Source organism: Stappia sp. P2PMeth1, assembly GCF_900185735.1.
Taxonomy (GTDB): domain Bacteria; phylum Pseudomonadota; class Alphaproteobacteria; order Rhizobiales; family Stappiaceae; genus Stappia.
The window spans coordinates 114,341-171,321 of sequence record NZ_FYAW01000017.1; the positions used below are offsets into that span (position 1 = coordinate 114,341).

The 56,981-nt window shown below is 67.9% G+C and carries 48 protein-coding genes, 1 tRNA gene and 1 riboswitch (2 of these 50 running past the window's edge); of the genes, 27 read left to right on the plus strand and 22 right to left on the minus strand.

The features are described from left to right. The 6 genes from P2PM1_RS09500 to gph all read left to right on the plus strand — a co-directional run. On the plus strand, positions 1–640 hold the 3' portion of the coding sequence (locus tag P2PM1_RS09500; protein WP_186398886.1) for a carbohydrate ABC transporter permease. The gene continues 233 nt to the left of window position 1, outside the view; only the last 640 of its 873 coding nucleotides appear in the window; the start codon falls outside the window, past its left edge; it ends in the stop codon at positions 638–640. Between the two features lie 2 nt (positions 641–642). Beyond that, the gene (locus tag P2PM1_RS09505) at positions 643–1,473 is read left to right on the plus strand and encodes a carbohydrate ABC transporter permease (RefSeq protein ID WP_186398887.1); all 831 of its coding nucleotides are present in this window, start codon (positions 643–645) and stop codon (positions 1,471–1,473) included. A gap of 11 nt (positions 1,474–1,484) precedes the next feature. Further along, positions 1,485–2,486, plus strand: a complete 1,002-nt coding sequence (locus P2PM1_RS09510; RefSeq protein ID WP_186398888.1) for an ABC transporter ATP-binding protein — start codon at positions 1,485–1,487, stop codon at positions 2,484–2,486. Further along, entirely contained in the window at positions 2,483–3,256 is a 774-nt protein-coding gene (locus P2PM1_RS09515) for an L-iditol 2-dehydrogenase (RefSeq protein ID WP_186398889.1), read from the plus strand. The genes P2PM1_RS09510 and P2PM1_RS09515 overlap by 4 nt, the downstream gene beginning before the upstream one ends. Positions 3,257–3,349: 93 nt before the next feature. Further along, positions 3,350–4,840 (plus strand): mannitol dehydrogenase family protein, encoded by a 1,491-nt coding sequence (locus P2PM1_RS09520; RefSeq protein ID WP_244301455.1) that lies wholly within the window; start codon positions 3,350–3,352, stop codon positions 4,838–4,840. A gap of 200 nt (positions 4,841–5,040) precedes the next feature. After that, complete coding sequence (gene gph / locus P2PM1_RS09525) at positions 5,041–5,745, plus strand: phosphoglycolate phosphatase (RefSeq protein WP_186398891.1); 705 nt, start codon at positions 5,041–5,043, stop codon at positions 5,743–5,745. Positions 5,746–5,807: 62 nt separating this feature from the next. Here gph and P2PM1_RS09530 read toward each other — a convergent pair whose 3' ends face one another. Then, positions 5,808–7,139, minus strand: a complete 1,332-nt coding sequence (locus tag P2PM1_RS09530) for an SH3 domain-containing protein (protein ID WP_186398892.1) — start codon at positions 7,137–7,139, stop codon at positions 5,808–5,810. Positions 7,140–7,320: 181 nt separating this feature from the next. Here P2PM1_RS09530 and P2PM1_RS09535 point away from each other — a divergent pair, with 181 nt between their 5' ends. The 5 genes from P2PM1_RS09535 (at position 7,321) to P2PM1_RS09555 (ending at position 14,974) form a co-directional block, all read left to right on the plus strand. After that, positions 7,321–8,640 carry a ferric reductase-like transmembrane domain-containing protein gene (locus P2PM1_RS09535; RefSeq protein ID WP_186398893.1) on the plus strand — a complete coding sequence of 440 codons (1,320 nt, stop codon included), beginning with the start codon at positions 7,321–7,323 and terminating at the stop codon, positions 8,638–8,640. Positions 8,641–9,751: 1,111 nt separating this feature from the next. After that, positions 9,752–10,495 carry an ectoine synthase gene (locus P2PM1_RS09540; protein WP_186398894.1) on the plus strand — a complete coding sequence of 248 codons (744 nt, stop codon included), beginning with the start codon at positions 9,752–9,754 and terminating at the stop codon, positions 10,493–10,495. Between the two features lie 274 nt (positions 10,496–10,769). Further along, positions 10,770–12,131: a lysine N(6)-hydroxylase/L-ornithine N(5)-oxygenase family protein gene (locus P2PM1_RS09545; RefSeq protein WP_186398895.1), complete on the plus strand. Its 1,362-nt coding sequence runs from the start codon at positions 10,770–10,772 to the stop codon at positions 12,129–12,131. Between the two features lie 12 nt (positions 12,132–12,143). Next, positions 12,144–14,045 carry an IucA/IucC family siderophore biosynthesis protein gene (locus tag P2PM1_RS09550; protein WP_186398896.1) on the plus strand — a complete coding sequence of 634 codons (1,902 nt, stop codon included), beginning with the start codon at positions 12,144–12,146 and terminating at the stop codon, positions 14,043–14,045. Positions 14,046–14,200: 155 nt separating this feature from the next. Next, positions 14,201–14,974 carry a 2OG-Fe(II) oxygenase gene (locus tag P2PM1_RS09555; protein ID WP_186398897.1) on the plus strand — a complete coding sequence of 258 codons (774 nt, stop codon included), beginning with the start codon at positions 14,201–14,203 and terminating at the stop codon, positions 14,972–14,974. A 155-nt stretch (positions 14,975–15,129) separates the two neighbouring features. Here P2PM1_RS09555 and P2PM1_RS09560 read toward each other — a convergent pair whose 3' ends face one another. The 7 genes from P2PM1_RS09560 to P2PM1_RS09590 all read right to left on the minus strand — a co-directional run bounded on the left by P2PM1_RS09560 (position 15,130) and on the right by P2PM1_RS09590 (position 23,740). Continuing rightward, positions 15,130–16,704, minus strand: a complete 1,575-nt coding sequence (locus tag P2PM1_RS09560; protein WP_186398898.1) for an MFS transporter — start codon at positions 16,702–16,704, stop codon at positions 15,130–15,132. 253 nt (positions 16,705–16,957) lie between these two features. Next, the gene (locus P2PM1_RS09565; protein ID WP_186398899.1) at positions 16,958–18,034 is read right to left on the minus strand and encodes an enoyl-CoA hydratase/isomerase family protein; all 1,077 of its coding nucleotides are present in this window, start codon (positions 18,032–18,034) and stop codon (positions 16,958–16,960) included. Beyond that, positions 18,031–19,041, minus strand: a complete 1,011-nt coding sequence (locus tag P2PM1_RS09570) for a 3-oxoacyl-ACP synthase III family protein (RefSeq protein WP_186398900.1) — start codon at positions 19,039–19,041, stop codon at positions 18,031–18,033. The genes P2PM1_RS09565 and P2PM1_RS09570 overlap by 4 nt, the downstream gene beginning before the upstream one ends. A 13-nt stretch (positions 19,042–19,054) precedes the next feature. Next, positions 19,055–20,095, minus strand: a complete 1,041-nt coding sequence (locus P2PM1_RS09575; RefSeq protein ID WP_186398901.1) for a hypothetical protein — start codon at positions 20,093–20,095, stop codon at positions 19,055–19,057. A gap of 148 nt (positions 20,096–20,243) precedes the next feature. Next, complete coding sequence (locus tag P2PM1_RS09580) at positions 20,244–21,965, minus strand: B12-binding domain-containing radical SAM protein (protein ID WP_186398902.1); 1,722 nt, start codon at positions 21,963–21,965, stop codon at positions 20,244–20,246. A 43-nt stretch (positions 21,966–22,008) separates the two neighbouring features. Continuing rightward, positions 22,009–22,281 carry an acyl carrier protein gene (locus tag P2PM1_RS09585; RefSeq protein ID WP_186389692.1) on the minus strand — a complete coding sequence of 91 codons (273 nt, stop codon included), beginning with the start codon at positions 22,279–22,281 and terminating at the stop codon, positions 22,009–22,011. A 310-nt stretch (positions 22,282–22,591) separates the two neighbouring features. Further along, positions 22,592–23,740, minus strand: coding sequence for an acyl-CoA dehydrogenase family protein (locus P2PM1_RS09590; protein WP_186398903.1), 1,149 nt, complete (start codon positions 23,738–23,740; stop codon positions 22,592–22,594). Positions 23,741–24,284: 544 nt separating this feature from the next. On the opposite strand from P2PM1_RS09590, the gene P2PM1_RS09595 reads away from it, so the two are divergent. From P2PM1_RS09595 to P2PM1_RS09630, 8 genes are all read left to right on the plus strand, one after another. Beyond that, complete coding sequence (locus P2PM1_RS09595) at positions 24,285–25,325, plus strand: LysR family transcriptional regulator (protein WP_186389690.1); 1,041 nt, start codon at positions 24,285–24,287, stop codon at positions 25,323–25,325. A 363-nt stretch (positions 25,326–25,688) separates the two neighbouring features. Further along, a complete protein-coding gene (gene ilvD / locus P2PM1_RS09600; RefSeq protein ID WP_186398904.1) occupies positions 25,689–27,362 on the plus strand; it encodes a dihydroxy-acid dehydratase in 1,674 nt (557 codons plus the stop codon). Positions 27,363–27,791: 429 nt separating this feature from the next. Further along, entirely contained in the window at positions 27,792–28,964 is a 1,173-nt protein-coding gene (gene dctP, locus P2PM1_RS09605; protein WP_186398905.1) for a TRAP transporter substrate-binding protein DctP, read from the plus strand. Between the two features lie 104 nt (positions 28,965–29,068). Further along, entirely contained in the window at positions 29,069–29,785 is a 717-nt protein-coding gene (locus P2PM1_RS09610; protein ID WP_186398906.1) for a TRAP transporter small permease, read from the plus strand. Next, positions 29,782–31,065, plus strand: coding sequence for a TRAP transporter large permease (locus P2PM1_RS09615; RefSeq protein ID WP_186398907.1), 1,284 nt, complete (start codon positions 29,782–29,784; stop codon positions 31,063–31,065). Before P2PM1_RS09610 ends, P2PM1_RS09615 begins: the two co-directional genes overlap by 4 nt. Positions 31,066–31,103: 38 nt before the next feature. Continuing rightward, entirely contained in the window at positions 31,104–31,781 is a 678-nt protein-coding gene (locus P2PM1_RS09620; protein WP_186398908.1) for a YggS family pyridoxal phosphate-dependent enzyme, read from the plus strand. A gap of 48 nt (positions 31,782–31,829) precedes the next feature. Further along, positions 31,830–33,182 carry an SET domain-containing protein gene (locus P2PM1_RS09625; RefSeq protein ID WP_186398909.1) on the plus strand — a complete coding sequence of 451 codons (1,353 nt, stop codon included), beginning with the start codon at positions 31,830–31,832 and terminating at the stop codon, positions 33,180–33,182. A 75-nt stretch (positions 33,183–33,257) separates the two neighbouring features. Further along, positions 33,258–34,889 carry an amino acid adenylation domain-containing protein gene (locus P2PM1_RS09630; protein ID WP_186398910.1) on the plus strand — a complete coding sequence of 544 codons (1,632 nt, stop codon included), beginning with the start codon at positions 33,258–33,260 and terminating at the stop codon, positions 34,887–34,889. Positions 34,890–34,957: 68 nt separating this feature from the next. Here the strand turns inward: P2PM1_RS09630 and P2PM1_RS09635 are convergent. Both P2PM1_RS09635 and P2PM1_RS09640 read right to left on the minus strand, forming a co-directional pair. Continuing rightward, positions 34,958–35,031: transfer RNA gene (locus P2PM1_RS09635), tRNA-Cys, on the minus strand. Positions 35,032–35,177: 146 nt separating this feature from the next. Then, the gene (locus P2PM1_RS09640) at positions 35,178–35,639 is read right to left on the minus strand and encodes an Lrp/AsnC family transcriptional regulator (RefSeq protein WP_186389682.1); all 462 of its coding nucleotides are present in this window, start codon (positions 35,637–35,639) and stop codon (positions 35,178–35,180) included. A 135-nt stretch (positions 35,640–35,774) separates the two neighbouring features. Here P2PM1_RS09640 and P2PM1_RS09645 point away from each other — a divergent pair, with 135 nt between their 5' ends. From P2PM1_RS09645 to P2PM1_RS09665, 5 genes are read left to right on the plus strand one after another with little or no spacing between them, the layout of a single operon-like run. Further along, positions 35,775–36,944 (plus strand): acetyl-CoA acetyltransferase, encoded by a 1,170-nt coding sequence (locus P2PM1_RS09645; RefSeq protein WP_186389681.1) that lies wholly within the window; start codon positions 35,775–35,777, stop codon positions 36,942–36,944. After that, positions 36,941–38,551 carry an acyl-CoA synthetase gene (locus P2PM1_RS09650; protein WP_186398911.1) on the plus strand — a complete coding sequence of 537 codons (1,611 nt, stop codon included), beginning with the start codon at positions 36,941–36,943 and terminating at the stop codon, positions 38,549–38,551. Before P2PM1_RS09645 ends, P2PM1_RS09650 begins: the two co-directional genes overlap by 4 nt. Then, complete coding sequence (locus tag P2PM1_RS09655) at positions 38,548–39,144, plus strand: DUF296 domain-containing protein (RefSeq protein WP_186398912.1); 597 nt, start codon at positions 38,548–38,550, stop codon at positions 39,142–39,144. Before P2PM1_RS09650 ends, P2PM1_RS09655 begins: the two co-directional genes overlap by 4 nt. Continuing rightward, positions 39,141–39,668: a PPC domain-containing DNA-binding protein gene (locus P2PM1_RS09660; protein WP_186398913.1), complete on the plus strand. Its 528-nt coding sequence runs from the start codon at positions 39,141–39,143 to the stop codon at positions 39,666–39,668. Before P2PM1_RS09655 ends, P2PM1_RS09660 begins: the two co-directional genes overlap by 4 nt. A 4-nt stretch (positions 39,669–39,672) precedes the next feature. After that, a complete protein-coding gene (locus tag P2PM1_RS09665) occupies positions 39,673–40,452 on the plus strand; it encodes an SDR family NAD(P)-dependent oxidoreductase (protein WP_186398914.1) in 780 nt (259 codons plus the stop codon). A 218-nt stretch (positions 40,453–40,670) separates the two neighbouring features. Here the strand turns inward: P2PM1_RS09665 and lpdA are convergent, their stop codons facing one another. From lpdA to P2PM1_RS09690, 5 genes are all read right to left on the minus strand, one after another. Then, entirely contained in the window at positions 40,671–42,059 is a 1,389-nt protein-coding gene (lpdA, locus tag P2PM1_RS09670; protein ID WP_186398915.1) for a dihydrolipoyl dehydrogenase, read from the minus strand. A gap of 4 nt (positions 42,060–42,063) precedes the next feature. Next, the gene (locus P2PM1_RS09675; RefSeq protein ID WP_186398916.1) at positions 42,064–43,362 is read right to left on the minus strand and encodes a dihydrolipoamide acetyltransferase family protein; all 1,299 of its coding nucleotides are present in this window, start codon (positions 43,360–43,362) and stop codon (positions 42,064–42,066) included. A gap of 4 nt (positions 43,363–43,366) precedes the next feature. Continuing rightward, the gene (locus P2PM1_RS09680; protein ID WP_186389674.1) at positions 43,367–44,380 is read right to left on the minus strand and encodes an alpha-ketoacid dehydrogenase subunit beta; all 1,014 of its coding nucleotides are present in this window, start codon (positions 44,378–44,380) and stop codon (positions 43,367–43,369) included. A gap of 1 nt (position 44,381) precedes the next feature. Beyond that, the gene (locus P2PM1_RS09685; RefSeq protein ID WP_186389673.1) at positions 44,382–45,614 is read right to left on the minus strand and encodes a 3-methyl-2-oxobutanoate dehydrogenase (2-methylpropanoyl-transferring) subunit alpha; all 1,233 of its coding nucleotides are present in this window, start codon (positions 45,612–45,614) and stop codon (positions 44,382–44,384) included. Positions 45,615–45,675: 61 nt separating this feature from the next. Beyond that, complete coding sequence (locus tag P2PM1_RS09690; RefSeq protein WP_186398917.1) at positions 45,676–46,827, minus strand: acyl-CoA dehydrogenase family protein; 1,152 nt, start codon at positions 46,825–46,827, stop codon at positions 45,676–45,678. Between the two features lie 167 nt (positions 46,828–46,994). Between P2PM1_RS09690 and P2PM1_RS09695 the strand changes: the two genes are divergently transcribed. Continuing rightward, positions 46,995–47,480 carry an Lrp/AsnC family transcriptional regulator gene (locus P2PM1_RS09695; protein ID WP_186389671.1) on the plus strand — a complete coding sequence of 162 codons (486 nt, stop codon included), beginning with the start codon at positions 46,995–46,997 and terminating at the stop codon, positions 47,478–47,480. 9 nt (positions 47,481–47,489) lie between these two features. Here the strand turns inward: P2PM1_RS09695 and P2PM1_RS09700 are convergent, their stop codons facing one another. The 7 genes from P2PM1_RS09700 to P2PM1_RS09730 all read right to left on the minus strand — a co-directional run bounded on the left by P2PM1_RS09700 (position 47,490) and on the right by P2PM1_RS09730 (position 55,397). Further along, the gene (locus P2PM1_RS09700; protein WP_186398918.1) at positions 47,490–48,467 is read right to left on the minus strand and encodes an iron ABC transporter permease; all 978 of its coding nucleotides are present in this window, start codon (positions 48,465–48,467) and stop codon (positions 47,490–47,492) included. A gap of 3 nt (positions 48,468–48,470) precedes the next feature. After that, the gene (locus P2PM1_RS09705) at positions 48,471–49,433 is read right to left on the minus strand and encodes an ABC transporter substrate-binding protein (protein WP_186398919.1); all 963 of its coding nucleotides are present in this window, start codon (positions 49,431–49,433) and stop codon (positions 48,471–48,473) included. 64 nt (positions 49,434–49,497) lie between these two features. Beyond that, on the minus strand, positions 49,498–50,379 hold the full coding sequence (locus tag P2PM1_RS09710; protein ID WP_186398920.1) for an ABC transporter ATP-binding protein: 882 nt from the start codon (positions 50,377–50,379) through the stop codon (positions 49,498–49,500). Further along, entirely contained in the window at positions 50,376–50,825 is a 450-nt protein-coding gene (locus P2PM1_RS09715; RefSeq protein ID WP_186398921.1) for a DUF1636 domain-containing protein, read from the minus strand. Before P2PM1_RS09715 ends, P2PM1_RS09710 begins: the two co-directional genes overlap by 4 nt. Before the next feature lie 27 nt (positions 50,826–50,852). After that, positions 50,853–51,104: riboswitch (cobalamin riboswitch) on the minus strand. A 69-nt stretch (positions 51,105–51,173) separates the two neighbouring features. Continuing rightward, positions 51,174–52,379, minus strand: coding sequence for a GTP-binding protein (locus tag P2PM1_RS09720; RefSeq protein ID WP_186398922.1), 1,206 nt, complete (start codon positions 52,377–52,379; stop codon positions 51,174–51,176). A gap of 74 nt (positions 52,380–52,453) precedes the next feature. Then, on the minus strand, positions 52,454–53,179 hold the full coding sequence (locus P2PM1_RS09725; RefSeq protein ID WP_186398923.1) for a DUF4198 domain-containing protein: 726 nt from the start codon (positions 53,177–53,179) through the stop codon (positions 52,454–52,456). 1,087 nt (positions 53,180–54,266) lie between these two features. Beyond that, a complete protein-coding gene (locus P2PM1_RS09730) occupies positions 54,267–55,397 on the minus strand; it encodes a zinc ABC transporter substrate-binding protein (RefSeq protein ID WP_186398924.1) in 1,131 nt (376 codons plus the stop codon). Between the two features lie 182 nt (positions 55,398–55,579). On the opposite strand from P2PM1_RS09730, the gene P2PM1_RS09735 reads away from it, so the two are divergent. Both P2PM1_RS09735 and P2PM1_RS09740 read left to right on the plus strand, forming a co-directional pair. Beyond that, positions 55,580–56,497: an ATP-binding cassette domain-containing protein gene (locus P2PM1_RS09735; protein ID WP_371636629.1), complete on the plus strand. Its 918-nt coding sequence runs from the start codon at positions 55,580–55,582 to the stop codon at positions 56,495–56,497. Continuing rightward, positions 56,490–56,981, plus strand: partial view of a metal ABC transporter permease gene (locus P2PM1_RS09740; protein ID WP_186398926.1) — the 5' portion only. Its footprint extends 354 nt past the window's final position; 492 of the gene's 846 nt are visible here — the first part of the coding sequence; it begins with the start codon at positions 56,490–56,492; its stop codon lies beyond the right edge, outside the window. The genes P2PM1_RS09735 and P2PM1_RS09740 overlap by 8 nt, the downstream gene beginning before the upstream one ends.

Genomic DNA, 56,981 nt, shown 5'->3' on the forward strand with positions numbered 1-56,981 from the left:
GGTGCTGGTCATCACCATCGGCGGCGGCGTCGGCCTTGCCCTTTTGCTCGACCAGCCGATGTGGGGGCAGGGGATCGTCCGGGTGCTGGTGATCGCGCCGTTCTTCGTCATGCCGACCGTCTCGGCGCTGGTGTGGAAGAACATGTTCATGAACCCGGTCAACGGGCTCTTCGCGCACCTGGCCAAGGCGCTGGGGCTGCCGCCCTTCGACTTCCTCGCCCATGCCCCGCTCGCCTCGATCATCCTGATCGTCGCCTGGCAGTGGCTGCCCTTCGCGACCCTGATCCTGCTGACCGCGCTGCAATCGCTCGACAAGGAGCAGCTTGAGGCGGCGGAGATGGACGGGGCGAGCGCGCTCGACCGCTTCCGCTTCATCGTGCTGCCGCACATGTCGCGGGCGATCACCGTCGTCATCCTGATCCAGACCATCTTCCTGCTGTCGGTCTTCGCCGAGATCCTGGTGACCACCAATGGCGGGCCGGGCTACGCCTCCACCAACATCACCTATCTCGTCTACGCCCAGTCGCTGCTGCAGTTCGACGTGGGCGGCGGCTCCGCCGGCGGCATCGTCGCTGTGATCCTCGCCAACATCGTCGCGATCTTCCTGATGCGGATGATCGGCAAGAACCTGGAGGCCTGACCATGGCGCGTCGAGCCACCGGCACCCGCAAGATCCTCGTCACGCTCGCTGCCTGGAGCGTCGGGCTCGCGATCTTCTTCCCGATCCTCTGGACGATCCTGACCAGCTTCAAGACGGAGGCCGAGGCCATCGCCTCGCCGCCGTCTCTGTTCGCCTTCCGCTGGACGCTGGAAAACTATGTCGAGGTCAACGCGCGCTCCGACTACTTCCTGCATTTCATGAATTCGGTGGTGATCTCGCTGGGTTCGACCCTGCTCGGCCTCTTGATCGCCATTCCGGCCGCCTGGTCGATGGCCTTCGTGCCGGCGAGGCGCACCAAGGACATATTGATGTGGATGCTCTCCACCAAGATGCTGCCGCCGGTCGGCGTCTTGGTGCCGATCTACCTGATCTTCCGCGACTTCGGCCTGCTCGACACCCGCATCGGCCTGATCGTGGTGCTGACCCTGATCAACCTGCCGATCATCGTCTGGATGCTGTTCACCTATTTCAAGGAGATCCCCGGCGAGATCCTGGAGGCGGCGCGCATGGACGGGGCCTCGCTCTGGGACGAGGTGGTGCATGTGCTGACGCCGATGGCGGTGCCGGGCATCGCCTCGACGCTGCTGCTCAACATCATCCTGGCGTGGAACGAGGCCTTCTGGACGCTGAACCTGACGGCGGCAAAGGCCGCGCCCCTGACCGCCTTCATCGCCAGCTATTCGAGCCCGGAAGGGCTGTTCTACGCCAAGCTTTCCGCCGCCTCGACGCTCGCCATCGCGCCGATCCTGATCCTCGGCTGGTTCAGCCAGAAGCAGTTGGTGCGCGGCCTCACCTTCGGCGCAGTCAAGTAAGGACCCGAACGATGGGCAGGATTACCCTTTCCAAGGTGACCAAGAGCTTCGGCGACGTGGCGGTGATCCCGCCGCTGGACCTGGAGATCGAGGACGGCGAATTCGTCGTCTTCGTCGGCCCCTCCGGCTGCGGCAAGTCGACCCTCTTGCGGCTGATCGCCGGGCTGGAAGACGTCTCGTCGGGCGAGATCGTCATCGACGGCAAGCCCGCGACCGACCTGCCGCCGGCGCGGCGACGGCTCGCCATGGTGTTCCAGTCCTACGCGCTCTATCCGCATATGAGCGTGCGCAAGAACATCGCCTTCCCGCTGAAGATGGCGAAGATGGACCCGGCCGAGCAGGAGCGGCGGGTGCTGGCGGCGGCGAAGACGCTGAACCTCACCGACTATCTCGACCGGCGGCCGGGGCAGTTGTCCGGCGGCCAGCGTCAGCGCGTCGCCATCGGCCGCGCCATCGTGCGCGAGCCGGAGGCCTTCCTGTTCGACGAGCCGCTGTCCAATCTCGACGCGGCCTTGCGCGTCAACATGCGGCTGGAAATCTCCGAACTGCACCAGTCGCTGAAGACGACGATGATCTATGTCACCCACGACCAGGTCGAGGCGATGACCATGGCCGACAAGATCGTGGTGCTGCGGGCCGGCCATATCGAGCAGGTCGGCTCGCCGCTGGAGCTCTACCGCAACCCGGCCAATCTCTTCGTCGCCTGTTTCATCGGCTCGCCGAAGATGAACGTGATCACCGGCGCGGCGGCCGCCGAGCACGGCGCCCACACGATCGGCATCCGCCCCGAGCACCTCGCCATCACCGAGAGCGGCGGGCTCTGGCGCGGCCGGGTCGGCGTCGCCGAGCATCTGGGCTCCGACACCTTCCTGCATGTGCATGTCGAGGGACAGGACCCGCTGACGGTGCGGGTGGCCGGCGAGGCGGCCTGGCGCCATGGCGACGAGGTGGCGCTTGCGCCGCTTCCCGAACACCTGCACCGCTTCGACGCCAACGGGCTGGCGCTGCGATGAGACGGCTGGAAGGACGCAGCGCCCTGATCACCGGCGCGGCGCGCGGCATCGGCCGCGCCTTTGGCGAGGCCTATGCCCGCGAGGGCGCCAGGGTCGCCATCGCCGACATCAACCTCGATGGCGCACGGCAGGCGGCCGAGGCCATCGGCAACGGCGCGATGGCCGTGCATCTCGACGTCGCCGACCAGGCCTCCATCGAGCGCGCGGTGGCGGAAGTCGACGCGGCGCTCGGCGGCATCGACATCCTCGTCAATAACGCCGCGCTGTTCGACCTGGCGCCGATCGTCGAGATCACCCGCGCGAGCTTCGACCGGCTGGTCGCGGTCAATGTGGCCGGCTGCCTGTTCACCATGCAGGCGGCGGCGCGGGCGATGATCGCGCGCGGGCGCGGCGGCAAGATCATCAACATGGCGAGCCAGGCCGGACGGCGCGGCGAGCCGCTGGTCGCCGTCTATTGCGCCACCAAGGCGGCGGTGATCAGCCTGACCCAGTCGGCGGGGCTCGACCTGATCCGCCACCGCATCAACGTCAATGCCATCGCGCCCGGCGTCGTCGACGGCGAGCACTGGGACGGGGTGGACGCGCTTTTCGCCAGATACGAGGGCAGGGCGCCCGGCGAGAAGAAGCGCCTCGTCGGCGCGGCCGTGCCCTTCGGGCGGATGGGAACGGCGGAGGACCTGACCGGCATGGCGATCTTCCTCGCCGGGCCGGAGAGCGACTACGTCGTGGCGCAGACCTACAACGTCGACGGCGGCAACTGGATGAGCTGAGCCGGCAAACGGATGACGAGACCGATGAGCGAACACGCAGCGCCGCGCGCCCTCCCGCGCGCCGGCACCAGAGAGCATGACCCTGAGGCCCCAGTGATTAAAGCGACCACCAGCCTGTCCCTATCGACCCTGTCCGAGATTGCCGGGGCGGATGTGCCGGCCTATGCCCGCGAAGATCTGACGGCCGGCATCGTGCACTTGGGCGTCGGCAATTTCCACCGGGCGCATCAGATCGTCTATCTCGACCGCCTGTTCAACCGCGGCCTCGACCGCGACTGGGCGGTGATCGGCGCCGGCGTCAAGCCGCATGACGCGGCGATGCGCGCGCGGCTGCAGCGGCAGGACTGGCTCTCCACCGTGGTCGAGCTCGACCCCGGCGGGCTGACCGCGCGCGTCACCGGCGCGATGATCGACTTCGCGGAGGTCGATCCGGCGGCCATCGTCGCCGTGCTGGAGCGGCCCGAAATCCGCATCGTCTCGCTGACGATCACGGAAGGCGGCTATTATGTCGACGCCACCACCGGCGGCTTCGATGCGACCCATCCGGAGATGGTCACTGATGCGGCGAACCCGGACGCGCCGGCGACGGTGTTCGGCATCCTGCTGAAGGCGCTGCGCCGCCGCCGCGCCGCCGGCACCGCGCCCTTCACCGTGATGTCCTGCGACAACCTGCCGGAAAACGGCCATGTCGCCCGCACCACCGTGCTCGGCCTTGCCCGGATGAGCGATCCCGACCTCGCCGACTGGGTGGCGGAGAGCGTCGCCTTTCCGAGCAGCATGGTCGACTGCATCACCCCGGCGACCTCGGAACGCGAGATGGCCCTGCTGCGCGAGCGCTTCGGCATCGAGGATGAAGCTCCCGTCGCCTGCGAGCCGTTCCGCCAATGGGTGATGGAGGATCGCTTTTCCGCCGGCCGGCCGCGGCTGGAGGAGGTGGGCGTCGAGTTCGTCGAGGATGTCGCGCCCTACGAGTTGATGAAGCTCCGGATCCTCAATGGCGGCCATGCGGCGATTGCCTATCCGTCGGCGCTGCTCGGCTACCAGTTCGTCCATGACGCGATGGCCGATCCGCTGATCGCCGGCTTCTTGAGAAAGCTCGCCCATGCGGAGATCATCCCGACGGTGCCGCCGATCGAGGGCGTCGACTTCGCCGCCTATTTCGAGCTGATCGCCGCGCGCTTCTCCAACCCTGAGGTCGGCGACACGATCCCGCGCCTGTGCCTCGACGGGTCGAACCGGCAGCCGAAATTCATCCTGCCGACGGTGCGCGACCGGCTGGAGGCCGGAGCCGACCTTTCGGGCCTGGCGCTGGAAGTGGCGCTGTGGTGCCGCACTTGCGCCGGTACGGCGGAGGACGGCAGCGCCATCGGGATCGCCGACGAGCGCGCCGCCGAGCTGACCCGGCGGGCGCTGGAAGCGCGCGGTACGCCGCAGGCCTTCCTCGATTTCACGCCGGTCTTCGGCGATCTCGGCCGCGAGCGGCCCTTTGCCGATGCCTTCGCGCGCGACCTCGGCGCGCTGTGGGCGGAGGGCGTGCGCCCGGTGCTCTCCCGCTACATCGACAGCGGTGTGGCGGGAGGCTGAGCGCGCCCTATCCGCCCGAACACGGCGGCGCGGCGGAGCACCTCCCTCCGCCGCGCCGTCGGTGTCTTGCTGCTGTGCCTTGCCGGGACGCGGCGCGGTTTTCCGGGCATTTCCCGTGGTGCGACAGGTGGGGCTCTCGACCCCGCCGCCGGTTCGTGCTTGTCTCTGCGCCTCGAATAAACCGGCAAGGGAGGGGTGCCTTGGGCATTCAGGACGTTTCGGGGCTGACGGCCCTGCTTTTCGATCTCGACGGCACGCTGGTCGACAGCGTTCCCGACATCGCGGCGGCGACCAACCTGCTGCTGGACAGCGAGGGCCATGCGGCGCTGGAGGTCGACGAGGTGCGCCGGATGATCGGCCACGGCATCCCCAAGCTGGTGGAACGGGCGCTGGCCGCGCGCGGCCGGACGCTGGACGCTGAGGCGCTGGCTGTGCTGGTGGCGCGGATGATGGACTTTTACGGCGACAACCTGACGGGGCGCACGTCGCTGCTGCCCGGCGCGATGGAGGTGCTGGCAGAGGGCTCGGCGTCCGGGTTCGGCCTTGCCGTCGTCACCAACAAGCCGGAGGGTTTTTCCCGCACGATCCTGACGCATTTCGGCCTCGACGCCGTGGTGCCGGTGGTGGTCGGCGGCGACACCTGCGCGGCGCGCAAGCCGGAGCCGGACATGCTGCTGCATGCGGCGGCCCAGCTCGGGGCGGTGCCGGCGACGACGGTGATGGTGGGCGACAGCGGCGCCGATGTCGGCAGCGCGCGGGCCGCCGGCATGAAGGTGGTGCTGGTGCGCGGCGGCTACACGGCGGTGCCGGTGGAGGAGCTGGGCGCCGACCTCGTCATCGACAGGCTCGACCACCTGTTCGGCGCGCTGAAGCGCCTTGCCGAAACGGCCGACGCCCGGGCGTAAGGCCCGGGCGCCGAAGTCGTCTTTCATCCAGTGCCGGCTGGCGGTGATCCGCCAGCCCTTTTTTACCGCCAGCGGCTGCGCCCCTGCCGCAGCCGCGTCTGGCGCACATAGGTGGCCGAGACCCAGCCGCTGTCCTCGCCGTTCATCAGCTCGATCCGGCACCAGGTCTGGCCGCCGACGGCGCGGCAACCCCGGTCGATCAGCACGTCGCCATTGGCGACGCGGCCGAGCACCGGGAACTGGGTGCCGGGACCGCCGCGCACATTGAGCAGCCCGTTGGCGCTGAGGCCGGTCACTTCGAAATAGCTCTGGCGCTGCGGCTCGCCCGGCCGACCGATATCGGGACGACCGACATCGGGACGCGTCGGGCGCCCGCTCGCCTCGCGCAGGAAGCTGCCGACGACCCAGCCATTGTCCTCGCCATTGCGCCGCTCGATGCGGCACCAGCGCTCGCCCGCCAGCCGGCCGCAGCCGAGATTGCGCAGCACATCGCCATCCGACAGGCGCGCGACGATCGGGTGGCCGGTGCCCGGTCCGCTGCGCACGTTGAGATAGTCGCGCCCGCCGATGCCGGTCACCTGCCAGAAGTCCGGGCCGCCGTCTTCCATGACGATGGTCGGACTGGTCGGCCGGCCGGGGCGGTCGGGACGGTCCTCGCCGGGACGGCCGGGGCGAAGGCTGGCCTCGCGCAGATAGGTGGCCGAGGCCCAGCCGCCGTCGCGACCGTTTACCCGCTCGACCTGGCACCAGCGCTGGCCGCTGATCGCGTAGCAGCCGAGATTGCGCAGCACCTCGCCCTCGGCGACGCGCGCGACCACCGGATTGCCGGTGTTGGGGCCGCTGCGGATGTTGAGCGTGTCGCGGGCGCCGACGCCGGTGACCTGCCAGAACTCCGGCTCGCCCGGATTGCGGCCCGGCTCGCGGCCCGGTTCACGACCGGGCTCTCGTCCAGGCTGCTGCGGCTGCGGGCGGGCCGTGCCCGGCCGGACGGAGGCGACGGTGAGCACGAAGCGCGCCCGCTCGTTGCGCGCGACGCCGTCGACGGCAAGCCGCACGCGGATGCGGTAGTCGCCGGACTGGTCGGCGCGGCCGTCGAACTTGGCGCCCTGGCGGGCGCCGTCGAAGACCTCGCGCCGGCCGCCCGGCTCGGCGATGCCCATGTGCAGCGCGCGGCTGGAGGAGGACAGGGCGATGCTGACCTCCTGCCCGGCCAGCACCGGCAGCAGGTATTCGATGAACTCCGCCCCGGTGACCATGCCGGAGACCTGGGTGCCGGGCTCGCCGCGCGGGATCTCGATCAGCTCCGTCCGCATCTCCATGGCGGCGGCCGCCGGAGCGGCAAGAGCGACCGCGACCGCAAGCGCAGCCGTGGCAAGGGAACGGAAAACCGGCATGCGTCAAATCTCCTGAACGAATCCGCCGGCGGGCGGCGTTGCCAGCAGTGATTGCGCCGCATTGTGTCGAGGTGTTGGCGCGGATTTCAAGTTTCACGGCGAAATGCCGGCGATAGCGGTTTTCGCGCATTGCCCGGCGGCGCCGGACCTCTATCATCGACACGTCGGAGAGGGAGCCGCGATGCCTGCCTTTGTGCTGATCCTGACCTATGTGGTGCTGGCGCTGGCGCCGCTGGCCCTGGCCGCCGCCAGCGGGCGGCCGCCGCGCCCGGTGATGGACGAGATCGCCAGCGCCATGGCGATGGTCGCCTTCGCCATCCTCCTGGTCGAATTCGTGCTGTCGGGCCGCTTCCGCAGCATTTCCGGGCGCGTCGGGCTCGACGTCACCATGCGCTTTCACCAGCTTTTCGCCCGCACCGCGCTGGCGCTGGCCCTGGTTCATCCCTTCCTCTACACGCTGCCCTTCGCCCGGCCACTGCCCTTCGACCCCACCCGCCAGTTGACGCTGACCTTCGCCGCCGAAGGGCTGGTGACCGGGGTGCTCGCCTTCGTGCTGCTGCCCGCCTTCGTCCTGCTGTCGATCGCCCGCGACCGCATCGGCTGGCGCTACGAGACCTGGCGGCTCGCCCACGGTCTCGGCGCGCTGGTCATCGCGCTGCTGGTGCTGATCCATGCCCGCCACGCCGGCCGCTACAGCGCCGACCCGCTGCTCTCCGGCCTGTGGGCGGTGCTGACCGCGATCGCGGCGCTGTCGCTGCTGCATGTCTATGCGGTGAAGCCGCTGCTGGCGCTGCGCCGGCCGTGGCGGGTGACGGGCCTGCGCAAGCTCGCCGAACGGACCTGGGAGGTGGTGCTGAGCCCGAGCGGACATGACGGCATCGCCTACAAGGCCGGCCAGTTCGCCTGGATCCGCATCGGCGCGCCGGCCGTCTCGCTGCGCGAGAACCCGTTCTCCATCGCCTCGGCGCCGGGCGAGGGGCGGGATCTGCGCTTCGTCATCAAGGAACTCGGCGACTTCACCGCAACGCTCAGCGGCATCCCGCTCGGCACCACGGCCTATGTCGACGGGCCGCACGGCAACCTGGTGCTGGAGGGGCGCGGCGGCACGGGCATCGCCTGCATCGCCGGCGGCGTCGGCATCGCGCCGATGCTGGGGCTGCTGCGGCAGTTGGAACTCGACGCCGACCCGCGCCCGACGGTGCTGGTCTATGGCAACCGCCATGCCGGCCAAATCGCCTGCACGGAGGATCTCGCCCGCCTGCGCCGGCAGCACCGCACGCAGGTGGTGCAGGTGCTCTTGGAGCCGCCGGACGACTGGCAGGGCGAGCGCGGCATGGTCGACGCGGCGCTGATCGCCCGCCTGTTCGCCGAGCCCCGCCACCGCGACTGGCTCTATGTGCTGTGCGGCCCGCCGGCGATGATGGAGACGGTGGAGGCGGCGCTGCTCGGCCTCGGTGTCGCACCTCGGCGGATCATCAGCGAAAGGTTCCAGCATGACTGAGCCGCGCCCCTCGATATCACGTCCGCGCACCGCCCGCCTGCGCCGGCTCGCCCTGTTCTGGGCGCTCAATGCGGTGCTCGCCGTCGGCATCCTCGCCTTCGCGCTGCGGTAGAGGCGAGCGCCCCGCGGCGGGGATGGCGCCGCCGCTCACCCCGCCCTTGCACGCCGGTTTCTCGGGATGACGCGGGAGGGGGAGGGCGCAGGAGGACACTCTGTGTGTTGGGTTCGCGCGGGTGCGTTCCCGCCGCCGCTCTGGGAACGAATAGCCCCCGGCTCTGCGCTGCGCGCGGCCGGGGTGACGGCCTGTGGGTGGGGCGATGGCGGCGGCATGACGGCCTGTGGATGGGGCGATGACGGCGGCGGCATGACGGCGGTGGATGGGGCGATGACGGCGGCGGCATGACGGGGGTGGGTGGGGCGAGGCCGTGCTTGCCTCTCGGCTGTCGTCCCGGACGAGGCCGAAGGCCGAAGATCCGGGACCCATTGGCACCCTCAGTCGGCGTGGGGCGGAATGCCTCTCCTTGCGTCTTCCCGGACGAGCATCGCGAGATCCGGGACCGGAGAGCCGCGGCGGTTGTGGTGTTTTGCGGGAGTGCCTTCGCGAGGCCCTCGGCTCTCCGATCCCGCATCTTCGCTTCGCTTCGTGCGGGATGACGCTAGGAGGGGCCGGTGCGCGGGATGACGCGGGAGGGGGAGGAGCGCGGGATGACGCGGGGAGAGGGAGGAGCGCGGCGACGATACTCCGTGTGTTGGGGTTGTGCCGGCGCGTCGCCGCTGCTGCTCCGGCAGCCAATAGACCCCGGCTCTGCGCTGCGCGCGGCCGGGGTGACGGCCTGTGGATGGGGCGATGGCGGCGGCATGACGGCGGCCGGGTAACAGCCGAGGATGGGGCGACGGTGGTGCCTCTTCGATATCGCAGGCCGCCGCCTTGAAGATGTTTTGCGAATTATTTCACCTTGTCCTTGGGGATGAGCGGTATCCGATAGGATTCCAAGACAAGACTAAGACGAAACTAGATTTATACCTTTTGCGGCGAGCGCGATACCGTTCCAGAACAGATCCGGCGTGCTTCGGTAAAGGGGCGGCCGGAGGGCTTCGGGAGGGCTCCAACGTGATCGTCCGTACCTTCAAGGCTGCCGGCGATGCGCCGGTTTTCCGCTATGCCGTGTCCCGCGAGGTGGTGGCGCGCACCGACCAGGTGGGCCATGCGGTCTACGACACGACGCTGGCCGCCGGCGCCGCCGACACGGTGGCGCGCGATGCCGCCGGCGAATTTCCCGCACAGGCGCATTTCTGCCTCTCTGGCTGCGGCACGGTGACCGTCGGCGGCCGCAGCGAAAGGGTGTCGCCCGGCACGCTGGTCGCCGCGCGCGCCGAGGTCGAGGTGAGCTTCGTCGCCGAGACCGAGATGCGCATCTGTACCGTCTTCGGCGGCGAGGGGCCGCAGGAGGCGATCCGCGCGGAGGCTTTGGTGCGCCATGTCGACGAGTTCATCGGCACCGAGCGCGACGTCTTCTGGGGCAATGGTCAGAGCCGGCGGCTCCTGGTCAAGGCCGACGGCTTCGGCTTCGCCCTGTGCCAGACGCTCGGCAATGCCAATACCGACTCGCCGCTGCAATACCGCCACCATTTCGAGAGCTGCTACTATGTCTCGGGCACCGGCGAATATGTCTGGGAGAGCGGCAGCCACCCGATCGACACCAATGGCGCGCGGGCAACGGCCTTCATCATGAACCGCAACGATGCCCACCGCATGGTGGTGCGCGATGCCGCGATCTGCCTCAGCATCTTCAGCCCCGCCATCGAGGGGCATGAGGCGCATGATTTTTCCGGCGGCCGGCCGTCTTCGTATTGAGAGACGCCCTCCAGCGGCCGCCTGACGCGATTTTCTGCGCTTCCGGTTCACGTACCCGAACGTACGCTGCGCTCCGGATCTCGCAAATCACGCCATCCGGCGCGCTGGAAAGCGTCTCAGACAAGGCGGGCCGAGGTTCGGCGGCAATCAGTCGCCAAGCCACCGAATGGGCCGAATATAATATATTTCAACTGCTTTTGCCGGGTCGCTAAGGTCTTTTCGTCCGCCGCGGATGCCGTCCGCGTCCCGGTTGGCGTCGCCGGAAGGAGTTTCAATGACGTCGCAATCCGTGCAAAGCGCCGAAGGCCAGGTCTTCGACATCATCGGCATCGGCATCGGCCCGTTCAACCTCGGGCTCGCCTGCCTGACCCAGCCGATCCGCGATCTCGACTGCCTGTTCCTGGAGGCGAAGGACCAGTTCAACTGGCACGAGGGAACCCTGCTGGAAACGGCGACGCTGCAGACGCCGTTCCTGTGCGATCTGGTGACGATGGCCGATCCGACCAGCGCGTTCAGCTTCCTCAACTACCTGAAGCAGACCGGCCGGATCTACGCCTTCTATGCCTTCCTGCTGGACACGGAAAACTTCTTCCTGCTGCGCAACGAATTCAACACCTACTACCGCTGGGCGGCGAGCCGGCTCGACAATGTCGTCTTCAACCGCGAGGTGGAGGCGGTCGAGTATGACGATGCGGCCGGCCACTACCGGGTGACCTGCCTCAACACCAGGATGGGCCAGCGCAAGGTGCTGCGCGCGCGCCGCATCGTGCTCGGCTCCGGCATGTCGCCGGCCTATCCCGCGCCTTGCGAGCCGCTGCGCGACAAGCTGCTGCACAGCGCCGACTATATGCGCAACCGCGAGGCGGTGCGGCAGAAGCGGTCGATCACCGTGGTCGGCTCGGGCCAGAGCGCGGCCGAGGTCTATCACGACCTGCTCGGCGACATCGACCGCTACGGCTACCGGCTCAACTGGGTGACGCGCTCGACGCGCCTGGTGCCGCGCGAACTCACCAAGTTCACCCTGCAGATGACGACGCCGGACTATGCCGACTACTTCTTCTCGCTCTCGCGCGGGAAGCGCGAGGAGCTGGTGCGGGCGATGCAGGCGATCTTCAAGGGCGTCAACCCGTCGCTGATCAACGACATCTACGACCTGCGCTATCGCAAGCTGCTCGGCGGCGAGGTCGACATGATGCTGATCTCCAATTCGCAGGTCGAGGCCTGCGCCCATGATGCGGCGAGCGACAGCTTCCGCGTCACCTTCCGCCAGGTCGAGGAGGACCGGACCTTCGAGCTGGAGACCGAGGCGCTTATCCTCGGCACCGGCTACCGCTTCCGCGTGCCGGAGTATCTGGCGCCGATCTCGGAGCGCATCAACTGGTGCGGCGAGGGGCGCTTTGCGGTGGCGCGCAATTGCAGCATCGACAAGGAGGGCGGCGAGATCTTCGTCCAGAACGCGGAGATCCATGCCGACAGCTACCTGCCGCCGGATCTCGGCCAGTCCTGCTACCGCAACTCGGTCATCATCCGCGAGGTGCTGGGCAAGGACTATTATCCGATCGAGCGCAGCCTTGCCTTCCAGCGCTTCGCCGCGCCGGCGGACGGGGTCACCGCCGCCGTCTCGGCCGGCGGTTGACGGGGCCGGACGATGGACGCGATGACCGCCGCGTTGCAGACCATGCCGCCGCACGAGCGGGCGGTGGCGCATCTGGAAAGCGACCGCTGGCTGTGGGCCAACCGGCTCTTGGTGCGCAAGGCGATCTCCGAGTTCGCCCACGAACTGCTGCTTGGCCCCCGGGAGATTGAGCCGGCGGGCGCCGGCCCGGCCAGCCGCTACGTGCTGGAGCAGCCGGGGCTCGGCATCGAGTATACGTTCCGCGCAAGGCGGATGCGGCTCGACCACTGGCAGGTGGACGCGCACTCGATCGAAAAGCGGGTGCGGGGCAAGCCGGCGCCGCTCGACGCGCTGAAATTCATCATCGAGTTCAAGCGCGAGCTCGGCATTCGCGACGCGATGATGCCGGTCTATCTCGACGAGATCAGCAGCATTCTCTATGGCAGCGCCTACAAGGCGGCGACCAGGCCGCACCGCGCCTCCGACCTTGCCGGCGCCGATTTCCAGACCATCGAGACCGGCATGACCGAGGGCCATCCCTCCTTCGTCGCCAACAATGGCCGGCTCGGCTTCGACACGGCCGACTATCCGCTCTATGCGCCGGAGGCGGCCGGGCCGCTGTCCATCGTCTGGATCGCGGTCTCCCGCGAGCATTCGCGCTTCACCGCGATGGCCGGCATCGATCACGACCGCCTGATGAGCGAGGAACTGGGGGCGGAGACGGTCGCCGACTACCGGGCGCAGCTTGCCGGCGAGGGGCTCGACCCCGAGCGCTATTATTTCATGCCGGTGCATCCCTGGCAGTGGTTCAACCGCATCTCGATGAGCTTTGCCCCGGAGATCGCCCGGCGCAACATCGTCTATCTCGGCCTGTCGCGCGACCTCTACCAGCCGCAGCAATCGATCCGCACCTTCTTCAATGCCTCGGCGCCGTCGAAGCGCTATGTGAAGATGGCGCTGTCGATCCTCAACATGGGCTTCATGCTGCAACGCGGCCTGTCGCCGGAGGACATGCAGACGACGCCGGAGATCAACGAGTGGCTGCGCAACCTTCTGGCGCGCGACCGCTACCTGCAGGACAACGGCTTCTGCCTGATCTGCGAACAGGCGACGATCAGCTACCGCAATCCCTATTACGAGGAAGGGCTGGCGGCGGATTCTCCTTACAAGCACGTGCTCGCCGCCCTGTGGCGGGAAAGCCCGGTCAACCTGATCCGCCCCGGCGAGCGGCTGATGACGATGGCAGCGCTGCTGCATCTCGATCCGCAAGGGGATGCGCTGACGGCGAGCCTGATCGAGCGCTCGCGGCTGGGGGCGGAGGAGTGGATCCGCCGCTATCTCAAGGCGTATCTGGCGCCGGTGCTGCACTGCTACTACGCCTATGACATCATCTTCATGCCGCATGGCGAGAACGTCATCCTCATTCTGGAGAACGACGCGCCGACGCGCATCGTCATGAAGGACCTGGCCGAGGAGATGCGCATCCTCAACAGCGGCGCGACGCTGCCGCCGGTGGTGCGGCGCAACTGCGTGGTGCTGGACGATGCGGTGCGGCTCGACGGCATCTTCACCGATGTCTTCGACTGCTACTTCCGCCATCTGGCGGCGATCCTCGACGAGCGGCAGGTGCTGCCCGAGGCAAGGTTCTGGGCGCTGGTCGGCGAGTGCGTGCGCGCCTATCAAGCGGCGCAGCCGCACTATGCCGAGAAGTTCGCCCGCCACGACGTCTTCGTGCCGGAGTTTCCGCGCAACTGCATCAACCGGCTGCAACTGCGCGACAACCAGCAGCTTCTCGACCCCAACGATCCCGACAAGGGGTTCGAATATGCCGGCACGCTGCCCAATCCGCTGACGGGCGGCAGCGACGGCGCGCAGCCCGGCATGCTGCGCCGGGCGATGGGGCATATCGGCACCTATTTCCTCGGCCCCGGCTGAGGCCTGTTTTCTTCTGTCTCGCGCTGGTTGCGCAGATATGAAAACGGACTTTGTGACAAGAAACCCTCTCTGGAATACTGGAGGCGTGCCGTCTTTCGATCCTTGCTCGAAAGCAAACGGCTCGTCATTTCTGCCTATCCGGGAAGGGAAATACGATGTTGAAGGCTGTTGAGATTTCGAAGGAGCTTAACGCGGACAGCATTCGCAAGCTGATCGCCAAGAACATCGACGCGATCCATGTGCCGGGCTTCTATCCGGAGGATCTGGCGGCCACCTTCGCCGACCGCGTCGCCGGCGATGCGGGTCTCGAGGCCTACAAGGTGCAGAACGCGCTGAAGCGGCTCGGCATGGGCTATGTCGATGTCGGCAAGGACGCGGACAATGCCGAACGCTATCACAGCGAGGCGCTGCGCTCGATCTGGGGCATCCGCGACCTGATCTATCCGAGCCTGACGCCGCTCGACCATTTCCGCCTGCTGCTGGAGGAGGTCTGGCCGGCCGGCGCCACCATCCAGTCGATCGACGGGCGCAAGAGCTTCGTCGGCACCTGCCGGGTGATCGATCCGGGCGCCAAGATGCTGCCGCATAACGACCGGCTGGCGCGGATGCTGACCAGCGGCACGTCGGACCTGACCGGCCAGCTCGCGGTCAACATCTATCTCGACATGCCGCCGGAGGGGGGCGAATTGGAACTGTGGCTGAGCGAGCCGACGCCGGAGCAGGACAAGGAGCAGGAGACCCGCGACGGGCTCGACCGCGAGGTGCTGGGCGAGCCGCGGCTGGTGATCCGGCCGCAGAACGGCGACCTGGTGCTGTTCAACTCGCTGCTGATCCACGGGGTGACGCCGGGCGTCGGCGCGCGCCGGGTGACGATGTCCTGCTTCGTCGGCTATCGCGGCGACGATGAGCCGCTGACCTATTGGAGCTGACGCTCCGCCACCTCTTGTTGCCGGAATGAAAAGGGGCGCGCCTTCGAGATGAAGACGCGCCCTAAGTTTGTTTCGGGGAGGAGCCTTCCGCCGCAACCCGGCCCGCTTTTGGCAAAGCGGACCGGGCTCCGCTGAAGCGGCGGACGGCCTTTCGGTTACTCGCCCGCCGCCGCGGCTGCCTGGGCCTCGGGGCCCGCCAGCAAGTCGCGCCGCCGGATCATCAGACCAGAGATGACGATGGCAAGAACCGAAAGCAGGGCGACGATCCACATCAGCACCGAGAAGGCGGAGGCGAAGCTCGCCCGGCCGAATTCGGTGAGCGCCGGCTGGACCTCGACCGGCGCATTGGCAACGGCGCCGGCGAAGTCGCCGCGGGCGATGAAGTTCGCCGTATTGGCGAGGCCGTCGCCGAGCCCGGCGGCAAGCTCGCCCGTGCCGCCGAGCTGCAGCGTGATCGCCGACAGCAGGATGGCGCCGAACACCGAGATCGACAGGGTGAAGGAGCCGTGGCGGAAGGTGATGTTGACGCCCGAAGCGACGCCCGCCCGCTCCGGCGGCACGACGGCGGTGGCGACATTGGACAATTCGCCGTTGATGAGGCCGGTGCCGATGCCGAGCAGCACGAAGGCGACGACCCACAGCACCACCTCGGCCGGGGGAGCGATGGCGAGCCACAGGAAGCCGGCGGCGATCAGCGCGCAGCCGAAGGCGATCAGCCCGCGCACGCCGAACCGCTCCGGCGAGGCGAGGCGGGCGCCGAGCGGGGCGACGAGCAGCAGCGGCACCGTCATCGGCAGCAGCATCAGGCCGGCCGAGGACGCCGACATGTCATGCACCACCTGGAAGTAGATCGGCAGGTAGACCAGCATGACCCAGAAGGTGATGCTGTTGAGCACGCAGACGAGCTGGATGCCGGTGAAGGTCGGGATGCGGAACAGGCGCAGGTCGAAGGCCGGCTTCCTAACGCTGGTCTCGATCCACACGAACAGCAGGAACAGCACCACGGCGCCGGCCATGGCCGCGACGATGGTGTTGCTGCCCCAGCCGCGCTCGCCGCCCTCGATCACCGCATAGGAGAGGCACGCCAGCGCGCCGGTGAAGGTGAGGATGCCCGGCCAGTCGAGGCCGCCCGCCTTGTCGTCGGAGGATTCCTCCACGCGCCAGTAGCACAGGGTGATCAGCACCGCGACGATCGGCACGTTGAGCAGGAAGATCCAGCGCCAGCTCAACAGGTCGACGAGAATGCCGCCGACGATCGGGCCGAAGGCCGCGCCGCAGCCGATCGACACGCCCCACAGGGCGAAGGCCTGGGCCCGCTCGGCGCCCTGGAAGGCGTTGGAGATCAGCGCGACGCCGAGGATCAGCATGGCCGAGGCCGACAGGCCTTGCGCGACGCGGCCCCAGATCAGGGCTGTCGGCGTGTCGGCAAGGCCGACGATCAGCGAGGTGGCGCCGAACAGCGCGAGGCCGATCACCATCACCCGGCGGCGGCCGAACCAGTCGGCCAGGGCGCCGACGGCGATCAGCACCGAGGTATAGGCGATGTTGTAGGCGTTGATGATCCACTGGAGCTCGGAGAAGCTCGCCTTCAGGTCCCGCTCGATGGAGGGCAGCGCGATGGCGACCACCGTCACGTCGAGAATGACGAGGAACGAGCCGAGCGCGGCGACCGCGAGCGTCGGCCAGTTGTCCATCAAGGAGGAACGTTGTGTCGATTGGACTGAGGTCATTGTCTGTTTCCCGAATGCGTTTGCGGAAACGGTCGCCGGTTGACGAGGCTTCCCTCGGCGAAATGCCGTGAAACGACGGCAAGGCGGGAAGGGGCGGGCGTGCGCCGGAACACCGCGCGCGAGCGACGGCGATCCGGGTGCAACCCCGTATCGTTGTTGGATTTTCTGCACCTTGCAGGGGAAATCTAAAGCCCCCCCGGAAGCGGGGGAAATATATAATTCCGCAGGGTTCAGGTGCCTTTGCGACTGATTTTCAACGCTCGCCGAGCGGCGGCAAGGGCGCGCCGGCAGTGGGCAGGAACGGCGCGAGCTCGGCGGCCGAAAAGCGGTGTGTCGCGGCATGCGTCCAGGCCGGGCGGCGGTCGCGGTCGATCATCGCGGCGCGGATGCCTTCCGAAAAATCCGCATGGACCATGAGCCGGCTTATTATCTCGTATTCGAACCCGAGCGCGGCCTCCAGGCCGCCGTGTCGGCGGGCGCGGGCGAGCGCCTCCAGGGTCAGCGCCAGCGCCAGCGGCGAGGCCTTGAGGAGGGCCTTTGCCGCCCGCGCGCAAGCCTCGCCGCCGGTTTTTTCCAGCCGGACGAGGATCTCCGGCACGTCAGGAGCGGCAAAGGCGTGCTCCAGCTCCGGGCCGAAGCCGGGCAGGGCAGCAGCGCAGTCCGTTAGTGACGCGGGCAGGGGGGCGGGCAGGGCGGCGGGCAGGGCGGCGAGGCCGTCTTCGCACAGCGCCTCGGCCAGCGCCGGCATCTGCTCCGAGGCGGTCCGGTAGCGCACGAAGCCGAGCGCGGCGGCGGCCTCGGCAGTGAGCTTCTCGCCGGTGAGGGCGATGAAGGCGGCAAGCGGAGCGGGGAGGGAGCTGAGAAGATGCGTTGCGCCGGAATCGGGGATCCAGCCGATGCCGCATTCCGGCATGGCGAAGCTCGCCCGCTCGCTGGCGATGGGATGGCTGGCGTGCAGCGCGAAACCCAGCCCGCCGCCCATGGCGACGCCGTCGATCAGGGTGACGACGGGCTTGGGGTAGCGTGCCAGGGCAAGGTCGAGACGGTATTCGGCAAGGCAGTGGCCGCGCGCGCCCTCGATATCGCCGCGGGCGATCCGGCCATGCACGGCGGCAATGTCGCCGCCGGCGCAAAACGCCCGCCCGCCGACCGCATCGATGACGACCAGCTCAAGAGCCGGGTCGGCGCGCCAATCCTGAAGGGCTGAGGCGATGCCGGCAAGCATCGCCTCGCTCAAGAGGTTGAGGGCGCGGGGGCGGTTCAGCGTGATCCGCCCGGCGCGGCCCTGTCGCCGGACCAGAAGTTCGCCGTCCGGAGCGGGGGCGCTCAATGGTGGATGAGGGCCGCCGACCAGGCGAAGCCCGCGCCATTGGAGACGACCATCACCTTGTCGCCGGTGCGGATGAGGTTCTGCTCCACCGCTTCCGCATAGTTGATGACCATGTCGCTTTCCTGCACATGGCCGCGATGCTTCAGCGCGCTGGTGTAGACCTTTTCCTTCGGCAGGCCGAATTTCTTCATGAAATAGGCCTGATCCCAGGTCGAGAAGGTCGGATAGACGTAATAGTCGACATCGTCGAAGGTGAGGCCCAGCTTGTCGAGCAACTGGGTCATCACCTTGCCGAACATGCGGAAGTTGATCGGGATGACGCCCTCGTTGAACTTGTCCATCTTGGCATACATGTGCAGCAGCCGTTCGGTCACTTCCTCGTTCGGCTGGCGGTTCTGCAGGCCCGGCACATACCATACGTCGTGCAGCCGGCCGATGGAGATGGTCTCGACGCCGAGGATGCGCGCGCGGGTCGCGTTCCTGCGCAGCACCAGGGCGCTGCCGCCGTCGCTCGCCACGGTGATCGGGTAATAGGTCTTGTTGAGGTCCGGCGTGCGGTCGCCGGCAAAGAGCAGCGCCGTCGTGACGTCGTCGTCGGCGAGCATCAAGGAGACGACGGTCTTCAGCGCCAGATGATAGCTGGCGCAGCCGCCGGTGTTGACGGCGGTGGCGAAGGCATTGTCCAGCCCCAGCTCCTGCTGCACGAGGCCGGCAGCCGACCAGGTCGGCCCGACATAGTCCTCCGGGATCGAGGTGAAGTCGACGACGAGGTCGACCTCACCGGGCGCCACCCCGGCCTGGTCGAGGGCGCGGCGCGCGGCCTCGACCGCCAGCACCGAGGGCAACTCGTCGGTGACATGGATGTCGTGGATGCCGATGTCGCGCTGGAAGTCGATGTTCTTCGACAGGGTGCCGAAGGGCACGTCCTCGTCGCGGAAGACGTCCGCCACCAGCTTCTTGTCGGGCGGCAGGTAGAAGGCTTCGGAAAGGATGCCGACGTGGTCCATCTGGATCTCCCTGTCAGTATTGCAGCAAGGTGGCGCCGTAGAGAAAGCCGTGGCCATGGGTGGCCAGCAGCACATGGCTGCCGGCGGGCGGCGCCTCCTCCTCCAGTTCCAGCAGGTTGAGGACGAGGTCCGAGCCGTGCAGGTGGCCGCGCGAGGCAAAGCCCGCCGGCACCAGCCGCGCGCCGGTGCAAAGGCTGTCGCCGACGGCCTGTGCGTCCGCCGCCGAGATGTTGGCGGTGATGGTGCGGGAAATGTCGCCCCCCGACAGTCCGTGGCGGGCGAGCAGCCTGTCGACCAGCCCCTTGAGCTCATTGGTGCGGTCGGCGCGGTCATGCTTGGCCGCATCCAGCGTCAGCCGGTAGAGGTCGAGCCGGGTCGGGTGCTTCATGCCGCCGCCGGGAATGTTGAGCACGTCGTGCAGCGCGCCGGTCGAGCGCAGGGCGGTGCCGAGGATGGCGGCGCGGCCCGCCCCGCGCGCGACGATGACGGCGCTGGCCCCATCCCCCAGCACGGTGAGCGGGGCGTCCAGACCGGCGATCACCCGGTTGCCGGCAATCGCCTGGTCGGCGGCGACCAGCAGCACCCGGTTGACGTCGTCATTGGCGAGGATCAGCGCGCGGGCGAACTTGATCGCCGCATGCAGGTTCGACGAATGGCCGCCGCTATAGCCGAGGGTGAAGGCGCGCTTGGCGCCGAGCTCCGCCTGCAGCTCGTTGCTCATCGACCAGGCCGGCTCGACATAGCGCTGCGGCATCATCGAGAAGTCGATGATCGCATCGAGGTCGAGGGGCGAGAGGCCGGCCGCCTCCAGCACCTTGCGCGACACGGCAAGGGCCATGTCGGTCGGGCTCTCGCCTTCGAAGACATGGACGCTGCCGACGCCGAGCCGTGCGGCGGCGGTGACATCGACCGGCCCCGTCTCGCGGGCGACGATCTCGTCGAGCGTGCAGATGCGCTCGGGCAGATGGTGGGCGGCGGCAAGCAGGCCGACGGGTTCTGTGGAGTGGTCTCTGATGCTGTCTCTAATGCTGTCTCTGGCGCTGTCGCGGGTCATGGCTCCGGCTCCTGGCTGGGAGAGAGGGGCGCGCCGCGCCGCCGGCCGCTTGCCCGCAAGGCCTGACGGCCGGCGGGCAAGGTCGGGAAGGGCGGCGCGGCCGGTGGGGGCGCGGGGCCGCTCGGTCGGCCCTTCGAAAGGGGCCCGCTCAGGCGGCCCGGGCGGTGCCGGTGCAGGCCTCGATGATCTCCGCCGGCACCGTGTGATCGTCGTACCAGCGGCCCGACAGCGGCTTCTTCACCAGCGCGACATCGGCCGCGTAGGAGAGGATCTCGTCGTTGTGCCGGCCGATCTCCTGGCGCAGCGAGGCAGGCAGGCCGCCGTCGAGCTCATAGGCCCGGTCGATGGAGCCGGTGAGGTGGCGCAGGTGGTCGATGCGGTCGTTGACGATTCTGATCGAGCGCTTGGTGATGCGGCCGAATTCCGCCTTGTCGTTGGCCATGACCTGCATCGCCTCGTACATGCTGGGCAGGAACTCGTCGCGCTTCATCCACTTGGTCTCGTAGTTCATCGCGTCGCGCCAGCGCGGCTGGGTGAGCGACTTGCGATGGGATTCAAGATCGCGGTGGAACACCGTGTAGCCGTGCTCTTCGGGCTGCTCGAACCACTGGCAGCCCGGATCGAGGAACGGCACCATGCCGAAGATCGTCGGGATCACCTTGTCGTTCGGGAAGCGCTGCATCAGCCGGCGCGAATAGGCGACCGTCTCCATGACAGAGGCATGGGTCTGCTTCGGCATGCCGATCGTGTACCAGAGATAGAAGCCCTTGATGCCGACATCGAGCGCGGCGGCGATCCAGTCCTCCATCTCCTCGTTGGTATAGGTGCCGCGCCCGGTCAGCCGGCTGATCTCCACGTCATGCGACTGCGGCGACAGGTTGATATAGATGTCGAGGTTCGGCGCGACCTCGGCCATCTGCTTGAGCACCGAGGGCTTGGTCAGGCGGAACTGCTCGAAGGAAACCGAACTGACGACGCCGCTGTCGTTGACCGCCTCCAGGTAGGAGAGCAGGCGCGGGGCCGATTCCGAATAGGCCTGCAGCGTGTAGACGCTGAGCGGCGACTCGGTCTTGGGGAAGGTGGTGATCTCCCGCGCGAGCTGCTCCGAGCGGCGGTGGAAGACGGTCTTCTTCTCCACATTCATCATCCGCTGATAGGCCCAGCGCGAGCCCGAGCACCAGCCGCAGCTCTGCTGGCAGCCGGTGTTCGGCAGCACCATCAGGTTCGGCATGTTCAGCAGGTTATCGGTCTTGGGGAACATCTTCGACCAGTCGATCGCCACGTCGTTGAGCACGTCGGGCGTGTAGGAATGGCCGTTGTCGACGACTTCCCCCTTGTCCTTGTAGACCATGTTCTGGACGTCGAGGCGCCCGCGCACGCCGCGCTTGAGCTGGCCGACGAGGTCCGCCAGCGGCTCCAGCGTGTCGTATCCGCGGATGACGCCGTCGATCTGCGGATACTGCATCATCTCGCGGGCATAATAGGTGGAGACGATGCCGCCGAAGACGACGAAGCTCTCCGGATGCACCTTCTTCAGCACCCCGGCGACCTCGATCGAGCCCTGGCAATGCGGCAGCCAGTGCAGGTCGATGCCGAAGGCGGGGGCGTCGAGATGCTGGAACAGCTTCTCCACGTCGAGCGTCGGATGCTTCAGCATCAGCGAGGCCAGGTTGACGATCTTCACGTCCAGCCCGCGCTCGGCCAGGAAGCTCTTGATCGACAGGAAGCCGAGCGGGTGCATTTCGAAGATCGGGGTGACGTTGCTGCTCTCCTGGCTGGCATACCAGCCGAGCACGAAGTCGTCCCGGTTGCGGAAGTCGAAGATCGCCGGTGCATGGACCAGGATCAGGTCAGCCTTGATGCGTGTCATGGTCGCCATTCCTCGGACGCCGTGGCAGGGAAGGACAGGGTCCTTACGCCGCGGCCGACGTGATCTTGCTGTGACAGAAACCGGAGAGCGCGCTGAGCGTCTTGTAGTTCTGCGAGGTGATCTCGTCCTCGTCGATGACGATGGCGAATTCCTTCTCCATGTATTCGGTGATCTCGGCGATGCCGAGCGAGTCGAGAATGCCGCTGTCCAGCAGGTTCTCTTCCGGGTCGATGCCGCCCGAGACGTTGACGCCCGAATTTTCCAGCAGATAGGCGAGCAGGGTGTTGTGTACGCTCATCAGGTCGATTGCAGTCACGAGCCTTCCTCCTCAGGCTGTCGCGCGCCCGGCATGGGACACGGCGACGGTTGGCAACTCCGTTCGGGCGGCCGCTTTTGCAGTCTCGCCCTTGTGATATGCACAGTGACTGAAAAGATAGTCTTTGAAATTTGGGAAATTTTCCTAACGGAAGGAGCTTATTGAGCAAATATGGCAAGTCAATATCGTCGGTATTACTGAATTTCTATTGAGTTATATGTATTCCAGCAGGCGATATCCGCAGAAGTGACAGGCGGGCTTTGGGCGGCGAGTGCGGCCCCGTCCGGCGCGGAGGCCGGACGGGCGCCCCTCACAGGCCGAGGGCGCGGGCGGCGATGGTGCGCTGGATGTCCGAGGTGCCGGAATAGAGCAGGCTGCCGACCGCATCGCGGAAGTCGCGCTCCACCTCGTAATCGGCCATGTAGCCGTAGCCGCCATGGATGACGACGGAGTTCTGGCAGGAGGCGACCCAGGCCTCGCTCAGGTAGAGCTTGGCGAGCGCCGCCTCCATCGGGCAACTGCCCTTGGTCTTCTTCAGCCAAGCGACCTTGTAGAGCAGCAGCCGCGAGGTCTCGTGCCGCAGCTTCATGTCGACGATGCGGTTGGACACCGACTGGAACTTGCCGATCGGCTTGCGGAACTGGGTGCGCTTGTTGGCATGGGCGACGCATTGTTCGACCTGATGCTCCATCGCACCGACGAGATTGGCGAGGATCGAGCTGCGCTCCCACTCCATCGAGTTGTTGAAGATGCGCCCGCCCTGGCCCTCCTTGCCGATGCGCGCGGCAACCGGCACGCGGCAGTCCTCCAGCGTCAGCCAGGCCATCGGCGAGGTGCGCAGCCCCATCTTGCGGCGGTTCGGGCTGACCGTCAGGCCCGGCGTGTCGCGGTCGACGACGAAGCCGGTGAGGCCGAGCGAGCCGGCGCTCTTGTCGACGGTGGCGAAGATGACGAAGACATCCGCGACCGGCCCGTTGGTACAGAACACCTTGGCGCCGTTCAGCACATAGTGGTCGCCGTCGCGGGTCGCGGTGGTGCCGAGGCTCATCACGTCGGAGCCGGCCTCGGCCTCGGTGATGCCGTGGGCGCCGATCAGCTCGCCGGAAATCAGCCCGCGCAGATACTTCTCCTTCTGCTCCGGCGTGCCGAACTGGGCGATCGGCATCTGCACGGTCCACATCTGGCCGTTCATGCTGAACAGCAGGCCGTTGTCGCGGCAGCCGTAGCCGAGCGCCTCCATCGCCAGCACCGTGGTGATGATGTCCTGTTCGGCGCCGCCATAGACCTTCTCGAAGGGCAGGCCGAGGATGCCGAAGCCGGCGATCTTGCGCCACAGGTCGCGCGAGAGGATGCACTCGGCATCGCGCTGCTTGAGGTCGCCCTCGTTGAGCTCGTCCTTGGCGAAGCGGACGACCTTCTCCTTGAAGGCCTCCTGCTCGGGAGTGAAGCTGAAGTCCATCTGCGCTCCTCGTTTTGCGTCGGGGTTTTGCGTTGGGGGTTTGCGTCGGGGTTTGCGTCGGGGTGGTGCGATAGGGCCCGGCGGCCGATGCCTTGCGGGGCGTGCCGTTTGCGCGCCGCCCCGGCAGGTGGTTGGATGGCGGGGACGGGTCGTCGGGAAAGGCGCGGGCGCGAAACCCGGCCCGTGCCGGCGCCTCCGCGGAGCCGGGTCGTGCCCGCGGCGGGTGTTGCTCGCTGACGAAAACAACATTGGTAATCGTGACAGGAGCGAGGCGACTACTCGTATCGCAAGCTTAAGGTCGAGTTCTCGGTGGTACAGATATGAAATTCATATGTCATGATGCCCTCCCGTTTCGGCCTTCTTGGCGACAAAAACTAGTTCCTTTATTGCACTATCGCGTAGGACGAGAAACTAATTTTAATTACAACCGAAATACAACTTTCCGTTCGTGTCGAGAAATATATATTTTTGCCATATAAAGGTTTGCGTTCGAATTTTTGGGGACAGCAAAAATCGGCCAATCCTAGGGAGCAGAAGGCAAGCAATGAATCTGAGAAGGCTCAAGTTCTTTGTAACGGTTGCGGAGGAGTTGCATTTCGGCAGGGCCGCGGAGCGGCTCTGTATGACGCAACCTCCGCTCAGTCAGGCCATTCTGGCGTTGGAGGAGGAATTGTCCGTCACGCTGTTCAAGCGGACGAAGCGGAACGTGGCGCTGACCCCGGTCGGCGAGCACCTTCTGTCGCATGTGAGCAAGCTGCTGCAGGAGGTGGAGGCCCTGCCGGCGCTGGCGCGTCAGCTCGCCCGCGGCGAGATCGGCTCGCTCAAGCTCGGCTTCGTGACGACCGCCGACTACAACCTGCTTCCCGAACTGATCAGCCTTTATGGCGCCACCTATCCGGAGGTGAAGGTGACGCTGAAGGAGATGACCAGCGACCTGCAGGTCGAGGCCCTGATGCAGGGCGAGATCAATGCCGGCCTGATCATCCCCATGCACCAGACCCTGCATGCCTCGCTGTCCTACCTGCCGCTGCTGCACGAGCCGCTGGTGGCGGCGGTGCCGGAGGAGTGGGTGCGGGCCGGGCGCGTGGAGATCGTCAGCGGCCGGCTGAAGATCGAGGATGTCGCCGAGGAGCCGCTGGTGCTGTTCCCGCGGCGCTCGGCCCCGGCCTTCCACGACATCATCACCACCTATTTCGCGTCCCATGGCATCGAGCCGGTCATCGGCCAGGAAGCCATCCAGATGCAGACCATCATCAGCCTGGTCTCGGCCGGGATGGGGTTCGCGCTGGTGCCCGGCTCGCTGCGCCGGCTGGGCCGCATGGGGGTGCGCTATGTCGGCCTGGAGGGCAAGCCGCCGGTGATCGAGACCGGCCTCGTCTGGCGCAAGGAGGACCCCTCGCCGACGGTGCTGCGCCTGGTCGAGATCGCCCGCGGCCTCGGCGAACATGCCGGCGACGAGGACGGCGGGATCGGCCAGGGCCGGGGCGGGGGCGCTCCCGGTCTCGGCCTGCCCGAGGCGGCGATGGTGCAGGCCCGCCACGACCTCAACGGCCAGGGCCACGGTCACGCCGGCCGGATCGACTGAAGCGGCCGCCCTTTTGCAGTTCGAACGCGCAAGCAGCACACGGGGGCGCCGGCTCGGGAGGGTCGGCGCCGCCGCTGTCGGCGGGGGCGGAACGCAGCGCGATTAGGTCGAAAAACGTCTTAATACTCTCTCAGAAATATATTTCTGAAATGAATGACGAGGCGATACCGTCGCCTGGAGGCTGATGGGCACACCTTATCCGGATGGGAAACAGCGTGGGATTTGAGGCGGTTGCGCCGATCTCCGGCACTGTTCCGGCAAGTCCGGCCGGACCGGCGGTGCGCATCTGGATCGGGAGCCGGCCCGCGGGAGGGCCGGGACGGCGGCGGACCGGCGCCGCGGGATGTCCAGGGAGGATTGCGGGTGGCATATAACGAGCGTTCGAAGACGATTTCGCAAGGGATCGAGCGTTCGCCGAACAGGGCCATGTTCTATGGCCTCGGCTATACCAAGGAAGATTTCGACAACCCGATGATCGGCATTGCCAACGGGCATTCGACGATCACGCCCTGCAATGCCGGCCTGCAGCCGCTTGCCGACGTGGCGGTGAAGGCGATCAAGGAGGCGGGCGCCAATCCGCAGCTCTTCGGCGTGCCCACCATTTCCGACGGCATGTCGATGGGCACCGAGGGCATGAAATACTCGCTGATCTCGCGCGAGGTGATCGCCGACTGTGTCGAGATGACGGTGCAGGGCCAGTGGATGGACGGCGTGCTGGTGATCGGCGGCTGCGACAAGAACAAGCCCGGCGGCATGATCGGCATCGTCCGCGCCAATGTGCCGGCGGTCTATGTCTATGGCGGCACGATCAAGCCGGGCAAGTGGAAGGGCCAGGACCTGTCGGTGATCTCCGCCTTCGAGGCGGTCGGCGCCATCAAGGCCGGCCGCATGAGCGAGGAGGATTTCGAGGGCATCGAGCGCAACGCCTGTCCGACCACCGGCGCCTGTGGCGGCATGTACACCGCCAACACCATGGCCTCGTCCTTCGAGGCGCTCGGCATGTCGCTGCTCTATTCCTCGACCATGGCCAATATCGACCAGGAGAAGTTCGAGTCCACCGCCGAGTCCGCCCGCGTCCTCGTCGAGGCGGTGAAGAAGGGGCTGAAGGCGCGCGACATCGTCACCCGCGAGAGCGTCGAGAACGCCATCACCCTGGTGATGGCAACCGGCGGCTCCACCAACGCGGTGCTGCATTACCTCGCCATCTGTCACGCCGCCGAGGTCGAGTGGACGCTCGACGATTTCGAGCGGGTGCGCCGCAAGGTGCCGGTGATCTGCGACCTGAAACCCTCGGGCAAATACATGGCGGTCGACCTGCACAAGGCCGGCGGCATTCCGCAGGTGCTGAAGATCCTGCTGAATGCCGGCCTGCTGCATGGCGACTGCATGACCGTCACCGGGCGCACGCTGGCCGAGGAACTGGCGCATGTGCCGGACGAACCCTCCGCCGACCAGGACGTCATCCTGCCGATCGACAAGGCGCTCTATCGCGAGGGCCATCTGGCGGTGCTGCGCGGCAACCTCGCCGAAGACGGGGCCGTCGCCAAGATCACCGGCCTGAAGTCGACCTCGATCACCGGCCCGGCCCGCGTCTTCGACGACGAGCAGTCGGCGATGGACGCGATCCTGTCCGACCGCATCCGCCCCGGCGACGTGCTGGTGCTGCGCTATCTCGGCCCGCGCGGCGGCCCGGGCATGCCGGAAATGCTGGCCCCGACCTCGGCGATCATCGGCCGCGGCCTTGGCGCCGATGTCGGGCTGATCACCGACGGCCGCTTCTCGGGCGGCTCCTGGGGCATGCTGGTCGGCCATGTCACGCCGGAAGCCTATGAGGGCGGCACCATCGCCCTGGTGGAGGAGGGCGACACGATCACCATCGATGCCTCGCGCCAACTGCTGCAGCTCGAGGTGGACGACGAGGAACTGGCCCGCCGCCGCGCCAACTGGCGCCAGCCGGAGCCGCGCTACCGCAGCGGCGTGCTCGGCAAGTTCGCGCAACTGGCGCGGCCCGCCAACAAGGGCGCGGTGACCGGGTAGGGCGCCGCCGGCCCGAACTTCGGCTCGGCCCCCGCTCGTCCACCCGCCTCAGCCTCGGCTCGGCCCAGCCCAGCCCCAGCCCCCACCTCAGCCCCAGGGGGGGGGCCGCCCGTCCGGTTTCCGCACCCCGTTTTGATGGGAGGAGGGTGCCGGAGGCCGGACGGGCCGGTTTTCGCAGGCGCGGCGGGGCTGCCGGCGCCTGGAGAGAGTGCAGACCGGACGTCATGGACCGGACATCATGGACCGGACGCCGGAGACCGGACGTCAAGCCGGGGTCGCAAGGCCCCGGCCGCTGGCGTTTATGCGCCGCTCTCGATTTACGTTGCGACAGTCACAAGAAATAGCAAAATAGAATTAGACCGGAAAAGGGCGGTTTCCTATCCTCAACTTACAATCGAATAGAATAATATTCGCTTGAGGAGGGGAATTATGTCGGTCGGAGACTGTTGTTGTTGCTTCCCACGTATAAGTAACAAGGGTACTGCGCAGGCAATTCGCAGCCGCGCGCAAGGCAGCTCGTCCGGCCGCGCCGGTCTGCGCGGACTGCTGCTGACCGGCGTCCTGGCGCTGGCGCTCGCGGCCGGCTGGACCAGCCCGGCCGAGGCCGCCCGCTACACCATGACCATCGCCCATCTCTACCCGGACGATCTCACCAACAACGAGACGGCGCCGGCCCTCAAGCATTTCGAGCAACTTGTCGAGAGCGCCACCAACGGCGACATCGACGTGCAGGTCTTCGGCAACGGCGCCCTCGGCGGCGAGGTCGAGGCGGCGCAGCAGACCCGCGCCGGCAAGACCATCCAGTCGGTCATGCTCGGCTCGGGCACGCAGGCCTCCTTCTACCGCAACTACGAGATGATCACCTCGCCGTTCCTGTTCCCGGACTACCGGACGGCCTGGACCTTCTTCGACAGCCCGTGGTTCGCCGCGTTCATGAAGCCGATGGTCAAGGAAAGCGGCTTGCGCTACCTCGGCACGCTCGACGACGGCGGCGGCTTCGTCGCCTTCGCCAACAACAAGCGGCTGATCACCAAGGTCGAGGACCTGCAGGGCCTGCGCATCCGCGTCGAGGAGAACCAGGCGCATATGACGATCATGCGCGCGCTCGGCGCCTCGCCGACGCCGCTGCCCTGGGGCGAGTTGCAGACCGGTCTCGCCACCGGCCTCGTCGACGGTCATTTCCATGCGCCGGGCGTCAACGACATCTTCAAGCTCTACGACGTGACCAATTTCACCACCTGGAGCGGCCACGTCTACAACACCATCACCTGGAGCGTCAGCGAGGCCTGGTTCTCGCAACTGCCCGAAGACTACCAGAGGATCATCGTCGCCGCCGCGCGCGAGGCGGTCGCCATGGCGCATGGCATCGCCGCGCAGATCACCGTCGTCGGCTGGGTCAACTCCTGCAAGAAGTTCGAGCAGTGCCACATCCTCTCCGATGCCGAGAAGCAGCGGATGCGGGAGATCGCGCAGCCGATCTATCGCGAGTGGCTGGTGAAGGAATTCGGCGAGAAGGCGGCGCTCTATGACGAGTTGCGCGCCGAGGTCGAGCGCATCCATGCCGACCTGAACCGCTCCGCGATCGAGATCTATCTCGACTGACCGGAAGGGCGGGGAGGCCGGGCGTGCCCGCGCATCCCCGCCCGTCGCGGCCGGCCACCGCCGCGCCGCGCCCGTTTCAGCCGAGCCGACCGGGAAGACACCCCATGAGCACGACTTCCACCCTTGGGCCGGGAGCGCTTGTCGGCGCCCTGCGCCGGGCCAGCGACGCGGTCAACCGTGCGACCATCGTCGTCTGCGCCCTGCTGCTCGCCGTGATGCTGGTCATCTCGGCGGCGGGCATCGTGCTGGAGATGGGGCTGGCGCTGGCCCACCGGCTCGGCCAGGCCTCGCTGTTCGACAGCGGCCCGCTCGCCTTCGCCTATGCCAATACCCGGCCCTCGCTGTTCCGCCTGTTCCTGCCCTGGCTCGGCATGCTCAGCATCACCGTCGCCTTCAAGTATGGCGAGCATATCGCCATCCTCGCGGTGGCGCGGATGCTGCCTCGCTGGGCCGCACGGCTGGCGCAGGGCATCAACCTTGCCGCCATCGGCCTCTTCGCCCTGGCGCTGCTGTGGTACGGGTTCGGCTTCTTCCGCGAGGCGAGCAACCTCTACATCATCTCCTCCAGCCTGCAGGTGGCGCATCACTGGACGGCGGCCTCCGTGCCGGTGGCCGGCGCGATCCTGTGCCTGCACCTCGTCGACGGCATGGCCCTTTTGGAAGAGCGCGGCGCCATCGGCGCGGCGGCGGAGGAGATCGAGGCCGCCGAGGCGGGGCTGGATTACGGCGACGGACCGGCCGAGGCGGGCATATCGCCGCCGGGCCTGGCGGAAGCGGCCGGACCGACGCCGGCGCGCCGCGTCGCGGAGGTCGCGGGATGAGCGCCTCTCTCGCCTTTGTCGTGCTGATGTTCATCGGCCTGCCGCTCGGCCTGGTGCTGACCGCGGCCGGCATGATCGGCGCCTATTCCATCGGCGGGGCGGATTTCCTCGGCATTCTCGCCGACCGCTTCTATTCCGGCGTCTCCGGCTACGTGCTGATCGCCGTGCCCTATTTCATCATCACCGCCGAGATCATGAACCGCGCCGGCTTGACCGAGCGGCTGATCGCCTTCGCCAGTTCGCTGTTCGGCCGGGTGCCCGGCGCGCTGTCGCATGTCAACGTCACCACCTGCCTGATGTTCGCCGGGCTGACCGGCGCGGCGGTGACCGAGACGGCAGCGATCGGGCGCACGCTCATCCCCTCCATGCGCAAGGAGGGCTACAGCGCCGCCTATTGCGCCGCCGTCACCGCCTGCTCGGCCATCGTCGGGCCGATCATCCCGCCCAGCATCATCATGATCGCCTATGCCGCCACCTTGCGCGACATCTCGATCCTCGGCCTCTTCGCCGCCGGCATCGTGCCGGGGCTGATGATGGGCCTCGCCATGCTGATCGTCAGCGGCATCATCTCGTGGAAGCGCGGCTATGCCAGCCACCAGCGGGTGATGCTCTCGGTGATCGTCTCGACCGGCATCAGCGCGCTCGCCGCCATGGGCATTCCGCTGGTCATTCTCGGCGGCGTGCTGACCGGCCTGACCACGGTGACCGAGGCCTCGGTGATCGCCTGCATCTATGCGCTCGCGCTCGGCGGCTTCGCCTATCGCCGGCTGACCCGGAGGGACCTGTGGGAGTCGCTGGTCTCCACCGTCAGCTTCAGCGGCGTGGTGTTCCTGCTGCTCGGCGCCTCCAACGTGCTCGGCTGGTTCGTCACCCGCTCCGGCATCGCCCGCCATGCGGCCGAGACCATCGCCACCATGAGCGACAACCCGGTGGTGCAGATCCTCGCGGTCGCAGCGCTGCTCGTCGTCATCGGCATGTTCATCGACGTGCTGCCGGCGATCATCATCGCCGTGCCGGTGCTGGCGCCGGCGCTGGTCGAGCTCGGCTTCCACCCGCTGCATGCGGGCATGGTGATGCTGCTGGCGCTGAACCTCGGCAACATCACCCCGCCTGTCGGCCTGACGCTGATGACCGCCGCGCGAATAGCCAACGCCCCCTACGAAAGCGCGGTGCGGGAATCGCTGCCCTTCGCCTTTGCCCATGTGGTGATCGTGGTGCTGTGCGCGCTGTTTCCCATCCTGACGCTGCTGGTGCCGCGCCTGTTCGGCGTGGGCGTGTGAGGCCTTCTTATCCACAACCGACACAGAGAGTGACGACCATGACCAAGGATCAATCGGTGGAGCGGCTGACCGCAGTCCTGCAGAAGATCGCTGCGGCGGAGGAAGTGCGCGAGGGCGATCCCGGCCCGGTGACGCTGGTCGCCGTCAGCAAGACCTTCGACGCTGACGCGATCCGCCCGGTGATCGCTGCCGGAGCCCGCGTGTTCGGCGAGAACAAGGTGCAGGAGGCGCAGGAGAAATGGCCGGCGCTGAAGGCCGAATATCCCGACATCGAGCTGCGCCTGCTCGGGCCGCTGCAATCCAACAAGGCGAAGGACGCGGTCGCCCTGTTCGACGTGATCGAGTCCGTCGACCGGGAGAAGATCGCCGCCGAGATTTCCCGCGAGATCGCCCGCCAGGGCCGCAGCCCGCGGCTCTATGTGCAGGTCAATACCGGGCGCGAGCCGCAGAAGGCCGGCATCGATCCGGACGAGGCCATCGCCTTTGTCGAGCGCTGCCGCGACGAGTATGGGCTGACCATCGAGGGGCTGATGTGCATTCCCCCCGCAGGCGAGGACCCCGCGCCGCATTTCGAGCTGCTGGCCGCGCTTGCCGACAAGGCGGGGCTCGCCCGCCGCTCCATGGGCATGTCCGGCGACTACGAGAAGGCGGTGATCTACGGCGCCACCAGCGTGCGCGTCGGCTCGGCCATCTTCGGCGCCCGAACCTATGCCTGATCGCCTATGCCTGACCCGGCTTTTCCTTTTCATTCAGGACGCTATTCGATGAACATCAACGCTCACCAGAAGCTGGACTACCGGATCACCCACCAGTTCGACGGCCTGACCATTTCGGACGGCGAGTTCCAGCGCCTGCTCGACATCGCCAGTTGGAACGGCCATGTGCCGACCTTCACCCGGCGCGGCCGCGGCTCCTGGGAAAGCCTCAACGAGCCGATCGCGCTGAAGGACGACCCCTCGGTCACCTTCCATGCGGCGAAGCTGAAGGGCGTCGGCCTGTGGAACCCGATCCTGCCGGGCGACGCGGAATATTCCAACAAGCTGCATGACGATGCCGGCAACGATCCGGTGCCGCCGCTGACCGACCTCTTGGAATATCTCGTCACCTATCCGCATTTCGGCATCTCGAACGAGGGCGAGTACAAGTATGCCTACAGCTCGCCGAGCCCGATCGGCGGCATCGTCCACGAGCGGGCGCATCGCGAGTTCTGGTCGGCCGAGCGGCTGGTGCGCCACGGCGTGCCGACCATCGCGCCGCTGGCGGTGATCGAGTATGGCGGCAACCTGACCTTCCAGGGCCAGCCGATGGGCGCGGTGCTGACGCTGTCGCCCGGCGCCGCCGCGTACCGCATCTCGGAGATCCTGTTCGGCGCCGGCATGGCGCGCGGCAGCGATCCGGCCTTCGACGCCCATTACGACGACATCCGCGCGGCGCTCGGCGTCGAGGGCGACCCCGACGACGAGCGCGTCCGCCTTGCCGTCATCTGCAAGCTCGCCCGCGAGGCCGGCAAGCTGCTGCACGACTTCTCCCTGGCCGAGCTCTACCGCTATTCCGGCGACTGGGGCAATTTCGTCTACTCGGTCGAGAGCAAGCGGCTGTTCCTGATCGACCTCGATTCCGTGCAGGACATCAACCACCTGCCGGAGGCGGCAAAGGCGATGCAGGCCTGGCGCGACCTCGCCAGCGCCATCTACCGGATGGTCGGCAAGCTCGGCTATCCGACCGCGCTCGGCAAATACACGATTCATAACCTGATGGAGTTCGATCCGATCGCGGCGAAGATCGCCGGCTATTTCCCCGACGTGCCGGAGGCCGAGATCCGCGCCATCTCGCGCCGGATGTGGGGCTATTTCATCCCGCATCTGGCGCTGCTCACCAAGCACCGCGACGACATTCTCGGCGGCTGGGACGGCGACCGGCGCAAGTCCTACAAGATGGACCACGACCTCTTCTACATCCTGGCGCTGACCCTGCTGCGGCCGCTGTTCGAGCGCAGCGCCGTCGGGCGCAAGTATCCCAGCGACATCACCGACGACGAGATGTGGGGCAAGGCCGAGCGCTTCCTGGGCCCCCGCTTCCAGTATTTCGGCTGGCTGATGGGCCGCTACGACATCTGAAGCAATTCCAGGAAAAGTGGGAACCGGTTTTCCGTCCGGAATTGCGTAAAAACAAAGGGATAGGAGACGACGACGATGGCGCGCATCATTCCGCGACTGCTCGAGGCTCTGGCGCGGCAGGCACCGGAGGCCGCCGCCATCGTCTTCGAGGGCACGACCTGGACGCGGGCGGAGCTGCAGGACTTTGCCGTCCGCATCGCCCGCGCCCTGCATGCCGGCGGCGTGCGCCGCGACGACCGGGTCGCGGTCTGGCTCGACAAGTCGCCGGAGGCGGTCGGCGCGCTGCTCGGCGTGATGATGGCCGACGCGATCTGCGTGCCGCTCGACCCGACCGGGCCGGCGCCGCGCCTTGCCGGCATCCTGCAGGACTGCGAACCGTCGATGCTGATCTCCTCAGGGACCAAGGCCAAGCGGCTGGAGGCGCTGGCGGCGGAAGGGTGCGAACTGCCGCCGGTGCTGGTGACGGGCGGTGTGCCGCTGGCGCTGTCGCCGGACGCGCGCGGCATCGCTTCGGTGATGCTGGAGCCGGAAGGCGAAGAGAGTGGCGAGGAGAGGGGCGAGGCGGCCGCGCCGCCGCCGTCGAAGATCATCGACGAGGACCTCGCCTATATCCTCTACACCTCCGGCTCGACCGGCCGCCCCAAGGGCGTGATGATCAGCCACCGGGCCATCGTCGCCTTTTCCGACTGGGCGGGGGCGTATTTCGAGCTTCAGGCACAGGACCGGGTCGCCTCGCATTCGCCGCTGCATTTCGACCTGTCGCTGTTCGACGTGTGGACGGCGCTGGCGCATGGCGCCTGCGTGCATCTGGTGCCGCAGGGCCTGTCCTTCATGGCGACGGATCTGGTGCGCTTCATCGCCGAAAGCCGCGTGACCGTATGGCAGTCGGTGCCGTCCGTGCTGCGGATGATCGCCCGCCAGCTCGGCGATCCGGGCCCGGAATTCGACCAGTTGCGGCTGATCTTCTTTGCCGGCGAACCCTATCCGCCGGCGGAGCTGCGCGATCTGATGTCCCGCCTGCCGAAGGCGCGCTATCACAACATCTACGGCGCCACCGAGATCAACGACGTCACCTGCCACGCGCTGACCAAGCTGCCGGGCGACGGGCCGCTGCCCATCGGCGTGCCTTGCGCCCATATGGAGGTCCTGGTGCTGGGCGAGGCGGGCGAGGTGCTGTCGGAGGAGGGCGCCGTCGGCGAGCTCTGCGCCCGCGGGCCGACGCTGGCCAAGGGCTATTGGGGCGATCCGGCGATGACGGCGGCGAAGTTCGTCCAGGACCCGCGCCACGACCTTTACCCCGATCCGATCTACCGCACCGGCGACCTGGTGCGCATCGGCGAGGGCGGCATGCTCCACTATGTCGGTCGGCGGGATTCCCAGGTGAAGATCCGCGGCTTCCGCGTCAATATCGGCGAGGTCGAGGAGGCGATGCTGCGCCACGACGCCATCAGCGAGGTGGCGGTGATCGACGAGCTCGACGCGGAAGGCACCCGCACGCTGACCGCCTGTTTCATCGCGGAGCGCGAGGCGCCGGACGCGCGCACGCTGAAGCGGCACTGCCTCGCCTTGCTGCCCAACTACATGGTGCCGGAGCGCTTCGTGCCGGTCGACCTGCTGCCGCGCACCTCCACCGGCAAGATCGACCGCCAGGCCCTGCGCCGGCGGCAGGAGGACGCCTGCGAGGAGCGCACGCCGCAGCCCGCCTGAGCCGGGATCGCCGCGGGGAGAGCTGTGCAAGGCGATCGCTGCAAGGAGATCGTTGCAAGGGAAGGGAGTGGAGGCCTCGCCTGGAGTCGAACCAGGATTTAGGGAGTTGCAATCCCTTGCGTCGCCATTCCGCCACGAGGCCGCAGGTGTTCCGGAGCGCGTTTCGCTGCGCCGTTCCTGTAGAGAGACCTTATTGCCCTGCTGTTCATAGTTCAATTATAATAATGATATCAATATATATAATATTAAAAGTGGCTAAACGGGCGTTCGGAGCCGGATATTCGGCAGTCATATTGGCAGATGCGTGGTGTATTTGGTTTCTTCGAGGATCACCGTGCTCTGGATTTCGTGCAGGCCCGGCAGCATCACCAGCTTTTCGCGCAACAGGGTCTGGAAGTGATCCATGTCCCGCACCACGACGCGCAGGTTGAAGTCGAACTCGCCGAGCATCAGTTGCACCACCTGGATTTCCGGGATCTTCAGCGCCGCCTCCTGGAACACCGAGATCGACTGGCGGCCATGGCCGGACAGCTTGATGCGCACCAGGATGGTCGCGTCGAAACCGAGCTTGCGGCGGTCGAGGATGATCGAGCGGCCGAGGATCACCTTGTCCTCGATCATCCGGTTGATCCGGCGCGAGCAGGGCGATTGCGACAGGCCGACTCGCTCGGCCACTTCGGTCACCGAGAGGGAGCCGTCCTGCTGCAGCACGCGGAGGATCTTCAGATCGGTATCGTCGAGCGGCTGCATGGTTCAGCTCCGGCTGCGCGACAGCGCGCGAGTTTCATGCGCGATAGTCTATTCGGGCGGCTCAAAAAGACAAGATCAGCCGGAATTCCGGCTCTATAGTGAAGATGCTGGTGAAATGTCGCAGGGAGGAGCGCGATGGCAGCCTGCATGATCGGCTGGGCCCATTCCAGGTTCGGCAAATCGGATGCGGCAGGGGCGGAGGAGCTGATTGCCGAAGTCGTCGGCGACTGTCTCCGGCATGCCGATGTCGGTCCCTCGGAGATCGACGCGATCTTCCTCGGCACCTTCAACAATGGCTTTGCGAAACAGGATTTCCAGGCCTCGCTGGTCGCCCTCGCGGTGCCGGAGCTGCGCTTCACCCCGGCAACGCGGGTGGAAAACGCCTGCGCCACCGGCTCGGCGGCAATCCATGCCGGCCTCCGCCAGATCGAGAGTGGACGTGCCCGCCGCGTACTGGTCGTCGGCGTCGAGAAGATGACCGCGACCCCGACGCCCGAGGTCGGCGACATCCTGCTCGGCGCCTCCTATCGCAAGGAGGAGGCGGAGGTGGAGGGCGGCTTTGCCGGCGTCTTCGCCAACATCGCCCAGGCCTATTTCCAGGCCCATGGCGACCGGCGCGCCAGCCTTGCCCGGATCGCCGCCAAGAACCACGCCAACGGCATGGCCAATCCTTACGCCCATATGCGCAAGCCCTTCGACTTCGACTTCTGCAACGAGGTCTCGGAGAAGAACCCGATCGTCGCCGGCCCGCTGCGCCGCACCGACTGCTCGCTGATCTCCGACGGCGCGGCGGCGATGGTGATCGCCGACACCGATACCGCCCTGACCACCGCCCCGCGCGCGGTGTATTTCCGTGCCGCCGAGCATGTGAACGACTTCCTGCCGCTCAGCCGCCGCTCGAAGACCTCCTTCGAAGGCGCTGCGCGCGCTTGGAATTCTGCCTATGAACGGGCCAAGGTCGGCGTCGCCGATCTCTCCTTCGTCGAGACCCATGACTGTTTCACCATCGCCGAACTGCTGGAATATGAGGCGATGGGTCTGGCCCGCGAGGGCGAGGGCCACCGGATCATCGACGAGGGCATTTCCGCCTTCGGCGGCCGCCTGCCGGTGAACCCGTCCGGCGGGCTGAAGTCCAAGGGCCATCCGATCGGCGCCACCGGCGTCTCGCAGCATGTGATGGCGGCGATGCAGCTTTGCGGCGAAGCCGGCGACATGCAGCTTCCCCGCGCGGAGCTTGCCGGCGTCTTCAACATGGGCGGGGCGGCCGTTGCCAACTATGTCTCGATCCTGGAGCGGCTGAAATGAGGGTGGAAGGCGCCGAGCGCATGTCCAACCGGGTGATGAACCTCGGCGACCTGCTCACCGAGGCCGCCCGCCGCCATCCGGAGCGGCTGGCGGTGGTGCATGGCGAGCGCAGCGTGACCTGGGCGCAGATGAACGCCCGCGTCGATGCCTTTGCCCGTGCGCTCGCCGGGCTCGGCCTCGGCTTCGGCGACAAGGTCATCGTCCAGTCGCGCAACTCGGTCGAGATGTTCGAGACGATGTTCGCGGTGTTCAAGCTCGGCGCCGTCTGGGTGCCGACGAATTTCCGCATCCTGCCGGACGACGTCGCCCATATCGCCAGTTCCTCGCAGGCGAAAGCCATCATCTACGAGCCGGAATTCGCCGCCCATGCCGATGCGGCGCGGGACGCCGGGGCGCGGATCGTCATCTGCATCGGTGAGGGGCGCGACGGCGAGCATGTCCATGCCGATCTGGTGGCGGCGGGGCGCGGCGCGCCCTTGCGGGCAGCGCCGGTCGAGCGGGACGATCCCTGCTGGTTCTTCTTCACCTCGGGCAGCACCGGCAAGCCGAAGGCGGCGGTGCTCGCCCACGGGCAGATGGCCTTCGTCATCACCAACCACCTCGCCGACCTGATGCCGGGCACCACCTCGGACGATGCCTCGCTGGTCGTCGCGCCGCTGTCGCATGGGGCCGGCATTCACCAGCTCATCCAGGTGGCGCGCTGCGTCACCACCGTGCTGACCGCCTCGCGCAGCCTCGACGCCGACGAGGCGTTCCGCCTGATCGAGCGCCACCGCGTCTCCAACATGTTCACCGTGCCGAGCATCCTGACCGCGCTGGTCAGCGACCCGGCGGTGGACCGCTACGACCATTCCTCGCTGCGTCATGTCATCTATGCCGGCGCGCCGATGCTGCGCGAGCACCAGAAGACGGCGCTGCGCAAGCTCGGCCGCTGCCTGGTGCAGTATTTCGGCCTTGGCGAGGTGACCGGCAACATCACCGTGCTGCCGCCGCATCTGCACGATCCGGAAGATGGGCCGGGCGTGCGCGTCGGCACCTGCGGCTATGCCCGCACCGGCATGCAGATCGAGATCCAGGACATGGACGGCAGACCGCTGCCGCCGCTGGAAAACGGCGAGATCTGCGTCATCGGCCCGGCGGTGTTCAACGGTTACTACCGCAACGAGAAGGCCAATGCGGAGGCCTTCCGCGACGGCTGGTTCCGCACCGGCGACATCGGCCATTTCGACGAGAACGGCTTCCTGTTCATCACCGGGCGCGCCTCCGACATGTTCATCTCCGGCGGCTCCAACATCTATCCGCTGGAGATCGAGGAGAAGCTGGTCGCCCATCCGGCCATCGCCGAGGCCTGCGTCGTCGGCATGCCGGACGAGAAATGGGGCGAGGTCGGCGTTGCCGCCATCGTGCTGCAGCCGGGCGCCGAGATCACGCCGGAGCAGCTCAAGGCCGATCTTGCGACCCGTATCGCCGGCTACAAGATCCCCAAGCGCTTCGTCGTCTTCGACGCGCTGCCGCGCTCCGGCTACGGCAAGATCACCAAGAAGACCGTGCGCGAGCTGCTGGAAAGCCGTCTCGCCGAAGCGCCGGTTCTGGAGGGGGCGAGGTGAGGGCGCCCGCCGGTCTTGCCCCTGGACTTACCCGGGGCCTTCCCGCAGCCTCCCGCCTGCTGCGCCAGCCGGGGCCGGTGGCGCGGGAACGGATCACCCTCGGCCGCGATGCCAGGCAGGGCGCGCGCTCCAGTCTGGTGCGCCTTGCCCCCGGCGCGCCGCTGGTCGAGGCGTTCGTGGCGGCGATGCGCGCGGCGACCGGCGGGGAGTGGCGGCCGGCCGCCTTCGAACTGCTGTCGGGGGTACTGGAGCCCTGCATCTACTGCCTTGCCGCGCCCGATCCCGGCGGCGCGCAGGTGGTGACCTATACGCCGATGCGGGACGCCGGCCCTGTTCGCGTCTTTGGCGGGGCGGCGACGCTGGGGATCGGCGCCGACGGCGCGCCGCTGCTGCATTGCCATGCCTGGTTCGCCGAACCGCATGAGGGCCGGGTGTTCGGCGGCCATCTCGACACGGCCGCCAGCCGCATCGGCGGCGAGGGCGTTCGGGTCCGCATGACGGTGTTCGACGGGTTCGACATCCGCCAGCTTCCCGATGCGGAGACCAACCACACCCTGTTCCGGCCGCTGGATCGTTCAGGAGGAGGACAATGAGCGCAGAGGTGATGCTTGTCAGCGGGCGCACCGGCCGCACCGTCTATGCCCGCGTCCACCCCAACGAGGATCTCGTCCAGGCGGTGGAGAAGATCTGCCTCAGCGAGGGGCTCGCCCATTGTTTCCTGCGCGCCGGGCTCGGCAGCCTGACCGATGCCTGCGTCGCCTTTTCCTCCGGCCATATCAAGGTGGTGCGCGGCCCGGCGGTGGAGGTGATCGGCATGAGCGGCATGGTCGAGGCGGATGCGGACGGCACGCCGGTCGCGGTGCTGCACGGCGTGCTCGCCGAGCCGAACGGCGCGATCAGCGGCGGCCGCTTCGTCTCCGGCCACAATCCGGTCTGCGTGACCTTCGAACTGGTGCTGGAAGAGTGGCTGCCGGACGGCGCGCGGTCCTGTCATCCTGGCGAAACGGAACTGGCGGACACAGTCTTGGCGAGAACGGTGGCGGCCGGCGAGGCGCAGGCCGCCGGCATGGGGGGCGCACGCATGGGGGCTGAACGTATGGGGAACTGGGAGACATGAGCGTATGACACTCGGATTACGGTCGCTGGAGGACCGCTGCTATATCGTCACCGGCGGGGCCTCGGGCATCGGCCTTGCCGCCGCCCGCTGGCTGCTGGCGCGCGGCGCCGAGGTCGCCCTGCTCGACATGTCGCGCGAGGCGCTCGACAAGGCGATTGCCGACCTTTCCGCTGAGGGCGACGGCGCCACCGACCGCCTGTTCGGCGCCCGCGCCGACATTCGCGACGAGGGCAGCCTGCAACTCGCCTTCGAGGGCATCCAGGAGCGGTTCGGCCGGCCGCTGTCGGGCCTCGTCAATTCCGCCGGCATCGCCCGCGCCGTGCCGTTCCGCGAGACCGACGCGGAGCTGATGCGCCTGGTGCTCGACGTCAACGTCGTCGGCACCTTCCTCGCCGTGCGCGCCTTCGTGGCGGCCGAGCGCGAGCCGGATGCCGCCATCGTCAACATCGCCTCCGTGTCGGGCCTGATCGGCAATTCGCTGCGCACCGCCTATGGCGCCTCCAAGGGCGCGGTGGTGACGATGACCAAGGTGATGGCGGGCGAACTCACCGCGCTCGGCATCCGCGTCAACGCGGTGGCGCCGGGGCCGATCAGCACGCCGCTGCTCGACGGGCTGCACAGCGATGCCGCGCGCCAGGCCTGGATCGACCGCATTCCGCAGCGCCGCTACGGCGCGCCGGAGGAGGTCGCCGAGGCAATCGGCTTCTTGCTGTCGCCGGCCGCCAGCTTCGTCACCGGCGAGGTGCTGGTGGTCGATGGCGGATTCCTGTCCGCCGGGATTTAGAGGCCGGCGACAGACAACACGAGCTCCCCCGCCGGTTTCGCAAGATGCGGGCCGGCGGATCGCGACGAGCCGGGAGGGGCGTCACGGAACCGCGCCGCAGGTTCCAACGGCCCGCCCGCCCCGCCGCAGGAAAGGCCCGCGTCCCGGAAGGGGCGCGGGCCATTTTCGTTTCAAGGACAGGAAGCGCGGCCCGTGAGGCCGCCCCCGCCGCCGTGCCGTCAGATGTGCAGCGCGTGGCCGAGCGCGGCGAGGCACGCTTCCTGCAAGCCTTCGCTCTGGGTCGGGTGGGCATGGATCACCGCGCCGATGTCGTCGATCCGCGCGCCCATCTCGATGGCGATGGAGAACGCCGCGGAGAGTTCCGAAACGCCGCGGCCGACCGCCTGCAGCCCGAGGATCAAGCCGTCCTCCTTGCGCGCGACGACGCGCACGAAGCCGTCCTCCGCCTCCATCGTCATGGCGCGGCCATTGGCGGCGAAGGGGAACTGCCCCGTCGTCACCGCGCCGCCCTGTTTCTTCGCCTCGTCCGGCGACAGGCCGCAGGTGACGATCTCCGGGTCGGTGAAGCACACCGCCGGGATGCAGCGCTTGTCCCAGCTCCGCGCGTGGCCGGCGACGATCTCGGCCACCATCTCGCCCTGCGCCATGGCGCGGTGCGCCAGCATCGGCTCGCCGGTGACGTCGCCGACGGCGAAGACGCCCTGCATCGAGGTGCGGCAGCGGTCGTCGACGCGCAGGAACGGCCCGTCGGTGGCCAGCCCCAGGCTGGCGATATTGGCGCTGTCGGAGCGCGGCCGGCGGCCGACGGTGACCAGCACCTTGTCGGCGGCGATCTCGCGTTCGCTGCCCTCGGCGCTCTCGACCTTGAGGCCCTTGTCGCCGAGCCCCTTCGCCTTGGTCGCCAGCAGCACCTCGATGCCGAGCGCCTGCAGCGACTTCAGCACGGGGCGGGTGAGGGCGCTGTCATATTGCGGCAGGATCCGCTCGGCCGCCTCGACCACGGTCACCTTTGCGCCGAGTTTGGCGAAGGCGGTGCCGATTTCGAGGCCGATATAGCCGCCGCCGACGACGCAGAGCCTCTCCGGCACGGCGCGCAGCGACAGCGCCTCGCTGGAGCCTATCACCTTGCCGCCGAACGGCAGGAACGGCAGTTCCACCGGCGCCGATCCGGTGGCGATCACCACCTGTTCGGCGCGGATCTGCACGGAAGTGTCGCCGGTCGTCACCTTGACGGTCTTGCCGTCCTGGAAGGTCGCCTTGCCGGCGAACAGCCGCACGCCGGACTTCTTCAAGAGGCCGGCGACGCCGGCATTCAGCCGGGCGACGATGCCGTTCTTCCAGTCGATGGTGGCGGACAGGTCGATCTTCGGCGAAGCCACCGTGATGCCGAGTGGCGAGCTGCCGCCGAACTGCGACAGCTTGTGGAACTCCTCGGCCGCGTGGATCAGCGCCTTGGAGGGGATGCAGCCGACATTGAGGCAGGTGCCGCCCGGCTTCTGCTCGTCGACGATGACGGTGTCGATGCCGAGCTGGCCGGCGCGGATGCCGCAGACATAGCCGCCGGGACCGGCGCCGATGATCAGCAGCTTGCAGGTCATGTCGCTCATGGGCTCAGTCCTCGACGAACATCAGGGCAGGGGTTTCCAGCAGCGACTTCAGCTTCTGGACGAAGACGGCGGCGTCCCAGCCGTCGATCACGCGGTGATCGAAGGAGCAGGAGATGTTCATCACCTTGCGTGGCTGGAACTCCTTGCCGTCCCACAAGGGCCGCACCGCCATCTTGTTGATGCCGACGATCGCCACCTCCGGGTGGTTGATGATCGGCGTCGTGGCGATGGCGCCGAGCGGCCCGAGCGAGGTGATGGTGATGGTCGAGCCGGACAGCTCCTCGCGGCTCGCCTTGCCCTCGCGCGCGGCCTCGGCAAGGCGCACCACTTCGGCCGCGCAGTCCCAGACCGAGCGCGCCTCCGTGTGGCGGGCGACCGGTACGGTCAGCCCCGCCGGCGTCTGCGTGGCGATGCCGATATGCACGGCGTCGTACTGGCGCACCACGCCGGCCTCGTCGTCATAGAGCGCGTTCATCTCCGGCTGCTCGCGCACCGCCATGACGATGGCGCGCATGACGAAGGGCAAGAGGGTCAGCTTGCCGCGGCCCGCCGCATGCACCGCGTTGAGCTGGCCGCGCAGCTCCTCCACGGCGGTGACGTCGACTTCCTCGACGATGGTGATATGCGGGATGCGCGCCTTCGACAGCGCCATCTTCTCGGCGATGCGCCGGCGCATTCCGACCACCTTGATATCGCGGGTGCCGAGCGCCGGCATGCGCCCGCTCTGGCGCGCGGTCGGCGGCCCGTGCTCGATATAGGCGTCGAGATCCTCGTGCAGGATGCGGCCCGCCGGGCCCGATCCGCCGACCATGCGCAGGTCGATGCCGGCGTCCTGGGCGCGCCGGCGCACGGCCGGCGAGGCCAGCGGCTTTTCGCCGGCCGCCAGCGGACGATGCGCGGCCGACGGCCGGCTCGCCTGCGGCTGGGACTGCAATTGGGGCTGGGCCTTGGCTTCGGATTTTTCCTTGGCCGGCGCGGGCTTTTCCGGGGCGGGCGCCTCGGCCTCGGTCTTCGCCGCCGCCGCCTTGGGCGCCTCGGTCGCGGCAGCGTCGTTGCCCTCGCCCTCGACCTCGATCTGGATGAATTTCGCGCCGATGGCGATCACGTCGCCCGGTTCGCCGCACAGCCATACGACTTTGCCGGCAACGGTGGAGGGGATCTCGACGGCGGCCTTGTCGGTCATCACGGTGCCGAGCACGTCCTCGTCCTGGACCTCGTCGCCGATGGCGACGTTCCACTCGGTCAGTTCCGCCTCGGCGATGCCTTCGCCGATATCGGGAAGGGTGATGGTGAAGATACCCATGGACTCAGCCCTCCAGAACCTGCGCGAAGGCGCGCTTGATCCGCTCGGGACCCGGAAAATAGGTCCACTCCTGCGCATGCGGATAAGGCGTGTCCCAGCCCGTCACGCGGACGATCGGCGCCTCCAGATGATAGAAGCAGCTCTCCTGCACCACCGCGCTCAGCTCCGCGCCGAAGCCGGAGGTCTTGGTCGCCTCGTGGATGATGACGCAGCGCCCGGTCTTCTTCACCGAGGCCTCGATGGTCTCCAGATCCAGCGGCAGCAGCGTGCGCAGGTCGATGATCTCCGCGTCGACGCCCGCTTCCTCCGCCGCCGCCTGGGCGACGAAGACCATGGTGCCATAGGCCAGCACGGTCAGCGCCGAGCCTTCCCGGCGGATCTTCGCCTTGCCCAGCGGCACGGTGAAATAGTCCTCGCTGACATCGCCGAGCTCGTGGTTCTTCCACGAGACGACGGGCCGGTCGTGATGGCCGTCGAAGGGGCCGTTATAGAGCCGCTTCGGCTCCAGGAAGATCACCGGATCCGGATCCTCGATGGCGGCGAGCAGCAGGCCCTTGGCATCGCGCGGGTTGGACGGCACCACCACCTTCAGGCCGGCGACATGGGTGAACAGCGCCTCCGGGCTCTGGCTGTGGGTCTGGCCGCCGAAGATGCCGCCGCCCGTCGGCATGCGGATCACCATCGGGCAGGTGAACTGCCCGGCGGAGCGGTGGCGCATGCGCGCCGCCTCGCTGACGATCTGGTCGTAGGCCGGGTACATGTAGTCGGCGAACTGGATCTCGACGACCGGCTTCAGGCCATAGGCGCACATGCCGACGGCGGCGCCGACGATGCCGTTCTCGCTGATCGGCGCGTCGAAGCAGCGGTTGCTGCCGTATTTCTTCTGCAGCCCGGCGGTGCAACGGAAGACGCCGCCGAAATAGCCGACATCCTCGCCGAACACGACGACCCGCTTGTCCCGCTCCATGGCGAGATCGTGGGCGTTGCGGATCGCCTCGATCATGGTCATCCGTGCCATGTCAGAACCCCGCTTCCTGGCGCTGGCGCTGGAGATGCGGCGGCATCTCAGCATAGACATCGTCGAACATCGCCCGCGGCGAGGGCTTGCGCCCGGAGATCAGCGTGCCGTTGGCCTCCGCCTGCTTCTGGCAGGCGCGCACCTCGTCGGTGATCTCGGCCAGCGCCTGGGTGTGGCGCTCCTCCGACCATTCGCCGATGGTGACGAGGTGCCGCTTCAAGCGGTCGATGGGCTCGCCGAGCGGCCAGGCGCTGAACTCCTCCTTCGAGCGATAGGCGGAGGGATCGTCCGAGGTCGAGTGCCCGCCGGCGCGATAGGTGACATGCTCGATCAAGGTCGGGCCAAGGCCCGAGCGGGCCCGCTCCGCCGCCCAGCTCGCCACCGCATGGACGGCGAGATAGTCGTTGCCGTCGACCCGGATCGAGGGGATGCCGAAACCGTGGCCGCGCGCGGCGAAGGTGACGGCGCCGCCCCGCGCCATCCCCTGAAAGGTGGAGATCGCCCACTGGTTGTTGACGATGTTGAGGATCACCGGCGCCTTGTAGCTGGAGGCGAAGACCATCGCGGCGTGGAAATCGCTCTCCGAGGTCGAGCCGTCGCCGATCCAGCCGGCGGCGATCCGCGTGTCGTTGGAAATCGCCGAGGCCATCGCCCAGCCGACCGCCTGGATGAACTGGGTGCCGAGATTGCCCGAGATGGTGAAGAAGCCGTGGTCGCGCGCCGAATACATCACCGGCAGTTGGCGCCCCTTCAGCGGGTCGGCGGCGTTGGAGTAGATCTGGTTCATCATGTCGGTCATCGGATACCCGCCGGCGATCAGCAGCCCCGCCTGCCGGTAGGTGGGGAAGTGCATGTCGCCGTCTTCCAGCGCCATGCGGAAGGCGCAGGAGACCGCTTCCTCGCCCAGATGCTGCATGTAGAAGCTGGTCTTGCCCTGGCGCTGCGCCTTCAGCATCCGCTCGTCGAACTGGCGCAGCGTCATCATGTGGCGCAGGCCCTTGCGCAGCGCCTCGGCGTCCAGCAGCCCGGCCCAGGGGCCGACCGCCTCGCCGGCCTTGTTCAGCACGCGCACGACGGAGAAGGCCATGTCGCGCATGTCCTCCGGCGCCTCGTCGATGGCCGGGCGGCGCACCGCGCCGGCGCGCGGGATCTCGAAATCGGAAAAGTCCGGCGTGTCGCCCGGCCGGCAGCCGGGCTCGGGGACATGCAGGGACAGCGGTCGTGGAGCGGTCATGGAAACTCCTTCGTCGACAGTAGCAATTCCGGTCGGCGCGCCCGGCGCACCGAGGAGCAATTCAGGAACGGTCGCGCTCGGCCAGCATGGCACGGGCGACGATCACGCGCATGATCTCGTTGGTGCCTTCCAGGATCTGGTGCACGCGCAGGTCGCGGACGATCTTCTCGATGCCGTAATCCTCGAGATAGCCGTAACCGCCGAGCATCTGCAGCGCGTCGTTGGCGACGCGGAACGCGGTATCGGTGACGAAGCGCTTGGCCATGGCGCAATATTTGGTGGCGTCGCCCGCGCCCTCATCCAGCTTCCACGCCGCCTGGCGCAGGAACACGCGCGCGGCCTGCAATTCGGTCTCCATGTCGGCGAGGCGGAACTGCAGCCCCTGGAACTGGTCGATGGTCTTGCCGAAGGCCTTGCGCTCGCCCATGTAGCGGGTCGCCGCGGTCAGCGCCCCTTGCGCGCCGCCAAGCGCGCAGGCGGCGATGTTCAGCCGGCCGCCGTCGAGGCCTTTCATCGCATAGGCGAAGCCCTTGCCTTCCTCGCCGAGCAGGTTCTCCGCCGGCACCGCGCAGTCGTCGAACTGCACCTGGGCGGTCGGCTGCGCCTTCCAGCCCATCTTGTGCTCCGCCGCGCCGAAGGAGAGCCCTTCGCTGCCGTCCTCGACCACCAGCGTCGAGATGCCCTTCGGCCCGTCCTCGCCGGTCCGGCACATCACCACATAGACGTCGGAATAGCCGCCGCCGGAGATGAAGGCCTTGCTGCCGTTCAGCACATAGCCCTCGTTCGTGCGCGTCGCGCGGGTGCGCAGCGCCGCCGCGTCCGATCCCGAGCCCGGCTCGGTCAGGCAGTAGGAGGCGATGCTCTCCATCGTCGAGAGCGGGGCGAGGTAGCGCGCGCGCAAGTCTTCGCTGCCATAGGCGGCGATCATGCCGGCGCACATGTTGTGGATCGAGATGAAGGCGGCGACGGAGGGGCAGGCCTCGGCCAGCGCCTCGAAGACCAGCACCGCGTCGAGCCGGGTCAATCCGGTGCCGCCATACTCCTCCGGCACGTAGATCGCGCCGAAGCCGAGTTCGCCCGCCTGGCGCAGCATCTCGCGGGGAATGGTGCCGGCCTTTTCCCAGGCATAGGCATTGGGCGCGATGGCCTGCCGGCCAAAGTCGCGGGCCATGTCGAAAATGAGGGTCTGTTCCTCTGACAGCGCGAAATCCATGGGTGGCGCCTCCCCGCCTGCAATGCCGCCGGCGTCTCGCTGCCCTCGTGGCGGGGCGCGTTCGACTGCCGGGTATTCCGATAGTATTGCCCGCCATGGGCGAAATTTCATGCTGAATTTGCTTCGATTTGACCGAGGAGTGAAATATCCTTCTGCTCTGAGCCGATATGCAGGAGGAAACTGTTGTGCCGCGACAGCTTGATGACATCGACCGCCGTATCCTCAAGGCGCTGGTCGCCAACGGGCGTCTGTCCAACACCGAACTGGCGCGCGAGGTCGGCCTGTCGCCGAGCCCGTGCTGGCAGCGGGTACGGCGGCTGGAGGAGGAGGGGGTGATTTCCGGCTACACGGCGGTGCTCGACCACGAGGCGCTCGGCGTCGGCGAGACGGTGATGATCGAGGTCTCGCTGGAGCGGCACGATCCGGAAGCGCTGGAGGGCTTCGGCAAGGCGATGGCCGAGATCCCGGAGGTGCTGGAGGTCTATCTGATGGCCGGCGACTGCGATTATTTCGTCAAGGTCGCGGCGAGCGGCACCAAGGGGGTGGAGGAGTTCCTGCGCGAGCGGCTGTTCCCGATCCCGGGCCTGCGCCATTCCAAGTCCAGCTTCTCGCTGCGCTGCCTGAAGAAGGTGACGTCCTGCGTTCCCGGCTGAGGCGGGCGCTCACGGCTCGCGGGTCAGCAGGGCGAGCACGAAGACGGCGCCGAGCGAGGTGGTGACGATGCCGATCGGCAGCTCCTGCGGCGCCAGCAGGGTGCGCGCGGCGATGTCGCTGACCAGCAGCAGCGCCGCGCCGGTGATTGCTGCCACCGGCACGAAGCGGCCATGCATCGGCCCGGCGAGCGCGCGGGCGATATGCGGCACCATCAGCCCGACGAAGCCGATGACGCCGCTGATCGACACGAAGGCCGCCGTCGCGAAGGCGCAGACCAGAAACGTGGTGCGCCGCAGCGCCACCACATCGACGCCGAGCGTGCGCGCGGTGTCCTCGCCGGCCAGTAGCGCGTCGAACTTGCGGTGGCGGGCGAAGGCGAAGCCGAGGATCGCGGCAAGGCCGAGGGCTGCGATCGGCAACAGGTCCCAGCGGGCAAGGCCGAGCCCGCCGAGCGTCCAGAACAGCACCGAATGGGCGGCGCGCTGGTCGCCGGCAAAGACCAGGTAATTGGTCAGCGCCATGAACAGGAACGAGACCGCGAGCCCCGCCAGCACCAGCCGCGCCGGCCCCCGGTCGCCGAGCCTTGCGATCAGCACCAGCACGATGCTTGATGCCGCCATGCCGCCGGCAAAGGCGGCGAGCGGCAGCGTCCACAGGCCGAGCAGGTCGCCGGTGACGGTGATCACCAGCACCGCGCCGGCCGCCGCGCCCGAGGACAGGCCGAACAGGAACGGATCGGCGAGGTCGTTGCGCGTCGTCGTCTGCAGCAGGCAGCCGACCGTGCCGAGCCCGGCCCCGACCAGCAGCGCCAGCAGCGCGCGCGGCAGGCGCAGGTCCATGACGATGCGCGCCGTCGGCCCGTCGCCGCCGGCCAGCGCCTCGATCACCGCGCGCATCGGCAGCGGCGTCGAGCCGATGGCAATGGCGGCCACCAGCAGCACGATGACCGCCAGCAGGCCTCCCGTCAGGACCAGCGCCAGCCGCATGGCTCAGAACGCCTGCGGATGCATCGCCCGGGCGAGCTGCTCGATGCCGTCGACATTCGCCGGCCCCGGCGTCAGTTCCTCATAGCGCAGAGGCAGATAGCGGGCGTTCTTGACAGCCTCGGTCTGGCTCATCACCGGATGGGCTTCCAGGAAGGCGCGCAGCTTGTCCGCCCCGCCGCCGTCCTGGTAGTCGAGCAGGATGATGAACTGCGGATCGGCCGCCGCCACCGCCTCCCACGAGGTGGTGCCCCAGCTCGTCTCCATGTCGGCGGTGACGTTGCGCCCGCCGGCGGCCTCGATCATCGCCGTCGGCATGGCATAGCGGCCGGCGGTGAACGGCTTGTCCTCGCCGGAATCGTAGAGGAACACCTTCATGTCGCGGGTCTCGCCGATGCGCTCGGCCAGTTCCCCCATCCGCGCCTTCCAGCCATCGACCAGCGCCTGCGCCTCCGCCTCCTTGCCGAAGATCGTGCCGAGCCGCAGCATGTCGTCATAGAGCAGGTCGAGCGAGGCGGCGGGCCGCGCCTTGTCGAGATGGATGCAGCTTTCGGTGAGGATCAGCGTCTTGATGCCGTGCGGCGCCAGCGTGTCGGGGGTGACGTCGCCGCCCGGCTTCATGCCGTAATACCAGCCGGCGAAGAACAGGTCCGGGCTGGCGGCGACGAGGTTTTCCAGCGTCGGATATTTCGGCGCGATCTCGGGGATGTCGCCGCGCTTGCGCTCGAACTCCTCGCTGGTCTTGTACCAGCCGCTGATGCCGCTGACGCCGACCATCCGGTCCTGCAGGCCGAGCGCGAAGGCCATCTCGCTCATGTTGATGTCCTGCACCACCATGCGCTCTGGCGCCGCCTCGAAGGTCAGCGGCGTGCCGCAATTGTCGACGGTGACGGGAAAGGCGAGCGCCGGCGCGGCAAACGTCATCGCAGTGGCGAACAGGGTCAGGCGCTTGAGAGCATAGGTCTTCATGGGGGACAGACTCCTCGTGAGGATGAAAAACCGTGAAACGTCAGAGAAAAGGGGAGGGCGCGGCTCAGCCGCGCGTTGCCACCGCCCGCAGATGCGGAGCGCTGGATGCGGCCGGGACGGCTGCGTCGCCCGGCAAGGTGCCCGCGCCGAACCGCCCCTCGATGGGGATGTCCAGCACGCTGATCTGGCGCGCCTCCACCGGATGCGGCATCCGGTAGAGGTCGACGCTGAACACCGCGCGCACCCGCTCGCTCGACAGCACCTCGACCGGATGGCCGTGCGCGACGAGCTGCCCGCCCTGGATCAGTGCCACATGGCTGGCGAAGGCCTCGATCAGGGTCAGGTCGTGCAGCGCCGCGACCACCGCGATGCCGAGGCCGGAGACGAGGCTGAGCAATTCGCCGCGCGCCAGCGGATCGAGATGGTTGGTCGGCTCGTCCAGCACCAGCAGGCGCGGGCGCTGGCAGACGGCGCGGGCGATCTTCGCCCGCTGGCGTTCGCCGCCGGAAATCTCGCCCATCCGCCGGCCGGAAAGCCGCGTCAGGTCGGCGAGCGCCAGCGCCTCGTCGGTCGCGCGGGCGCCGGCCTCGCGCCCGCCGGCGCGGTGATGCGGCAGGTGGCCGAGCGAGACATATTGCGAGACGGTCAGCCGGTCGCAGCTTTCCTCGCTCTGGCCGACATAGGCGATGACGCGGGCGCGCTCGGTGATCGGCACGTCGCGATACGGCCGGCCGCCGAGCCGCATCTCGCCGCCGGTCGGCTCGCTCAGCCCGGCGATCAGCCGGATCAAGGTCGACTTGCCGGCGCCGTTCGGCCCGGCAAGGACGAGGATCTCGCCGTCATGCACATGCAGCGAGAGGTCGGAGAGGAGCGCATCCGCGCCGCGCGGCCGGTAGCCGACCTTTCGCAGCTCCAGCACCACCGGGGTTCCGCTGCGATGGCTCATGCGCCGTCCCTCCGGTCCGCTGCCCCGAGGGCGGGAGCGGGGAGGGCCGGCATCCGCGCCAGCGTCTTGCCCTTCAGCCCCTCGGGCCGCTGCAGCGACGAGCACCAGCCGTCATCCAGCTCGGCATATTGCCGGGCGAAGGCGAGGAGCGTTGCCACGTCGCGCGCCGGCTCGATGTCGCCGAAGAGATAGCTCGCCTTGCCCTCGGCCTGATAGGCGACCGTGCAGGGGTGCGAGCAGCCGGCCATGCAGGCCGCGCCCGCCACCTCGAACGGCGCGGCGCTGTCCCCGGCAAGCGCGGCGCTCAAGGTCTCGATCAGGTGAAGGCCCGGCTGCTCGCGCGTTTGCGGATCGCGGCAGGTGGTGCACACGGTGATGCGGTGCCGGCGCGGCAGGCTGCGGGTAAGGGCCGCCGATGGGCCGAAGAGGGATTCGTTGCGTGTCATGGCTACCTTCCCGGAACACCCCGTCCGGTTGTCGTTGCGGGAGATGGCAGGTCTCCTGGCTCGCGGGTCCGGCCCGGCCGCGCCTTCCCGCCCGGCTTTCGGGCAGTGGCATCGTGCGGCAGGGCCTGGGCCATTCGTCCCGTTGAAGGACGTCGGCCCCGGCCGCTTACAGTTGCGGGGGCAGCCACGGTCTTGGCCCCTGATGGGTACGCCGCACCGTGTTCCCTTTTCATGCCTCCGGCGCTTCGGCCTTCGGCAACCATCGCCGCCAAACTGGCAGATGACGGGCACCGCATCAAGACCAATCGCCGAAGGCCGACCGCAGCGCCGGTTTAGGTCAGGACCGGTTCAGGCCGCCGCGCTGCCCCAGGCGGGGAACGGGTCGTCGAGCCCGGTCCACTCTTCCGGGTGGAAGCCGTCCGCCCCGACCAACGCCGCGTCGAGTTCCGTGCGGATCGCCGCTTCATCCATGCCGCTCGTGCCGATGAAGACGATCTCCTGCCGCCGGTCGCCCCACACCGGATGCATGTAGGGCTCCATCGCCCGCCGCCAGTCCGGCGAATCCGGCCAGTGCTTGCGCGGCACCGCCGACCACCACAGCCCGCGCTTTTCGGTGGTGACGAAGGCGCCCGCCTGGCTGATCTCGCCGACGAAATGCGGCCGGGTCGCCAGCCAGAAGAAGCCCTTGGCGCGGATCACCCCCGGCCAGCTCTTCTGCACGAAGCGGTTCAGCGCGCGCGGCGCGAAGGGCTGGCGTGCCCGGTAGACGAAGGAGCGGATGCCGTATTCCTCCGTTTCCGGCACATGGTCGGCGAACCCGTTCAGCTCCTTGAACCACAGCGGATGCTCATGCGCCTTGTCGAAGTCGAAGCGGCCGGTGCCGAGCACGTCGCGCAAGGGAACGGCGGAGCGGTCGGTCTCCATCACCACCGCGTCCGGGTTCAGTCCGCGCACGATCTGGCGCGCGGCGGCAAGGTCCTGCGGGCGGGCATCGCTCACCTTGTTGAGGATGATCGTGTCGGCGAACTCGATCTGGTCGACGAGCAGGTCGACCAGGGTGCGCTCGTCGTCCTCGCCGAGCGATTCGCCGCGATCGGTGAGGAAGTCGGTGGAGCCGTAGTCCTTCAGCAGGCTCGCCGCATCCACCACCGTCACCATCGAATCGAGCCGCGCCACGTCGCTCAGGCTCTCGCCATGCTCGTCGCGGAACTCGAAGGTCGAGGCGACCGGCAGCGGCTCGGCAATGCCGGTGGATTCGATCACCAGATGGTCGAAGCGGCCTTCGCCGGCCAGCGTCTTGACCTCGCGCAACAGGTCCTCGCGCAGCGTGCAGCAGATGCAGCCATTGGTCATTTCGACCAGCCGCTCCTGGGTGCGCGAGACGTTGCCGCCGCCCTCGCGCACCAGGCTGGCGTCGATATTCACCTCGCTCATGTCGTTGACGATGACGGCGACACGCAGCCCTTCGCGGTTGTTGAGAATGTGGTTGAGCAGGGTGGTCTTGCCGGCGCCCAGAAAGCCGGACAGCACGGTAACGGGGAGGCGATTGTCCATCGTGAAAGAAGCTCCTGGCTGGTCGCGGGCCGGCAGGGGGCGCCGGCCCGCAATGGCGTGTCGGTCGGGCCCGGTCAGTGCTCGTGGTGGCCGAGGTTGAACGAGAGCGTGGAGAAATGGCTGATCCTGTCGGCCTTCTCCGGCTCGTCGGGCGCCTCGATGGCGGACACGGCGACGACGTTCAGCCCGTTGTTGCGCACCACGATGGTGGCCTTGCCGTCGGCGCCCGTGCGCACCGGCTCGGCCTCGGAGTCGGTGGTGTATTCCGTCGTCACCGGCGCATTGGCGAGCGGTTCGCCGTTCAGCAGCACCAGCACCTCCAGCGGATCGCCGGCATGCAGCTCCGTCGGGTCCTTGGCCGGCACGATCTCCAGCCTCAGCCCCTTGGGCAGGGCGGCGTCATGGGTGTGGCGCAGGATCGCCACCGTGTGCTTCAGCGAGCGCGAGGCCTGCTTGGCGCCGGGCACCTCGGACTTGGGCTTGTTGACCCATTTGCCGTCCGCTCCCTGGCTCCAATAGCCGTTGTCCATCGTCGCGATCAGGACCGGTGCCCGCTCGGGCATCGGCACCAGGGCATGGGTCTCCCGGTTCACCGGAGTGACCGGCACCGCCTGTTCGCCGTCATGGGCGGCAACGGCGGTGATCTTGGCCGGGTCGTAGGCCTCGTCGGAGGCGCCGTGGCCGTAGACGATGGCAAGCTCGCCGTGACGCTGGGCGATCCAGATGCCGTGCGCCACCGCGTCGACGGCGCTGCCGGCGAACAGCAGCAGGGCGGCGGTTGCAAGAAGGGTGCGTTTCATTTTGTCCTCGTATGTTATTACATAACAGTGGTGGTACCAAAAAAAGGCGGCCTAAACCGCAACGACCTCCCATCCCCTCGGCCGTCACCCCGGATCATCGGCCTTCGGCCTCGTCCGGGATGACGCAGGAGGGGCTGAAGCGCAGGAGCAATTCCGCCAACGCTCTCCACCTCATGCCCGCCGAGGGCGCCAATGGCTCCCGGCTCTTCGGCTTCGCCTGCGGCCGGGATGACGTCCGAGTGGGAGGCACGACCTTGCCTCCTCTCGGCCGTCACACCGGGCAAGGCGCAGCCGCGACCCGGGGACTATTGGCTCCCAGAGCGGCGGCGAGGACACCGGAACCTCTCCCGCGTCCTCCGGACGCCGCGCTCTCCTCTGGTCCCCCGCACGCAAGCCCCTCCCTTCGTCATCCCGCACGCAGCGAAGCGGAGATGCGGGATCGGAGAGCCGAGGGCCTCACGAAGGCACTCCCGAACGCCCCCGCAACCGCCCTGCCTCCTCGATCCCGGATCATCGGCCTTCGGCCTCGTCCGGGATGACGCAGGAGAGGCTGAAGCGCAGGAGCAATTCCGCCAACGCTCTCCACCTCATGCCCGCCGAGGGCGCCAATGGCTCCCGGCTCTCCGGCTTCGCCTGCGGCCGGGATGACGTCCGAGTGGGAGGCACGACCTCCCATCCCCTCGGCCGTCACCCCGGGCAAGCGGAGCGCGACCCGGGGCCTATTGGTTGCCAGAGCGGTCGCGTCCCTTGCACCGCCCCGTCCTCTGGTCCCCCGCACGCAAGTCTCTCCTCTCGTCATCCCGCACGCAGCGAAGCGGAGATGCGGGATCGGAGAGCCGAGGGCCTCACGAAGGCACTCCCGAACGCTCCCGCAACCGCCGTGGCTCCCCGATCCCGGATCGTCGGCCTTCGGCCTCGTCCGGGATGACGCAGGAGGGGCTGAAGCGCAGGAGCAATTCCGCCAACGCTCTCCGCCTCACACCCGCCGAGGGTGCCAATGGCTCCCGGCTCTGCGCTGCCGCTCGTCCGGGACGACACCCTGAGAGAGTGGCACGGCCTCCCATCCCCTCGGGGGGAGGAGAAAGCCTCAGCTCGCGCCGCCGAGGCACTCCTGAATCGAAGTGGCAAGGCCGTCGATCAGCCCGAAATAGAGGTCCGGGCCATCGGCAAGGCCGGCGCCGAGCGGATCGAGCACGCCTGCGCGGGCCGGCGTGCCCTCGGTCACCACCTGGATCAGTTTCGGCTCGAACTGCGGCTCGGAAAACACGCAGGTCGCGCCGAGCTCGGCGATCCGGCCCTTGATCTCGGTGATCCGCTCCGCCCCCGGCATCACCTCCGGGCTGACGGTGATCGAGCCCGAGGCGGAGATGTCGAAGCGCTTCTCGAAATACTGGTAGGCGTCGTGGAACACGATGAAGCCCTTGCCGCGCACCGGCGCCAGCCGCGCGTCGATGTCGGCGTGCAGCGCCTCCAGCCGCGCGATGGTGCTGGCGGCATTGGCCTCGTAGGTCGCGGCATTGTCCGGGTCGGCCTCGGCCAGCGCCTCGGCGATCTCGCTCACCATGGCCTTGGCGTTTTCCGGGTCGAGCCAGACATGGGCGTCGAAGGCGCCATGCGCATGACCGTGGTCGTGCGCATGGTCATGACCGGCGGCCTTCGCCGTCTCGTGCTTGTGGCCGTGGTCATGCGTATGCGCATGGCTGTGCGCGTGGTCATGGCTATGCGCATGATCATGCTTGTGATCGTGGGCATGGTCGTGCTTGTGATCGTCCTTGGCGTGCTCTTTGGCATGATCGTGGGCATGATCGTGTCCGGCGTCGGCGTGCCCCTCGTCCTCGCCGTGGTCATGCGCCTCGAACGGGCCGCCCTCGCGGAACGGCAGCTTGATCAGCCCATGCGCGTCGATCAGCTCGACCGCCTTGGCATTGGCGCCGATGGTCTCCACCGGCTTTTCCAGGAAGGCCTCCAGCTCGTGGCCGATCCAGAAGATCAGGTCGGCCTCCTGCAGGGCCTTGGCCTGCGACGGCTTCAGGCTGTAGGTATGCGGCGAGCCGGCGCCTTCGACGATCAGGGCGGGCTCGCCCACGCCCTGCATCACCGCTGCCACCAGCGAATGCACGGGCTTGATCGAGGCCACCACCTTCGGAGCGGCATGCCCTGCGGCGGTCGTCGCGACGAGCAGCGAGGCGGACAGCAGCAGTCGTTGGGCAAGCGTCATGGACAGTCTCCGTTTCAGGCTGGCATGTTATAAGATCACGGGGTTGTGTTATGCTATAACGTGTGGGATACAGGCTCGCAAGCCCCCTGTTGAAAAATGTCCCGCGCCGCGAGGCGAGCGGGACTTGCCGGCGCAGCGGCGCCGTTGGAGGATGGCCGGGTGACCCAGGATCCCGCCTCATGTTGACGACCCCTTCCGCAACCGCCGGCCGCCGAACCGGCGAGGACCTCGTGCGGCTGACCGGCGCCGGCGTGTTTCGCGACGGGCGATGGCTGGTGCGCGGCGTCGATCTTGCCGTACGCCGGGGCGAGATCGTCACCCTGATCGGGCCGAACGGCTCGGGCAAGTCGACCACCGCCAAGACCGCGCTCGGCATCGTTGCCCCGAGCGAGGGGCGGGCCGAGCGCTGCCCCGGCCTCGTCGTCGGCTATGTGCCGCAGAAGCTCAGCATTGACTGGACGCTGCCGCTCTCCGTCGAGCGCTTCCTGTCGCTCACCGGCCGCATTTCCTCGCGCGAGACCGACCGCGTGCTGGAGGCGACCGGCATTGCGCATCTGCGCCAGGCCGAGATGCGCAATCTTTCCGGCGGCGAGTTCCAGCGCGCGCTGCTCTCCCGCGCCATGGCCCGCAAGCCCGACCTCCTGGTGCTCGACGAGCCGGTGCAGGGCGTCGACTTTTCCGGCGAGGTCGCGCTCTACGACCTGATCCGCCGCATCCGCGACGATATCGGCTGCGGCATCCTCTTGATCTCGCATGATCTGCATGTGGTGATGGCGGCGACCGACCATGTCGTCTGTCTCAACGGCCATGTCTGCTGCCAGGGCGCGCCGACGGCGGTCGCCTCCAGCGAAGCCTATCGCCAGCTTTTCGGCGCCCGCGCCGACGCGACGCTCGCCGTCTACGAACACCATCACGACCACACCCATCTGGCGGACGGGCGGGTGCTGCATGCGGACGGCAGCATCACCACACATTGCCACCCGGACGACGGCCACCACCACCACGACCACGATCACCCCGATCACGGCCATGACCATCACGGCCATGACCATGCGGCGGGGGGCGATGCCTCGCCCGCGACCGGAGGACGCCATGCTTGACGACTTCTTCACCCGCGCCCTTGTCGCCGGGGTCGGGGTGGCGCTGGTCGCCGGGCCGCTCGGCTGTTTCGTCGTCTGGCGGCGGCTCGCCTATTTCGGCGACACGCTGTCCCATGCCGCGCTCCTCGGCGTCGCGCTCGCCTTCCTGATGCAGGTCAACATCACGCTGTCGGTCTTCACTGTTTCGGTGCTGGTGTCGCTGGCGCTGCTGGCGCTGCAGCGCCGCGCCTCGCTCTCGTCGGACTCGCTGCTCGGCCTGCTCGCCCATTCCTCGCTGGCGCTTGGCCTCGTCGCGCTCGCCTTCATGAGCTGGGTGCGGATCGACCTGATGGGCTTCCTGTTCGGCGACATCCTCGCCGTGTCGCGGTTCGACATTCTCGCCGTCTATGTCGGCGGCGCGGCGGTGCTGGCGGTGCTGGTCATGATCTGGACGCCGCTCTTCGCGGCGACGATCAGCCGCGAGCTTGCCGAGGCGGAGGGCTTG

Bases quoted from the DNA above. Each gene is read 5' to 3' on its own strand.
- P2PM1_RS09570 (WP_186398900.1), bottom strand. From the start codon at position 19,041: ATGGACCACGTCGGCATCCTTTCCGAAGCCTTCTACCTGCCGCCCGAC.
- P2PM1_RS09645 (WP_186389681.1), top strand. From the start codon at position 35,775: ATGGCAGCCTGCATGATCGGCTGGGCCCATTCCAGGTTCGGCAAATCG.
- P2PM1_RS09620 (WP_186398908.1), top strand. From the start codon at position 31,104: ATGACCAAGGATCAATCGGTGGAGCGGCTGACCGCAGTCCTGCAGAAG.
- P2PM1_RS09610 (WP_186398906.1), top strand. From the start codon at position 29,069: ATGAGCACGACTTCCACCCTTGGGCCGGGAGCGCTTGTCGGCGCCCTG.
- P2PM1_RS09545 (WP_186398895.1), top strand. From the start codon at position 10,770: ATGACGTCGCAATCCGTGCAAAGCGCCGAAGGCCAGGTCTTCGACATC.
- P2PM1_RS09590 (WP_186398903.1), bottom strand. From the start codon at position 23,740: ATGGACTTCAGCTTCACTCCCGAGCAGGAGGCCTTCAAGGAGAAGGTC.
- P2PM1_RS09515 (WP_186398889.1), top strand. From the start codon at position 2,483: ATGAGACGGCTGGAAGGACGCAGCGCCCTGATCACCGGCGCGGCGCGC.
- P2PM1_RS09665 (WP_186398914.1), top strand. From the start codon at position 39,673: ATGACACTCGGATTACGGTCGCTGGAGGACCGCTGCTATATCGTCACC.
- P2PM1_RS09705 (WP_186398919.1), bottom strand. From the start codon at position 49,433: ATGAAGACCTATGCTCTCAAGCGCCTGACCCTGTTCGCCACTGCGATG.
- P2PM1_RS09700 (WP_186398918.1), bottom strand. From the start codon at position 48,467: ATGCGGCTGGCGCTGGTCCTGACGGGAGGCCTGCTGGCGGTCATCGTG.
- P2PM1_RS09595 (WP_186389690.1), top strand. From the start codon at position 24,285: ATGAATCTGAGAAGGCTCAAGTTCTTTGTAACGGTTGCGGAGGAGTTG.
- P2PM1_RS09555 (WP_186398897.1), top strand. From the start codon at position 14,201: ATGTTGAAGGCTGTTGAGATTTCGAAGGAGCTTAACGCGGACAGCATT.
- P2PM1_RS09710 (WP_186398920.1), bottom strand. From the start codon at position 50,379: ATGAGCCATCGCAGCGGAACCCCGGTGGTGCTGGAGCTGCGAAAGGTC.
- P2PM1_RS09630 (WP_186398910.1), top strand. From the start codon at position 33,258: ATGGCGCGCATCATTCCGCGACTGCTCGAGGCTCTGGCGCGGCAGGCA.
- P2PM1_RS09720 (WP_186398922.1), bottom strand. From the start codon at position 52,379: ATGGACAATCGCCTCCCCGTTACCGTGCTGTCCGGCTTTCTGGGCGCC.
- P2PM1_RS09685 (WP_186389673.1), bottom strand. From the start codon at position 45,614: ATGACCGCTCCACGACCGCTGTCCCTGCATGTCCCCGAGCCCGGCTGC.
- P2PM1_RS09535 (WP_186398893.1), top strand. From the start codon at position 7,321: ATGCCTGCCTTTGTGCTGATCCTGACCTATGTGGTGCTGGCGCTGGCG.
- dctP (WP_186398905.1), top strand. From the start codon at position 27,792: ATGTCGGTCGGAGACTGTTGTTGTTGCTTCCCACGTATAAGTAACAAG.
- P2PM1_RS09690 (WP_186398917.1), bottom strand. From the start codon at position 46,827: ATGGATTTCGCGCTGTCAGAGGAACAGACCCTCATTTTCGACATGGCC.
- P2PM1_RS09730 (WP_186398924.1), bottom strand. From the start codon at position 55,397: ATGACGCTTGCCCAACGACTGCTGCTGTCCGCCTCGCTGCTCGTCGCG.
- lpdA (WP_186398915.1), bottom strand. From the start codon at position 42,059: ATGAGCGACATGACCTGCAAGCTGCTGATCATCGGCGCCGGTCCCGGC.
- P2PM1_RS09695 (WP_186389671.1), top strand. From the start codon at position 46,995: ATGCAGGAGGAAACTGTTGTGCCGCGACAGCTTGATGACATCGACCGC.
- P2PM1_RS09640 (WP_186389682.1), bottom strand. From the start codon at position 35,639: ATGCAGCCGCTCGACGATACCGATCTGAAGATCCTCCGCGTGCTGCAG.
- P2PM1_RS09530 (WP_186398892.1), bottom strand. From the start codon at position 7,139: ATGCCGGTTTTCCGTTCCCTTGCCACGGCTGCGCTTGCGGTCGCGGTC.
- P2PM1_RS09725 (WP_186398923.1), bottom strand. From the start codon at position 53,179: ATGAAACGCACCCTTCTTGCAACCGCCGCCCTGCTGCTGTTCGCCGGC.
- P2PM1_RS09660 (WP_186398913.1), top strand. From the start codon at position 39,141: ATGAGCGCAGAGGTGATGCTTGTCAGCGGGCGCACCGGCCGCACCGTC.
- P2PM1_RS09625 (WP_186398909.1), top strand. From the start codon at position 31,830: ATGAACATCAACGCTCACCAGAAGCTGGACTACCGGATCACCCACCAG.
- P2PM1_RS09650 (WP_186398911.1), top strand. From the start codon at position 36,941: ATGAGGGTGGAAGGCGCCGAGCGCATGTCCAACCGGGTGATGAACCTC.
- P2PM1_RS09580 (WP_186398902.1), bottom strand. From the start codon at position 21,965: ATGACACGCATCAAGGCTGACCTGATCCTGGTCCATGCACCGGCGATC.
- P2PM1_RS09550 (WP_186398896.1), top strand. From the start codon at position 12,144: ATGGACGCGATGACCGCCGCGTTGCAGACCATGCCGCCGCACGAGCGG.
- P2PM1_RS09560 (WP_186398898.1), bottom strand. From the start codon at position 16,704: ATGACCTCAGTCCAATCGACACAACGTTCCTCCTTGATGGACAACTGG.
- P2PM1_RS09615 (WP_186398907.1), top strand. From the start codon at position 29,782: ATGAGCGCCTCTCTCGCCTTTGTCGTGCTGATGTTCATCGGCCTGCCG.
- P2PM1_RS09675 (WP_186398916.1), bottom strand. From the start codon at position 43,362: ATGGGTATCTTCACCATCACCCTTCCCGATATCGGCGAAGGCATCGCC.
- P2PM1_RS09575 (WP_186398901.1), bottom strand. From the start codon at position 20,095: ATGACCCGCGACAGCGCCAGAGACAGCATTAGAGACAGCATCAGAGAC.
- P2PM1_RS09715 (WP_186398921.1), bottom strand. From the start codon at position 50,825: ATGACACGCAACGAATCCCTCTTCGGCCCATCGGCGGCCCTTACCCGC.
- P2PM1_RS09680 (WP_186389674.1), bottom strand. From the start codon at position 44,380: ATGGCACGGATGACCATGATCGAGGCGATCCGCAACGCCCACGATCTC.
- P2PM1_RS09505 (WP_186398887.1), top strand. From the start codon at position 643: ATGGCGCGTCGAGCCACCGGCACCCGCAAGATCCTCGTCACGCTCGCT.
- P2PM1_RS09510 (WP_186398888.1), top strand. From the start codon at position 1,485: ATGGGCAGGATTACCCTTTCCAAGGTGACCAAGAGCTTCGGCGACGTG.